Raw genomic sequence first — 57671 nt, 5'->3', positions numbered from 1 at the left:
TGTTCCGGTCGTTGTTGTTGTATTCTGGACATGGTGGAACCCCCGCGCCTTCCGCAAAACGGGCAATCCGGAAAACTGGATGTCCAAAGGTGTACTTGGGGAACGGATCTGGCTTGCGCGCGCGAAATCGCCGATCCCTGCAAGGCACCGCAGGATGCCTCTTGTTCTGGCCGCAGTCAGCGCGGTCGGAATCGGCCCCTTGGTCTGGGGGCTTTGGCAGCTTCAATTCTGGCCGACGCTTCTGGGGTTGCTGCTGGTTATGGGTGGGAAGCTGTGGTTTCTGGACCGCATGGTCTGGCTGCTTGAAGACACTCGGGCAGCAAGCACCTGGCAAGGAAAATAGCGGCGCTGTGAAAACGGAAAGCAGGAGCATCAGATGCCCCTGCCATTCCGGGTCTGCCAGGACACGCTTAAGCTTGTGGACCCCCATGCGCCGAGGACCGCTGCGACAGCCCCAAAGACATCAAGGATACACCGGCGAAAATCAGGTTCAGGCCGGCAAGAACCCCCAGCAGAACAAGGGACGAGCCATTGACGATACCGGTCAGGATCAGGCCGCCAAGCAGGATGGCCATCGCGCCGGACGCAATCATCAGCGCCATAGGTCGCTCCTGACGCGACCGAATAGCGATCACGAACCGCAACACGCCTTCGGCCAGAAAGACCGTGCCAAGCGCAAGGGTCAGTGCCAGTACGCCACCGAATGGATCAAGCAGCAGGACAAGACCCGCGATCACGTTCAGAACACCGATGGCCAACAGCCAGAAGAACCCTTTCCACGCCTTTTCCGCAAATGCCTGAATCGCTGTGACGATGCCTCCGCCCAGCAGGGCCACGCCGACAAAGGCTTCGACAGTGAGCGTGGACATCAGCGGGAAGGCTACGGCGCACAGCCCTACACAGAGCATGGCGACGCCGAGCACAATCAGCCAGACCGGTCGAGGCTGCCAACCGGCGACCTCTTCCATGAGCGCGGGTTTCGGCACGGTTTCATTAACTGAATCAGTCATGTCGACCTCCAGGATCAGGGTCAGGCGACCGACTTGTCGAGATGATCGCGATAGGCGGCAACGGCGGCGTGCAAGGCTTCCCAATGGTTCTTCGCCTGATCATGCGCGTCCGTCACAGCGTCTTCGCCTTCTTTCTGGATGCGATCGGCAAGGTCAGTGACCTTGTCTTTTGCTTCCTGCAGATCGGATTGCAGCTTTGTCACCTGCTCCTGGGTCCACTTGTCGGTCGCGTCGCCCGCGTCCTTGACCTTCTGTTCGAACGATTTCAGCTCGTCCTCGACACGGGTATAGTCGTCTTTGGCTTTCTGTACGAATTCGGAAAATGTTGTCATGGTTCAGTCCTTTCATGGGTCATATGTTTGCTGGGCTCTTTTGAGCGCCATGACCCGGACCCTCGCAGATCCACGGCCCGCATCCGAGTGAGTCACGGTTAAACCGTCGCGCTGTCTTGTGGCGCTGCTCGTCATCGGACAAAGTTGAGCGACGGAGGGAAACATGCTTGCCGAAGTAAGCTCTGCCATCGATCCAAGCGCTATTCAGGAACAGTTGAAGCGCGTCCTCGTCAGTCCGCATTTCGCGGATACCACGCGCCTGAACCGCTTTCTGTCGCATATTGTCGGCGAAGCGCTGGCGGGTCGGTCCGAGACGCTGAAAGGCTATGCAATCGGCATTGACGTTTTCGACAAGCCCGAGGATTTCGACCCCACCATCGACACGATCGTTCGGGTTCAGGCCAATAAAATGCGCAGCCGGCTGGATCTCTATTACGCTCAGGAAGGGCGCGAGGACCCGGTTCGAATACATATTCCCAAGGGGTCCTACGCCCCGGTGTTTGAGATCGCGTTTGACCCCGAACGCCGGACCGATGCCGAAACGCCCCCGACGGCAACCGGACGGGTCGCGGTGGCCGTGATGCCCTTTGACAACTTGAGCGGAGACCCGTCGCAGGAATATCTGGCCGATGGGTTTACCGAGGAAATCATCTCGGCCATCGCCCGGTTTCGCGAGGTGAGCGTGCTGTCCCGGCACGTCACCTTTCGCTTTCGCGGCCGCGGCCGCGATCCGCGCGCGGTCGGAAGCGAACTCGACGTCCAATATCTGGTCGAAGGCAGCGTGCGACATTGGGACAACAAGCTGCGCGTCACCGCCCAGCTTATTGACGCGGAAACCGGCCAACAGGTTTCCGCGGACACTTATGACCGCGACCTGAGCGCGGACAGCCTGTTTGAAATTCAGGACGATATCGCCGCCCGGATCGCCACGGAAATCGCGGAACCCCACGGAGTGATCCATCGAACAGGTGCAGTGCAGCGCAGGGCACAGACGCACACGCTGGATGCCTATCAGTGCAGGTTGCTGGCCACCGAATACTGGCGTGAACCCACGGTTAAAAAACACAAGAAGGTCCGCGACCTGCTGGAGCGCGCCGTTGAGATTGATCCCGAATATGCCGGCGCCTGGGGGATGCTCGCGATTGTCTACGGCGACGAACTGCGCGGCGGGTTCAATTTTCGCAAGTCCCCCCCGCCCTTTGATCGCGCGCTGGAGGCCGCACAGCGGTCGGTCGCTCTGGATCCTCTGAACGCAACCGGCCAGCACGCGTTGTTTTTGACCCATTTTCATCGTGGAGAGTTCGAAAGCTTTGAAGAAGCGGCCGCTAAAGCATTGCGGGCCAATCCGAATTATCCAGACATGTTGGCCGATCTGGCGGCCTGCTTTGCGTTGCGCGGCGATCTTGAACAGGCCGCGAGACTGAGCGCCCGCGCGATCGAGCTGAGCCCCAACCCGCCCGGCTGGTACCACGCAAGCACGTTCCTGATCTGTTTCATGAAAGATGATTACAGCGGCGCGCGTTCAGCGGCGCGCAAAGTCGGTGGTGGCATGTGGAATGGTTCTGAAGTGCTTGAGCTTATGTGCATCCCATACACGGAACCGGACGCCGACCTGGATTCAACCCTGTTGGCCCTGAAGACCAACATTCCCGATGTTGACCGTTTTATCCAGACGCTCTACGCGATCTGGCATGTGCCATCTGACATCTCACAGAAAATGACCGAGGCGCTGCGCACAACCGGGGCGTTGGACTGAGGTCCGGCCGTCAGGGATTTAACGGTGACTCACTCTGCCCGTTCAACCGCTGTGCGTAGGTTGGTCCTGACATCACAACCAGACCCGGAAACGACCAATGCTAACTTTGCCACAGCGCCTTGATCTGATGAAACTCGCAACGGACATCGCCAAGACCAAAGCCGGTTGGTCGGAAGAAAAGCCGGCCAAACTGGAAGAAGACATCCTGTACATTTATGAGAGGCTCAGGCCAAGTGTCGAAAGCGGCAGCGCCTTTGAGAACACCAGCATGTCTGATGTGAAAACCGCCGTTGATGTTGCCTCGACCATCGACGGATTTCTGGAATAGCCGGTCCTTGTTTTCAAGGCCAAACAATGCCGTTTCGCATCAGGATGTTGCGTGCTCACAATTCTAACAACTATCAAGTGCAATCGCCCCGACCCGAACCTCAAGTATGGTTCTCGCACACTTCGCTAGCAGCGCGCTTTCCTGCCTTCGCTGCGATTGTGAAATCTGGCGCTAAATGTATTATCTCTAACGGGAAAAGTGGAATTGCGTTACGCTTGTACCATAGTCAGATTTGAGATTTTTGACCCACTTGAGGATGCCGTTATAAACAATAGACTGCGAACCTTGCGACCGAGCATCAATTCTCGACGACACAGCACAATGCCCCAGTTGCATCGCATACCAGACCCTTCTCAAAAGTGTTTTTATTATTCTGATGACGAGCAAGCACGGAACCTGGGCCTGAGTTGATCTTGCTCAGCGCGTTTTCGAGAAATTGGACGCGAACACCCGGCGCCCACGCCACGTTGTTGTTGGGAACTGCAGGTTCCGCTGCACATATCGCCAACACTTCGTCTTTCAGACTAATTGGTCTCTGTGACGAAGGTACGTTTCTAGCAGGTGAGAGATTCCATCCGAACATTTGGTGGTAGAAGTTGTCCGGGAATACGCCGCTACGGGATAGGTAGTGTTCATGCGTAAACTGACGAGCGGGGACAGGATATTCGTGCCGCGAAACTGATACACCGAAGAATGCGCCAAGCGGATCACGTAAAAGGCAGTTCCGACCAACCCCAGGAACTTCAAAGGGAGGTTTCACTACTGATCCTTCAAGCTTGACGGCGAGTTTGGCGGCCTGATCTACGTCTTCGACTTCAACATAAGGAATCCAACCTTCAAAGAGCACCTGATTTTGGGAAACAATCCCGGCCCCTGCCTCTCCATCGAGAGTGGCGAGGAAAAAATCTCTATGGCCGCCGCCCCATGCGAAATCTGTGGCGTGTTCGACAATATAGCTCCAACCTGCCACGCATTCGTAAAATGACCTGGAAGCTTCCACATCAGGCGTGAAAAGATCGTGCCAGACAATTCGGCCATCTTTTTCTCTTGTCACCGCGACTTCATCCAAACTGCTTCCGTTCGCCATAACTCTCGCTTGCGGTCCAAATATTGATGCAGATCAATTTGCGCGGTTCTGGTCCGTGAAGTCACTTAATTCAGTGGCTCCGTTGGCAGTCAGCCATTCTGCAAACTTACCCATAGAATCCGTTGCGGGGCGATCCGAAGGCTAGGCGAAGCAATATTTACCAGCGTTAACGGCTTCACTGAAGGGTTGTATCAGGCGGCCGTATTCGATGTAGCGTTCGAACATGGGCACAGGTCACAAGGCCACCCCAGTACCAAAGGTGGCCAGCTCGGCAAGGGCCACTGATCTGTTCAGAATTGGTCCCTTTGCACGCGGTCAAATCGTTCCAACTGCTTCGAACCAACCTGGCCATCCGGCACCCTGAATTACGACGGTACCGCGTCGGCTGCATATTGCGACAGGAATTCCTCGGAGGGTGGGATCTGAGTGATAACATCAATCAGTACCCCGTTCGGATCGCGATAAATCGCATGGCGTTGGCCAAACGGCTCACTTACAAGTGACTTTGCAACCGGAACTCCTTGCGACCGAAGTCGTTCATCCACTTTGTCGACATCCTCGACTTCAAAGTTGAGGATCATGCCCTTAGACGCACCGCGGGAAATCTCCGGGATCGTCTCGTGGTCCGACTGGACGATCGCGAGGTTGACCGACGAATCCACTTCACTTTGTAGATGCACATACCAATCCGCCTCGAATGCCGAGCGGAAGCCAAAGTGACGTTTGTAGAACTCTGCCGTTTCAGAAACCGTTTCAGACTGAATGACCGGGTAATATTGAGTGACGCGCATTTCTTTATCTCCCTAACTTACATGCAATATGTATGTATCATAGATTTGCAAATACATGCAAGATGTATGTAAGGTGCATGTAGTGATATTCGGAACCATTAATCTTGCCCTTAGAAAAACCCGCCCGACGAAGCCAGGCAGACCGGCGCGCGGAAACGCGTGCCAAACTCATAGTGGCTGCCCGAGAACTGTTTGTGAATTCGGGATTTGCCGATACTGCAACCCCAGACATCGTACGTAAGGCCAGCGTAACCCGCGGCGCGCTGTATCATCATTTCAAGGACAAGGCTGACCTTTTCCGCGCCGTCGCAGAAGAGGAGGCCAAAGCAATCTCACACCATATTGACCAGGAAACGCGCAATGTGGCCGATCCCGAACAGGCCATGGTGACAGGATCGAATGCCTTTTTTGATGCGATGTTGGTTCCAGGTCGGGTGCGCCTCCTGATGGAAGAGGCCCCAGCGGTATTAGGGCACAGCACCGCTGTCGCGTTGACCCAGGCCAATGGAACAGCAGAACTTCGTGAAGGGCTTTCGCGGGCTCTTCCTAAGCATTCACCAAAACAGATCGATGCTTTGACTAATTTGTTGTCGGCCGCGTTTGATCGCGCCTCTCTTGAGATCGCCTATGGGGGCGATCCGGAGGTCTACAAGGAGGTTATGAACCATTTGATTGGTGAAGTACTCAAGGGCAACTAGCAGACCTCGGAAGCCCCGCAGTATGGGTCCCTACCCTTTCTTCCGTGAGTTACTCGGCCCTAATCGGTCACTCGTTGGGTCCTTGACACACTGTGTTTGCAATCAGAATTCCAGACATTCGCTGCAGCTGCACAGTTTCAAGGTTATTTGACATCCTTAGGATTGAAACCAGCTAATATATCAGTGTCTTGCGGGTGAAACCCCTGAACTGTCGAACTGGGAAAAATCGGTGTCTGTTCGGTGAAAAATCGCGAACATTGAGGATAAGGATCGGTCGGGTCAGAGCCGGCGCAACGATCATGGTAACAACCTTGCTGCTTTCAAGTACTGTCGTCTTCCACGTTACATATGTCTTTTATTTCAACAAATGCCGAGTTGAACGAAGAATCTATCATTAGCCTGTCAATCAAAAAAGAACTCTTCGACGGAACTATCCATTTCACTTGACTGTACAAACCCCATCTCGCGGCGAATTTGGCTGGGGGTGATGCCAAATCGTAATTTCAGGCTTCTGGAAAAATGAGACACGCTTTTAAAACCGCATTCAAATGCGATTTGCGCGTGACTGAGGCGCGTGTGAACCAACAATTGCCGCGCTCTGGCCGCGCGTATCTGCCAGAGGTATTTGCCCGGCGTTATACCTATGGTCGTCTTGAAGGAAGCAATCAGGTGCTGCGGAGACATTTCGACATGTCGCGCTACGGCATTTACCTCGACGGCTTCGTCGCTGATATTGTCGTCCATGAACCGTTTGGCTATTAAAACGCGCACAGGCATTTTCTTTTCGGACTGATCCTGACGCGCTTCCAGCAGAAAAGCGCGAAATACCGACAGGCCGATTGCGTTGCGTAGGCTGTTCAGGTCGGCCGATGAGGCATGTCCAGTACTCACTCCGATGCGTTGCAACCTTTTGAGCCGCTCTGAAATCGGGATTGGTTCGAAATGCGTGAACTGCGCCTCGAATGCTGTCGGGTCCAGGTCCGGGAGGAATCCCTCGCACCAGCTTACGGTTGTACTCTCTCCTCTGAGATAGTCGAATTCGAACCGTTTGCGTCCAGCGAGAATACCGACCTGACCGGATCGGACGGTTACACTCCCAGCATCCGAGCGCATCGTGCAACTGCCGCTTTCGATGACAATCACCGAGAGATAGGGGCGCATGATCGGGCCGAATAGGCCGCCCTTTTCATAGGTCATCCCCCCGAAAGAGTAGCCCCGGATCTGATTGATGAGTTGGTCCATGTGCCAGGTGCCGCGACTCGGATTAACGATTAGAAGGATGCAACCACCAGTCTGAATGCAGGTGGCGTTGCCGGTTTAAAAAACATGCATGAAATATGACGGTTTTATTCATTACAGTCAATTTCAGATGATTTTCCGTCATTTATTTATTGATTTCGAGCAAACACAGTGTGGGTGTTATCACCTTCAGCCACCTGCGGAAAATACACCGCCAGCCCGGAGTGCCAGCCATGTTTCAGTCCGTAAATCACTCAAAATTCGCAAGTGATTTGCCGCGCAATTGCACCTTTGACGAAACCGATTGGCGCATTCTGTGCAACTTTTGGCATCCCATCGCTTATGCCCATGAAATTCAGGATGAACCTGTAAAGGCGCGGCTGCTGGATGTGGATTTGGTCGTTTACCGGACGTCTCAAGGCGTGTCGGTTGCGCACGACATCTGTCCCCATCGCGGAACCCGGCTGAGCGCAGGCTGGGTTCGCGACGATAACCTGGTTTGTCCGATGCACGGGCTGTGTTTCGATCATTCTGGCCAGTGCACCAAGATTCCCTCGATGCCGCACCAGAATGCGAAGATTCCGGCCAAGATGCGACTCTACTCCGTTCTGAGCGAAGAGAGATACGGCATCGTGTGGGCTTGCCTGAGCGGGGAACCCAACTGGACCCTGCCAACGTGGGAAATGCTGGACGACCCCAACATCAAGCTGAACTTCATTCCGTCCGGCACCTGGATGGCTGCAGCCAGCCGACATGTCGAAAACTTCAACGATCTGGCGCATTTTCCATTCGTACATGGCGACACGTTCGGAAATGAAATACCCGCGCCGTTGCCGCTGTATAAGGTTCATGAAACGGATTACGGGCTGACTTTTGACATGCCTTATCTGGAAGGTGGGAATCGTTTTCCTGATAGGGTGGAGGCTGATGATCGCGAGGTGGTCTACACCTACGAACTGACCTTCCCGTTCAGCACCGCCATCTACATCAAGCCGATCGACAGCGATTATGTGCAGATCATTGCAGACACGGTCTGCCCGGTTTCGGCGCATGAATCGAAACTGTTCCAGATCATCACTGACAATACCGAAGAGCCGGACGCAGATTATCTGGTCAAAGAATCCTCTCAGATCAACGAAGAGGATAAACCGCTTGTCGAAGGCCAGCACCCCGAAGATCTGCCACTGGATCTGAGCGAGGAAATGCACATTCCTGCGGACCGGATTTCCATGGATTACCGGCGTGCGCTGGTCAAGAAATTCGGCCTCGGCGCTCCGATCGCAAGTTAACCAGAAAGAGCAACGATGACGGTCGCCCTTATCAAGGTGGAAATCAGGGAAAAGTCGGTTCTGGCCCACGATATTGCCGGGCTGGAACTGGTGGCAGCGGATGGTAAGTCCTTGCCTGCATTCACCGCCGGATCCCATATCGATATCCACCTGAGTAACGGCGTGGTCCGTCAGTATTCCCTGTGCAACGACCCATCCGAGACAGACCGCTATTGCCTGGGCGTGCTGCGAGAAACCGACGGTAGGGGCGGCTCTGAAGCCGTGCACAATCTGGATGTCGGCCAACGGGTCGAGATCAGCGAGCCCCGCAACCATTTTGCTCTGTCGGACAAGGCCGAGCATTCCTTGCTGATCGCAGGCGGCATCGGCATCACGCCGATCCTGTCGATGGCGCGGGCACTGAATGCGAAAGGTGCGTCGTTTGAATTGCACTACTGCGCCCGAACCAAAGTACGCATGGCCTTTCGCGAGGATCTGCTGGCCTCGGAATTCTCGGATCGGGTGCATCTGCATTTCGACGACGGGGCCGAGGATCAGAAATTCAATGTCGCGGAGCTGAGCCACACCCCGGACGCGGGAACGCATCTGTATGTATGCGGTCCGACCGGGTTCATGGATGCGGTGCTGGACGCGGCCCACAAAGGTTGGCCGTTCGAGGCTGTTCATCGTGAGTATTTCGCGGTCGATCCACCTGCAACGGATGGCGATGACCAACCATTCAAGATCAAGATCGCCAGCACTGGCCAGATCGTCGACATCCCGGCGGACAGCGCTGCCATCGATGTGTTGGAAGAGATGGGATTCGACATCCCCAAATCATGTGAGCAGGGCATCTGCGGCACCTGCATCACCAAAGTCCTCGAAGGTACTCCGGATCACCGGGACTACGTGCTGACAGATGAAGAACACGCAGAAAACAACCAGATGACGGTGTGCTGTTCAAGGGCGCATTCGGACCTACTGGTACTGGATTTATGACATCCACAAACAACAGGGAACGAAAGCAATGCGAAAAAGAACATTTCTGAAATCCGCCAGCGTGCTGACTTTCGGGCTGGGTACGTTTCTGGCCTCGACTCAATTCGCCGCCGCCGAAAACCCCGAGGATCTGAACATCGCCATCATCCTGTCGGCGGGTATCGAATCCAGCTGGGACGGTACACTCATCCAGTCGCTGGAGCGTGTGAAGGCCGAAAAGCCGCATGATTTGGATATCAGCTGGCAGTATACCGATCCGCTCTGGGGCGATGACGCAGGCGATGCGATGCGCCTGTTCGCCGAGTCGGGTGAATATGACATCATCTGGGCGCATTCGACCTATTCCGATCAGGTGAAAAAGCTGAAGGATGAGTTTCCTGAAATCATGTTTGTCGTGGTGGGTTCAGGCAATGAAGGTTTGGGGGGCAACCAGTACTGGGTCTACAAACGCGTGCATGAATCAGCCTATGCGTTGGGAATTCTTGCAGGCAATCTGACTGGTTCCAACACGTTGGGTGTTGTCGGCACCTATCCCGCCGATGACATTAACGACCTGATCAATGCCTTTTTCGCGGGGGCTAAATCGGTCAACCCCGAAATCAAACAAAAGGTCGCCTTTATCGAAAGCTGGTATGATCCGGGCAAGGCCTCAGAAATGACCTCGGCGCAAATCTCAACCGGCGCGGATATCATTTACCAGCTGGCCGGTAACTTTCAGCCCTGCGAAGAGGCCGGTATTCTTTGCTTCTCGAACTTTGGAGACGACCATCACTATTCGCCGTCCACGATCCTGTCCAGTTCATTGGCGAACTGGGACCCGGACGTGAAATGGGTCGTTGATGAATGGTGGGCCAACAAGACCGATGGCAAACCGTTCGAGGGCAATACCGAGATCATCTGGCGCGGCATGGCAGAAGGCGGCACCAGTATCGCCCCCTACTATGATCTGGCTGACAAGGTCCCGGACGATGTGCAGGCACAGGTCCAGACCGCACTGGACGATATCGCATCGGGCGCGCTGACGGTCGAACTCGACGTATCGCCGCCCAAGTCCGATTGAACGGCTTACAGTTTGTGAACCCGCCCCGGGTGCAATGCCTGCACCGGGATAGGCAAGGACAGCCAGCCCAAATGATGGGAAAGCCAATGTCTCCGATTTTAAGAACAGTGAACCTGACCAAACGGTTTCCCGGCGTGATCGCGAACGAAGACGTGAACTTCGATCTCGTCGCCGGGGAAATTCACTGCCTGTTCGGAGAGAACGGGGCAGGAAAATCGACGCTGTCGTCCTGCCTGTTCGGGTTCTATCAGCCCGAAGGCGGCGGTCTGGAGTTGCGCGGCGAACCGGTCAAGTTCCGCTCGCCCCGCGATGCGATCCGTGCGGGGATCGGCATGGTGCACCAGCATTTCGTGCTGGTGCCCGATTTCACCGTGCTGGAAAACATCGTTGTCGGAACGCATGAAAACGGCTGGAAGCTCAATTTGGATGAGGCGCGTGCGCGCGTCGCGGACCTGTGCCGGGAATACGAAATCGACCTGGACCCTGACGCGGTGGTGCGTGACCTTGCGGTGGGGCAGCAGCAGTGGGTTGAAATCCTCAAAGCGCTGTATCTGGGCGCCGAAATTCTGATTTTGGACGAACCCTCGGCGGTGCTGACGCCCGAGGAGTCCATTCGCCTGTTCCGCATCATCAACCATATGAAGGAGCTCGGCCTGTCGATTGTGCTGATCAGTCACAAGATGGTCGAAGTGATGCAGTCCGACCGGGTGACCATCCTGCGCAAGGGTAAAGTGGTCAATACCGTCCGGCCCGGCGACGTGACCCCCAAAGAACTGACCCGCATGATGGTCGGCCGCGATGTCGAGTTGCGCGTGATCCGGGATCGCTCGGCTGAAGAGGCGGCAGTACCGGAAACTGTTCTGATTGTTGACAAGGTGAGCTATCGCGACAACCGGGAAAATCTGGCTTTGGATCAGGTCAGCCTTACCATCGGCAAAGGCGAGATACTGGGGCTGGCCGGGGTGTCCGGCAACGGGCAGAAGGAGTTGTTCGAAATTCTATCGGGCATCCTGATCCCCGAAAGCGGCAACGTGACGCTTGCGGGTGAACGGATCGAAGGGTTGCCGTCCCGCCATTATATGGATCGCGGTGTGGGTCTGGTGCCCGACGACCGCTTCCGTGAGGGGCTGATCCCCGAGTTCGACATTCAGGAAAACATGATCCTAGGCTGGCAGCGCCATGACGACTACACCCAGGGGCCTTTTCTGAACCAGAAACAGATCGGTACCATCGCCGAAGGTCTGATCGACGAGTTTCAGATAAAAACGCCATCCGCCACTACTCCGGTTAACCACTTGTCTGGCGGCAACGCGCAAAAAGTCATTCTTGCGCGCGAATTCGTGCATTCGAACAAGCTTTTGCTGGCCAATCAGCCGACGCGGGGGCTGGATCTGGGCGTGATTGAATATGTCTACAAGCAGATCATCGCAAAACGCGATGAAGGCTATGCCGTGCTGATGGCCTCGGAAGAACTGGAAGACCTGCTGAACCTGTCGGATCGCATCGCGGTGATCTCGGGTGGCCGGATCACCGGCGTGGTCGACCCCGAAAACACATCCATCGAAGAGATTGGCCTGCTAATGGCCGGTGAGAGAAAGGAGGCTGCGGAATGACCTCCATCGAACGCGATACCGGGGCACCACACCCAATCACCCGGATCAGGATCGAACCCCGCGTGAACCGCAAACCGATCTGGACGTTCTCCATGTATCTGGCAGCGACCCTGTTCGGGCTGATGCTGTCGGCACTTTTGCTCTGGACAAGCGGCGCGGATGTGATCAAGGCCTTCTCGGCCCTGCTGAACGGCGGTTTTGGCAGCCAGAAGGCGCTTGTCGCAACGCTGGCCAAGGCGACGCCGCTGATCCTGACCGGGTTGGCGACCGTGGTGGCTTTCCGCGCCCAAGTCTGGAGCATCGGGCAGGAAGGTCAGGTCTATGCGGGTGCGATGGGGGCCTATACCGGCTATCTGATGCTGGCTGGTCTGCCGCCTGCCTTGTACATCGCCGGGATCATCCTGTGCGGCATGATCGGCGGGGCGGTTCTGGGCGCATTGGCGGCGATCCTGAAAGACCGGTTCGACGTGAACGAGATCATCTCGACCGTCATGATGAACTATCTGATCGTGTTCTTTCTGTCGTATCTGATTGGCGGCGGGCCCTGGACCGAGGTGTCGACCTCGGTCGTTTATCAGCAAACCGCGCCTATCAGCGAGGCCGCTCAATTGCCTGCTTTGTTCGGCAGCAGCAAGCTGCATCTGGGTTTTGCTTTCGCCATTGTCGCGGCGCTGGTCTGCTACATTGTTCTGGACAAGACCCCGCTGGGCTATGAAATCCGCGCCATGGGCTACAACCCGGTGGCACTTGCCTATCGCGGCACCAATATCGGGCGCACCATCGTGCTGGTGATGATCCTCAGCGGCGCGATTGCCGGGCTGGCGGGCGTGTCGGAAATCTTTGGAACTGCGCACAGGCTCCGGTCCGACACGCTGTTCAACCTCGGTTATACCGGCATCATCATCGGCATGATCGGCGGCCTGCGCCCCTTGGGCACAGTGGTGGCCGGGATCATCTTTGGCGGGCTCAGCAGTGGCGCGCTTTACATGAAACTTCTGGCGCAGGTACCGGCGGCGCTTGTACCGGCGATGGAGGGCATTCTGATGCTGACCTTCCTGTGTGCCGGCGTGGCCGCCCGCTACAAGATCGTGAGGGTCCAGACCGATGGGTGAGTTGTTCCAGCAAACCATTCTGATCAGCATCCTTGCGGGGATGGTCCGTATCGCCACCCCGATCCTGTTCGCCGCTATCGGAGAGCTGGTGACCCAGCGCGCGGGCATCTGGAATATGGGTGTCGAGGGCACGATGCTGATGGGCGCGTTCACCGCCTACTTCGTCGCTACCGCCACCGGGTCGATCTGGCTTGCCGTCCTTATGGCTATGGTGGCCGGGGCGCTGGTCGGGCTGATCATCGCCTTTATGACCGTGACCATGCGGGTGGATCACTTCATCACCGGGCTCGCAGTCAATCTGCTGATCGCGGGCCTGACGCTCTATTGGTTCCGCATGTATATCAAGGGCCGCGCTCAGCCCACATTCGACGGGTTCGAAAACGTCCCGATCCCGGTCCTGTCTTCGATCCCCATTGTCGGAGAAATCCTGTTCGACCAGCGCCTGCTGACCTATGTCGCCTTCCTCGCCGTGCCCGCGGTCTGGTATCTGCTCTACCGCACCCGTTGGGGGTTGGAGCTGCGCTGCTTGGGAGAAAATCCTAAGGCGCTGGACATCAAGGGCCTGAGCGTTGGAGCCCGCCAATATGGTGCCGTTCTGTTCGGCAGTGTGATGACTGGGCTTGGGGGCGGCTTCCTGATGCTGGGTTTTTCGGACCGTTTTCTGGCCGACATCACCGCCGGGCGCGGCTGGCTGGCAATCGTAGCCTTGATTGCTGGTAACTGGATGCCCAAGGGCGTGCTGGCTGCCGTACTGGTCTTCGCACTGCTGGAAAGCGTGGCGACCCATGTGCAGGTGTTGGGCATCGATGTGCCGCATCAGATCTTCCTGGCGCTACCGTACCTCGCTTCAATCCTGTTGCTGATGGGCCTGCGCCGACAATCTCGCCAGCCGCAGCGCCTTGGCATCCCGTATTTCCGCTGATCCGTGAAAAGGAGAGCATTCATGACACCCGCAACTTGCACCGACCCGGTTGTTCTGGAGAACTGGCATCCCCTTTCATCCGTCGACGAGATGACGGCGGGCGGTGTTCACAGCACAGTCTTGCTGGGTCAGACCCTGTCCTTTGGGATGGATGCGGATGGTCAGGCATATGTCTGGGAACCCACAGCTGACCTGGCCGAGGGGATGGCCTTCGATCCGAGCAAGATTGGGAAGGAGGTGAATTCTCAGATTGAATACGGTTATGTCTGGGCCAGCTTGGGCGACAATCCCGAACCGCTGTTTTCCTTTCCGGAATATCAGGAGGCCGACCGCCGCTTTGTGCCCACGGGCATGTTCGGCGTGAATGTCTCCGCCGGGCGCGGGGTCGAGAACTTTCTGGATATGGGTCATTTCCCATACGTTCACACAGGTATCCTGGGCGAGGAACCCCATACCGAGGTCAAGGAATATGATGTCGAGGTTTCGGAAACTCGGGATGAAATTCTCGCCACGCGCTGCCGGTTCTATCAGCCGCAGGCGGCGCTGTCCTCGGACGAGGGCGCAGACGTGGAATACACCTATCGCGTGCCGCATCCGAACTGCGCCATTTTGTATAAATCCAGCCCGAATGACCCGACCCGGCGCGATGCGATCTATCTGTTCATTCAGCCGGTTGGGCCGGAAAGCATTCTGGCGCATACGGGCATGTGCATTCTGGACAATGAGAACACCTATCAGTCGATCCGCTATTTCCAGCAGGTGATCTTTGGGCAGGACAAGCCCATACTCGAAAATCAGGTGCCCAAGCGACTACCCCTGGACCCACGTGCCGAAACCCCGATCCGAGCCGACAAATCCGCCATCGCCTATCGCCGCTGGCTCAGCGGCAAGGGCCTGACCTATGGCGTGATCCCGGTCTCCAACCCCTGAACCATTCGATTACACGGAGGATACCATGACCTGCGACAACAAAATCCTGTTGAACGACTGGCATGTTGTTGCCGAGGCCGACCTGCTGGCCTTTGGCGACGTACAACAAACCGTTTTGTTTGAAGAGCCGGTCTATGTGTCACGGGATGGGGATGGCAGGATCTCGGTCAGACGGAATACTGCGCAAGGACCAAAACTACCGTTGCAGGAGAAATACGGGTTCATCTGGACCTGCCTTGGCACGCCGGAACGCGACATCATTCATGTCCCCGAAGCCTTTGAAACTGATCGCTATCTGGTTAGTGGCGGCTCGTTCGGGGTCAAGGTTTCGGGTCTTCGCGTGGTCGAGAACTTCCTCGACATGGGCCACTTCCCATTTGTTCACACCGGCTGGTTGGGTGAGGAACCACATACCGAGGTGCAACCCTATGAGGTGGAACTGACCAAAGATGACGAGATCATCGCGTCGGAATGCTACTTCTATCAGCCGCAAGCCTCACCCACGGCCGAGGGAGGGATCATGGTGGAATACACCTATCGCGTTTACCGGCCCTATACGGTGGCTCTGTATAAAACCAACCCGACCTATCCCGACCGCAACGACTATATCGTGCTGTTCATTCAGCCGGTCGGGCCCGAGGAATGCATCGTTCACCCCTATCTCTGCTACGTCAAGGACGGGATGGAAGAGGACACGCTGCGCTGGTTCATGCAGCTGATCTTTGCGCAGGACAAACCGATCCTGGAAAACCAGATCCCGCGCAAGCTGCCGCTCGATCCACGGGCCGAAACTCCCATTCGTGCGGACAAAGTCGCCATTCTTTATCGCCGCTGGCTGAGGGACCACGAGGTCACCTTTGGCACGCTTCCAGCAGTCGCCTGAGCCGGCGCAGAAAGGACATTAAATGACTACGGAACTTCATTCGCAATGGATCCCGATCGCCTCAAGCTCGGATCTGCCGCTGCGCCATGTGTATCAGGCCAAGCTGCTGGGGCGGGAATTCGCCGTGTGGCGTGCCGATGACGGCTATGTCAACATCTGGGAAAATCGCTGCCTGCACCGCGGTGTGCGATTGTCGATTGGCATAAATGACGGGCGCGAGCTGAAATGCCAGTATCACGGCTGGCGCTACGCCAACCGCACGGCGGGCTGTACCTATATCCCGGCGCACCCGGCGGACGCTCCGGCGCGGACTATCTGCAACAACACTTACCCGGCGCACGAGGCGCATGGTCTGGTCTGGTGCGGCGAGCAGGCGGTCGGTGACATCCCGGCACTGGATGGGTTCGAAACGGCCACCGTGTTGCGCCCGATCCCGGTCAACGCGCCGCGTGATTTCGTAATCGAGGCGCTGACCGGTTACAGCTTTGCCGATGGCTGCACCGGGTCGATCAACGATGACGGGTCGGTCACGGTGACAGCCGGTGACGGCAGCGCCGTTCGGTTTTTCGTGCAGCCCTGCGACAGCGATCACAGCGTCATTCGCGGGCTCGCGAACCAGACAGCGCAGGGTGCAAAACATGTCGCGCTACTGCGTAATCACAGTCAGGCACTGAGCGCACTGCGTCGGAAGATCGAAGCCCAGGCTGCGCAACTTGAAGCCCCCGAACCGATGTCAGCTCCGATCGGGCGCGTGGCCGAGGATCTGGTCGATATCCCAGCCGTCAGCACGGACGGGCGCAAGGCCGATCTGCGTGTGCAGGTTGCAGCGAAAAGCGTGACGGCCGATGGGATTGTCAGTCTGCGGCTGGAGCCGATCACCGGCAACCGATTGCCCACCTTCCAGCCCGGCGCACATATCGACGTGCATCTCCAGAACGGGCTGGTGCGGCAATACTCGCTGACCAACGGCCCAGGCGAGACCGATCATTACACCATCGGCGTGAAACGCGAACCGGACAGCCGGGGCGGCTCGATTGCAATTCACGACAGCGTCAGTAAGGGAGATGTTCTGGCGATTTCGGCTCCGCGCAACAACTTCCCTTTACGTCGCGATGCGGTGAAAACGATTTTTATTGCCGGGGGCATTGGAGTCACGCCACTTTTGTCGATGGCGCGAACGCTGAACAGCCAGAACCTTGGGTTCGAGTTCCACTATTTCGTCCAGTCCGACGACCACGTGGCCTTTAAACAAGCCATCGGTGAATTCGAACAGGCGGCAAACTTGCACAAGGGCCTGTCCCCAGACGAAACTGTTGCCACTTTGCGCAAGGTTCTGGCTGATCCTGGCCACGCCCGCCACATCTATATCTGTGGCCCGGGCCCAATGCTGGAAGCGGCCCGTCAGGTCGCCGCCGATTGCGGCTGGTCCGACGAGGCGGTGCATTTCGAGTACTTCAAGAACACGGTCGAACTGGACGATTCCAACAGCTTCGGGATTGATCTCGCCCGCTCGGCCATGACGCTAACCGTGCCCGCAGGCCAAACCATTCTTGAGGTGCTACGCGAAAACGGGATCAACATGGGCAGCTCCTGCGAACAGGGCGCCTGCGGCACCTGCCGCTGTGGTGTGATCGAAGGCGAGGTGCTGCATCAGGACGTCTACCTGTCCGACAGCGAAAAGGACGAAGGCAAGTCGATCATGACTTGCGTCAGCCGGGCCAAATCCGACCGGCTTATTCTGGATATCTGAGGTGCATGATGATCAAGCTTTATGATTATGAACTGTCGGGCAACTGCTACAAACTGCGTCTGCTGATGTCCTTTCTGGGCATCGAATTCGAGACCGAGAAGATCGACTTCTACCCTGGCCTTCAGCACAAGTCCGATGAGTTCCTGAAGCTCAACCCGCTGGGGCAATTGCCGGTGATCGACGATGACGGGCTGGTACTGCGAGATGCGCAGGCGATACTGGTCTATCTTGCGTCGAAATATGACGGCTCGGGCAAATGGTACCCGACCGGCGACCCGGCACTGCTGGGGCAGGTGTCGCAATGGCTGGCCTTTGCCGACGGGATCACCTCGACCGCCTCGGCTGCGCGGTTGCATGACAGCCTGCTGTACCGCCATCTTGATATCGACGCGGCCCGTGCAGGCGCTCATAACCTGTTCCGAATCCTTGACGAGCACCTGTATTTCGCCGAGCTGGACGGGCAGGATTGGATTTGCCCGGGGGATCATCCGACCATCGCCGATATCGCCTGTTTCCCCTACATCATGCTCAGCGAGGATGGCGGCATATCGCGGATGGATTACCCGGCGATCCGCCGCTGGTGCGACCGGTTCAAACGCATGCCCGGCTTTGTTGTGATGTCCGGCGTCTTCCCCGCCGGGCCTGCGGCTGAAAAAGGGGCTGAACAGGCCGCGTAACCCCGGAACCCCTTTTCGCCGCATACCCGTGCGGCGAAACTCGGCGTCCGGCCCAAGATGCGACACATTTGGACCGGACGCCACCTTTTGACGAATTTCCAAGTAAGGACAGACTCATGATGAGAACTCGCGCCGCAGTCGCCCTTGCCCCCGGCAAGCCGCTTGAAGTGATGGACGTGAACCTTGAGGGCCCTCGCGCCGGAGAGGTTCTGGTTGAGATTAAGGCCACCGGCCTGTGCCACACAGATGAGTTCACCCGCTCAGGCGACGACCCCGAGGGTATCTTTCCCGCCATTTTGGGCCACGAAGGCGCCGGCGTGGTTATCGAGGTGGGCGAGGGCGTTACCTCTCTGGAAGTCGGCGATCACGTGATCCCGCTATACACGCCCGAATGCCGTGAATGCGAATACTGCCTGAACCCCAAGACCAATCTGTGCCAGTCGATCCGCGCGACGCAGGGGCAGGGCCTGCTACCCGACGGCAGCACCCGGTTCTCGATGCTGGATGGCACGCCGATCCACCACTATATGGGCTGTTCGACCTTTGCCAATCACACCGTTGTGCCCGAGATCGCGCTGGCCAAGATCCGCAAGGACGCGCCCTTTGACAAGGTCTGCTACATCGGCTGCGGCGTCACCACCGGTATCGGCGCGGTGATCAACACTGCTAAGGTAGAAATCGGTTCGCGCGGGGTGGTCTTCGGCCTCGGAGGCATTGGCCTGAACGTGATCCAGGGCCTGCGTCTGGCGGGCGCGGATCAGATCGTCGGCGTTGATCTCAATAACAGCAAGTTCGAAATGGCAAGTCAGTTCGGCATGACCGATTTCGTTAACCCGTCACATATCGAGGGCGATCTGGTGGCGCATCTGGTCAAATTGACCAATGGTGGCGCAGACTACACATTTGATGCCACGGGAAATGTGAACGTGATGCGCACAGCGCTGGAGGCCGCCCACAAGGGATGGGGTGAATCGATCATCATCGGCGTGGCACCGGCAGGAGCCGAGATCTCGACCCGCCCATTCCAGCTGGTAACGGGCCGCAGCTGGCGCGGCACGGCATTCGGCGGCGCATCGGGCCGAACGGATGTGCCCAAAATCGTCGACTGGTACATGGACGGCAAGATCGAGATCGACCCGATGATCACACACAAGCTGACACTTGACGAGATCAATCACGGATTTGACCTGATGCATGAAGGGAAGTCCATCCGCGCAGTTGTTGAGTTCTGATCCATGAAGCTGATCGAAAGCACGGCGTGTTTCGGAGGAAAGAATGCAGTCTACAGTCACGCTTAGGCGGCCTGTTGCTGTGACATGACCTTCGGTATCTACCTGCCGCCGCAGGCCAAAACGACGTCTGTGCCAGTCTTGTGGTATCTATCCGGCCTGACCTGCACTCATGAAAACGCCATGTCCAAGGCCGGGTTGCAACAATTTGCGGCCAAACACGGGTTGGCGCTGGTCTTCCCGGACACGTCCCCACGAGGCGAAGGTGTGGCCGATGACGAAGCTTATGATCTGGGACAGGGTGCTGGGTTTTATGTGAATGCGACGCAGGCCCCTTGGGCACCAAATTTCCGCATGCATGACTATGTTTCGCGTGAACTGTACGCGTTGGTGTGCGGCAATTTCCCGGTTACGGAGGCACACGGCGTCACCGGCCATTCAATGGGTGGGCACGGAGCGCTTACGCTCGCAATGCAAAACCCCAATCAGTATAAATCGGTCTCGGCATTTGCACCGATTACCAACCCCACCCGGTCTAATTGGGGGCGCAAACAACTGACGGCCTATCTGGGCGAAGATGAATCCGCGTGGCAGGATCACGATGCGAGCGTTCTGGTGCAAACCCGTGGCTGGCCGCGCGATATCCTGATCGATCAGGGGGATGATGACCAGTTCTATGAGCTCCTTAGCCCAGCGGCGCTTGCTCATTCAGCCAAAGCTGCGAAGGTTGAACTAACTTATCGGGAACATGAAGGGTACAATCATAGCTATTACTTCGTCGTAAGCTTCGCCCAGGATCACGTAGACTGGCACGCAAACAGGCTGCTTTGAACTTGGCGATTGTATTTGTTCCCGCAGTTTCTCTCAAATAGAGCTTGAAACTGCATTCTAACGAATGTCCGCTATTCAGAAAGTCACCTAACCAGAATGATGCTGCGGCGAATGTCTCCTTTCCGCCCTCTGTGCAGAAGTTAGAGGTCGAATAGCAGAATAAGTTCGATTTCCTACCCCCCCTACCCTGCCCGCCTGATGCCGCCAGTTTAGACTCCGGGTTTTAATAATCTGCGCCCTGCCGGGTATCCCAGAGACGCAGAATTTCTATCTGAGTGGGCATTACACGATAGATTAGCGTAAATGGGGTTCGCGGTACTGAAAGCTCCCGTACGTCTTGGCGTGTGTCACTTGGGTGACCTGCATACGGGTTTGCTGCAAGAGTAAGCTGAATGGCTTTGAGCTGTGCTCGTGCCCTTTTGCTGCCTTCAGGAAAAACTGACGTGTAGTAGTAGCGGAACCATTGAATGTCCCGGGCCGTATCTTCGAGAAATACAATTTTCATTGGCTATTGGATTGCCCGCTTGCGACCGGAGCAGAGAGCTCATTCTCGGTATCCCAGCTGTCTATCCAGGCATTCATTTCGTCTGCCGTGATGAACTTACCTAGATCTGCTTTTTCGACAGCTGCATCAATGGCTGCTCGCTTTGCGGCCTTGGATTCCAACATCATTCTAATTGCTCGTACAGCGAGCTGCGCAGGCGGCCGATCTTCTATCGCAGCTTCTCGTTCCAGAGACTTTCTCAAGTCTTCATCAAGACGGATTGAATATGGGCTGGTTCTCATCGCAATCACCGGTTTCCGCGTTGTAGTACAATGTAATACATCCGCATTCTATTCACAATAGATCGATGGGATGAACTTCGTCTGTTGCTCTGAACTCATAAGCGAGATGGGAATTCATAAGTACGGCCTGCTCGTCTGCGGTTATTTTGAGTTTTGCGCCAACAATGCGGTTGGCTGCATGTCTCCCCGATCGATCTTTGACATCAGAGAAATCAAATAGGCCTGGTGAGATTTTATGTTCTCCGCTCGTTGGAAAATAAATCCCAAAACCATGAAACGGAGAGCTGGGCCATGTGTCGATTTCATAGCATACCAAGTCTGACCAAATCGTAGGTATTCGGCGATATCGTCCATAAGTCGGTCACAATGAGCCTGATTCCGGGCAAAGCGAAGTTCCGAGCACAAACGAGGAAAGCTGCGCTCCATTTGATCTGGAGAAACTTGAATCTGAGAAGGTTTTTCTTTCTTAACTATCGGATTCAAAGAGGGTTCTGTTGCGAAGTTTCAGTTGTAGTTAGAATACGCGCTGTAGCAGCAGGTTTAGGAGGCGAGTTCCGCGAACTGACGAAACGGACAGAGTCCGGGCGTGATTTGACCTTTGCGGATCATGTGCGCCACTTCAATTCCGTCCAACGTTGCAGCTGCTGATGCGAAGGCTTTGAACCCCAGCATCGGGCGCGTTCGTCTTTTGATGAAACGGTGGTCCTGTTCCACTATGTTATTCAAGTATTTCCGCCTGACCATTTCAATTGGGACTGGGCAACCAAAGCCTTTCAACATTTTGTTTATGGCCTTGATGCCAGCCGTATTGGCTCCGCTTTTGTCGATGACAATCTTTCTCGGGAGTCCGTTGACCTCCAGTGTCCGAGCAAAGAATTTGGTGGCGGCGGGTTTGTTTCGACGCTGCGAAAGCATGAAATCAAGCGTCTTACCGTGCTTGTCGACAGCTCGGTAGAGATATACCCATGCCCCTTTCACCTTGATGTAGGTCTCGTCCATTCTCCAAGAACGGTCGCAAGATTTTTTGCGGCGACGCGCGGCCTCAGCAATCGCGCTGGAGTATCTCTTCACCCAGCGGTTCAGTGTAGTGTGGTCCACCGAAACACCGCGCTCACTCATGATTTCCTCCAGGTCACGGTATGAAACACCGTATCGAACGTAGAAAAAGACCGCGAATAGGATCACATCCTTCGGATATTGCGCACCCTTGAAAGAAATCATGAACTGACTTTCGGCTGAATTACACCGGCCGCTATTCACTCTCTGCGTTCTTGAGCGTCAATGGCAAAAAGTTTGCAACAGATCCTTTGCGCGGTCATTCCTGCCAATTTTGCGAAAGTGAAGTGATAACTTCAGCGGACGCCTGAAACGCAGAGTCTGAAGGCTTGGAAAGCAAACGACTACAGGCAATGCCGTCTAGGCTCAAACTAACGACTTTCTGCTCAAATATTCAGGATTATTGGATCGCGACATCATGCCCCGGGCGGAGTGTGCACGAGACCACTCAAAGTTAAATACTTATAGAAGGTAAAGTTGTCTCGGGCGGGGTTCCTCGCACGTTCGCCCAACCGCCCTGCCCTACAACTTTGAAATGCCTATCCCATTCAGATTGGCAGTGCGGTTACCAGTGATTCCAATTAACCGGTCGGCGATGCCGAGCCCAACTCGACCTCCCCTGCCCTTCGTTCAAACGCCAAAACTAAGGACAGTGTGTTTGGTTTGAATCAGTATAGAAAGGCACCGGAATATCCCGGTGCCTCGCTGATAGACAGTTGAGCCGGCGTTCTTACCCGTGGGTAACGTCGTCCTCCTCCCGCAGATCATCGATAAGGGTTGCAATCGCGCGTTCAAGTTTCGCCCGGTCAACCCGTGTGAAATCTAAATTGTATCGCAATTCCATTCGGCCGCTGGAGGCTGAGCATTTGGCGATCCCTGCCCGGCCCGGAACCTGGAAGGTGGTCTTGGCGCGTCGCGGTTTCTCGGACGTCTGAGCGCGCGGCTTTGACTGTGACGCAGACTCTCCCGTCACGAAGCTGCGCAAAATCTCTAATTCTTGCGCACTATCGCGACCAGGAGCCTTCATGAGTGCGGTACTGAGCTGTCGTATCAAACCCGGATCACCGTCCAGTTTCCGCTTGAGGTCAACACCGACATTACGCGGGATATCGTTTGGGTGTTCCAAGACCTTTTCCAGCATCATCAGCAAACTGGCAAACGCTCGGATGTAACTGCGCTTCGTATAGCTGGCCGATCTGAATAGAATTGTCACGGCCTTATCTACATCCGCGCAATCATTGGCTGGATCCTCGGCATAAGCACGCGCCAGCGCACCCATCTCGGCAAAGGAAATGTCTTTTCGGATCAGGTTTTCGTCAACCATCCGACGATAGCTGTCGTCGAGATTTGCCGGCTCCGATATGCCCGCGGGAATCTTTGTATATTCAGCGTCTCCGGTTTCATCCAATAACGCGCGGTACGCTGACAGGCGACGCATCCCTTGTATCAGATCAAAGCGACCATCCTCGCGCCTCTCGACCCGGATCGGGTTTGACAATCCGATATCCTGAATCGACGCTTTCAGTTCGTCCAATTCCGGGTCGGGGCCGGGTTTGCGATCCCTGGTCAGTTTTTCAGTCACCACATCGTTCAGATTGATGTGCTCGGTCACCAACCCTTCCGAGCGCAGTCGAACCAGTTCATGGGCCAACCGGTCATTTTCGACGCGGATGGCATCCTCGGTCGATTGCTGATCGCGCAGCGCCTCGGCGTTTTCCGAGATCGCTGCGGCCATCGGCCCGCGCCGCTTTTCCAGAACTTTGTCGGGCACCTTGCCAACCGGAATGTCATCCATGGCCGGCATGTCTATATCGAACATTCTACGTTTGCGGCTCATGCGTCATCCTCCAGTTTGTCCCAGGCGGTCAGCATCACGCCCCGGAATTCTTCATAGACGTTGTCAAATGTCGACCTGGCGCGACGCCAGGTCTCGCGGGTCATTTCGCGATAGTCCATCTCGTATACGGAACTGAGGAAGCGGCCCGACTGTTCCACCGCACGTGTCATCTCGACCGGGTGTTTGGCCAGATGTTGATCGAAAACTTTGCTAAAGGCGTCATACATGGCCGCGTGCAAGGCGTTACCAGGTTCATATCGTGTCAGAAGGAACCGAATTTCGCAGAACGCCTTGGGTAACCCGATCTTACCCGTGGGTAAGGTCTTGTCGAAACCATAGGCCAGATCCTCGAGCGCTTCGGCCAACTGCCCGATAAACGAAGTGGTGGAATCGTATTCCCAATAACCGGGCCCCGAAGGGATATAGAGCATGTCAGCGGCAAATACAGCGTTCATCGACTGGTAACCAATCGCAGGCGGACAATCGAACAGGATCAGGTCATAGGCATCATCCGGGATCTGATCCAGGTACCGGGAAACCGCCGCAAAGAAAGACCATTCCGGGTTCAGGTGCCGGTACTGGGCCGAAGCAAATTCAACAAAGGCCGCGTTTGCGCAGGACGGGATCGCATCGATGGTCGACCACGAGGTTTGCCGAATGAAGTCCGAAATTCTCAGATCACCCAGCCCCATATCTGTGATCGACGGCGGCAATTCACGCTGGGGCAGGGCGGTGCCCGATTCTGCAGCGGCGGGTCTGTTGTTCATCCGCTGGGTCTCGCGGATCAGGTCACGCGCCATGATACCCCAGACAGTATAGTCCTCGGCCACATCGGTCAGGCCCATCGAATGGCTAAGCGTTGCCTGCGGGTCGAAGTCAACAACCAACACACGATACCCATCCAGAGCTGCGGCATGAGCGAGGTGCAACGCCACGGTTGACTTGCCGGCACCACCCTTGAAATTCGCCACCGCTGCCCGGATCGCCCGTTTCCCAACAGGCCGCGGAGGCATCAGGACCTTCCGGTTCAACTTAAGGCGACGGCGCAGCTCATTGACTTCTTCCAGGCTGAACCAGCGCTGCCGCCCTTCCGGCTCGACCTCACCACCGGGCAACGACGGATCCGCGGCCAGCTTGCCGCGAAAGGTGGATTGGTTGATCCGAAAGATCAGCTCGGCCACTTCCCAACTGGAGAATCGGCGTAGGGTCTTTTCCATCTCGGGGCTGAAGGTCTGGCGGCGGATCCAGCCCTGCAACTTGAGAGATTGCGTGCGCAATGCGTTCAGGTCTTCGTGCGTGTACATGCCTCGGGTCTCATTTAGTGGACGTAAATTTTGTTGTTGTTGCTATTTACGCCCAATTTGCAGTTTTGGCAAAAGAAATTATTGTATGAATTGGAACTTACCCATGGGTAAGAAAACAAGGCGCCAATGGACGGTTTGCGATTCGCCGCTACTGCATTCTATCCAAACGCGATCCACTTGTAGGCGACCACTGTATTTGGGGGGTCATACCTGGGCAACTCGCGGCATTTAGGGGGACACAAGGCCCAAATAGGGGGTCATCCAGAATGTCCCCCATCACCATAACTTCACCAGATTCTTTTCTTTTTGTTTGAAGCGAATGAAGCCGTGATCCGCAAAAATCTACCTCGGACTTGACAGAATCGGATCAATGGACGCTAATCAGGGCACGATAGCGAAAAGCGTTGAACAAAGGCGCGATCAGGGGAATAAATCCCCGTATGAGGCAGCAAGAGCGGTGAGGAGGACGATGCAGGTTGCAAAACCGGTGGGGCGCAATGCCTCCGCCCTCAAATACGATATTCTATCTGCGCTGACTGTCTATGCATTGTCAGGCGACAAGCACCGTCATCGCAGTATGCTGCGGATCATGTCTCTGATCACGACGCGCTATAACTGGCGCAACAATGAACTGTCGATTGGACGAGAGGAGATGGCCCGGCTTTGGTCGGTTGATGAACGGACGGTCAAGCGGGAGATGGCCAAGTTACGGACAAGCGGCTGGGTCATGGTAAAACGGCCAGCCGCACGTGGGCGTGTGGCGGTCTACGAACTGGACCTGAAACAGATCCTGTTGGATACGTCCGGGGTCTGGCCGACAATCGGACCGGATTTCGAGGACAGAATGCAGGCAGACCCTGAGCCCGAAACCAATGTCATTCCGTTTCAGACCAGGCCAGCGCCGCCCGAACAAGATGGCGCAGATGTCTGGGCACAGGTGCAATCGATTCTGCACGGGCGCGACCCTGAACTGTGGTCGAGCTGGTTTCAGCATCTGAGCGAGGCGGACAGGGCAGGGGGCTGTGTGACGCTCATCGCGCCATCGCGGTTCATGGCGGATTATATTTCGCAGAAATGGACCGCGCGCGTTCTCGCGGCCTATGGCCGGGTAGATCCATCGATCAGAACATTGCGAATCGACGTGGCGGAATAGGGCACCGCATCGGTGCAGGAGGTCGGGTTACGTAACGGCATCGGCTCTTGATATCGGTTGGCGCAATCCTTTTGTCGGCAGATCCGGGCCGTAAAGGGTGCGACCCCAGGCCGGTCTTGCCCCAATTCGGGTTGCCGACTATCTAGCGTAAACGGTTCAATAACCGGTGGGGCACCAATTCGGCCTGTTCCAATTGTAATGACTGTGGAATTTCGCTTTGCAAAAGTTGAAACAAAAGTTCACCCAGGGCCTGGATGAATCGATCCTGTGGCGGCTGCTGTCCGAGAACATGCGGTCGCAGCTTGTCCCATATTCAATCGCCATCGTTGCAATGGTCTTTGTCGCGGCAACAACTGCGGCAGTTGCGTTCATCATGAGGGATGTTGTGGATTCGTTGTTTGACAGCGAAAACTCTGCGCGGGTTATCGGGGTTTCGATCGCGGTGTTTGTGATTTTCCTGATCAAGGGGGTTGCAACATATGTGCAGGTTGTGGCTCTGACGCGGGCAGGCAACCGGATCGTGGCGGTCAAGCAAATACAGCTCTATGACAAGCTGCTGCGGCAGGGGGTGTCCTTTTTCAACCTGACCGAAAGCTCTGATCTGCTGATGAAAGTGACGCAGTCGGCGCAGGCTGCGCGGACGGTGATCGAGCTGATGGTGACCTCGGCGGTGCGTGACACACTGACGCTGTTCGGTCTGCTGGCGGTGATGTTCTATCAACAGCCGGTGCTGTCCCTGATCACGCTGGTTATCGGGCCGCTGGCAATCTGGGGTGTTCGCACCCTGTTGCGCAAAGTGCGCGAGATTGCGGATATGGAACTGCAATCGATGTCGGCGATCATGAAAGTGATCCAGGAGACCTCGCGTGGTATCCGTGTGGTCAAGACTTTCAGCCTGGAAGAACGAATGGCCGGGCAGATGTACTCGGCCGTCAAGAGCGTCGAGAAACGCCGCAACAAACTGGCGCGTCTGAAAGCGGCCACCAGCCCGTTGATGGATATTCTGGCAGGGCTTGCCATCGCCTCGGTCATCGGGCTGAGTGCGGCGAGCCTGTTTGGCTCGCGCGGATCGACCCCGGGCGAACTGATGTCGTTCGTGACCGCTTTGATGATGGCTTACGAGCCCGCCAAGCGCCTGTCCAAGGTGCGCGTCGGGCTGGAAATCGGCCTGCGTCGCGTGCGGATGCTGTTCAAACTGCTGGACGAGCCCGAGACCCTGCCAGAAGACGAGAACCCGCATAGCCTGCCAGAGGGCGGTCCGGGCAAGGTCGAGTTCGACCATGTCACATTTGGCTATCGCCGCAAGGAACCGATCCTGAAAGACATGTCGCTGACCTTCGAGGCAGGCGAGACGACAGCACTTGTTGGCTTGTCTGGCGGTGGTAAGTCCACCGTTCTGAATCTTGCCCTGCGTCTATATGATCCGCAAACAGGGGCGGTCACAATCGACGGGCAGGATATCAAACATGCCTCGTTCAAGACGCTGCGCAACAACATGTCCTTTGTCGGACAAGAAACATTCCTGTTTTCGGCCTCGGTCGCAGACAACATCAGATTTGGCCGTGAAGGAGCTTCGCGCGACGAGGTGATCGAAGCCGCCAAGGCGGCAAACGCCTATGACTTCATCATGAAGTTGGAAAACGGCTTTGATACGATGGTGGGCGAGAATGGCTCTTTCCTGTCCGGAGGGCAGAAACAACGTCTTGCGATCGCGCGTGCACTGCTGCGTGACAGTCCGATCCTATTGCTGGACGAACCAACCAGTGCGCTGGATTCGGAATCCGAACATCTGGTGCAAGAGGCGCTGCATCGTTTGACCAAAGGGCGGACGACGATCATCGTGGCGCACAGGCTGTCCACGATCATGCATGCAGACAAGATCGTTGTGATTGAAAGCGGGCAAGTCAGCGAACAGGGCAGTGCCCAAGCGCTGCTCGAGAGCGCAGGACCATTCCGCAGACTGTATGACCACCAATTCTCTGGCGCGATAAAAGCGGGGTAGGGCGGATGGATGCCTCGGTCATCATCCCGACCTATCGCTGTTGGGATCAGTTGCAATCCTGTCTGGATTGCCTGTCGCAACAGACGCTCGATGCGGGCAGGTACGAGGTTCTGGTGGTCAACAACGATCCGACGGACCCGGTGCCCGAGGGATTCGGTCTGCCGCCTAACGCGAAGATCTTGCAAGAGGCAAAGCCGGGATCCTATGCCGCGCGCAATCGCGGCATTGTCGAGGCTGCCGCAGATCTGCTGTTCTTCACGGACTCTGATTGCCGCCCGGTTCCAGAATACCTTGAGGCGGGTTTGAAAATCGCGCAGGAATATCCTGAGACCGGACGGTTTGGGGGAGATGTTGTCCTGATCCCGAATGACAAGGATTGGACCGCGTCCGAACTTTACGATCTGCATCTGGGACTCGAGCAGAAAAAATGGGTCGAGCGGGGCCGGGCCGTTACTGCGAACCTGATCGTCAGGCGCAGCCTGATGGATCGCATTGGCCCGTTCAATGACACGGTTTTGTCCGGCGGGGATATGGAATGGAATGACCGCGCAAAAGCGGCGGGCGCGCCGATCGTTTTTGCCGCAGACGCAGCCGTTCGCCACCCGGCACGCGGTAATCTGCGGGCACATATAACCAAGGCGCGTCGGATCGAAGGTGCGCGGCTGCGGCGCAATGCAGGCCGGGGATGGGTGAACTACATCCCCCCGATCCACAAGCTGATCCCGTCTTTCAAGACGCTGATGAAACTGCTGAGGAACCCCGATCTTGGCGTGGCTCAGTCGGTAAAGGTATGGGGTGTCCACTATGTACTGCGGGTAGTGAAAATTACCGAGACTGTCCGCCTGCTGTGGCTACGGCAGCCGGATCAACGGGTCTGACCCGGCTGGCAAGGTAGGGTCGGATTATGCGCCGACCCCAACGCCGACATAGGTTTCGAACCCGGCACCTTCGGCCATGGCGGGCGAGTAGACGTTACGCAAATCGACCATGCGGGCAGTATTCATCGTACCGGCCAGATCCGTCAGGTTGAGCGCCCGGAACTCGTTCCACTCGGTCAGGATCACAACAGCGTCCGCTTCCTTGGCGGCGGCGTAAGGGTCATCCATCCACTCGACGCCGGGCAGCAGCGCCTCGCCTTCGGCCCGACCTTGCGGGTCCACAACGCGCACCCGCGCACCGCTACCGATCAGAGCCGGCACGATTGTCAGCGAGGGCGCGTCGCGCATGTCGTCTGTGTCGGGTTTGAAGGTGACACCCAGAACTGCGATGGTCTTGCCGTTGAACTTGTCGTCGCAGACGTCACGGATTTTCTCGATCATCCGGCTTTTGACGCCGTCATTCACGCGCATGACGGTTTCGGTGATCTGCATCGGATAGGCGTGTTCCTGTCCGATCCGGGCCAGCGCGGCCGTATCCTTTGGAAAACAGGACCCACCATAGCCGGGACCAGCGCGCAGGAATTTGTTGCCGATCCGCCCGTCCAGACCGATGCCGCGCGCAACCTCTTTCACATCGCCGCCAACCCGCTCGCACAGCCCCGCGATCTCGTTGATGAAGGTGATCTTGGTCGCCAGAAAGGCGTTCGCGGCGTATTTGATCAGTTCGGCGCTTTCCAGATCGGTGGTGATGATCGGAAAATCGCGCAGGTAGAGCGGGCGGTAAATCTCGCCCATCACTTCGGCGGCGCGCTCGGATTCGACACCAACAACCACGCGGTCAGGGCGCATGAAATCATCGATCGCGGCACCTTCGCGCAGGAATTCGGGGTTTGAGGCCACGTCGAATTCCGCCTTGGGATTCGCACCCAGGACGGTCTCATGCACCTTACGGTTTGTACCAACCGGAACGGTCGATTTGGTTACGATGACGGTGTATCCGGTCAGGGATTCCGCAATCTCGCGCGCTGCCGCCATCACGTAGGTCAGATCGGCGTGGCCGTCGCCGCGCCGGGTCGGCGTGCCAACGGCGATAAAGACGGCGTCCGCGCCATCGACCGCGGCGGCCAGATCTGTGGTAAAGGTCAAACGACCCGCAGCCACGTTCTTGGCCATCAGAGTGTCCAGACCAGGCTCATAAATCGGAACGTCTCCGGCTTGCAGCATCTCGATTTTTTCGGCAGCCTTGTCGACGCAGATCACGTCATGGCCGAAATCCGAAAAACATACACCAGACACTAGGCCAACATATCCGGTGCCGATCATTGCAATGCGCATACGTCCATGTCCTTTTTTTGGGGCCGTAGCGCCGGAATACGCCTTTCAACATGGGGGTTTCAAGCGGATTTTGCGGTTGACGCGCCAACGCGCCGGTTCCGGGTTCGCGGGAACGAAACGGTTGCTTTGACTATCTCTCCGCGCGTAAGTGGGGCCAAGTGCGACGTGACCTGACTGATCCCAAAGCAGCTAGGGCATGTAAACGCTCGCGGGCTGCAGGTTAAATGGATGACTGTAAACGCAAAAGATGGACAAACGGCGTCTGCGTCGCCTCATGACAGGAAAGCCCGGCGCAACCGTCTGCTGCTGTTGCTGTCGCCGTTGATCGTTCTGTTTTCACCCGTCTTGCTGCCAGTCTATTACGTCATGCGCCGTCGTCAGGGAAAGTCGCTGTTTGGCGGCAGGAAACGCATCATACGTTCGCCCATTGCGCCGGTGGGGCAAATGGGTCAGATGGCCGGGTCGTTGGCCTCGGCAACGCCGACACCTCGCAACGATGAGGAGGAGGCGCGGATCGACGCCCTGCCCGACACGTTCGCCCTGTGTCGCGTGATCGGCAACGATCTGGTGCCCAGGCACAAGGCCGGACAATCGCTGGAGAACGTGAGGTTCATTCTGGATCACGAGCCCGAGTTCGAGAATTGCACCAAACTATGGGTTTTGAACCGGATCTTTGATCCTGAGACCGAAGCAAAGCTGATTGCGCTGCTGGATCAACACGGGCAGATCTACCAACGCATCCCGTTCGATGCAGAAGTGTTGCAGTCCAGCGGGTATGACTTTTCAACCATCGAAGACCCAATGGTATTTGTCGATGGCACGCTTGCGACCTTAGAGGAGAAATCCAGACTGCCATTGGAGTCGCAGGCGTATCGGCTGCGAAACAACTATGTCATGAACAACAACGGCGCGCGAAACGCCGCGTTGGAGCTGTGTCTGCAACATGCGAAATGGGCACTGCCCTTTGATGGAAACTGCTTTTTCACCGCAAGCGCCTGGCAGGCATTCCAGGCTGACATCCTGGCCCAGCGGGACAAGCGGTATTTCGCCGTTCCGATGGCGCGGATGCTGGACAATCAGGATCTGCTGCGCGACGCCGAAGCGCCCAATGCAACGGAAGAACCGCAGTTGGCCTTTCGCTGCGACGCGCCCCTGCGGTTTGATGAGGCGCATCCCTATGGTCGCCGCCCCAAGGTCGAGATGTTCGTGCATCTTGGCATCCCGGGGCCGTGGGACAAATGGCCGGTGGCCCGGTTCGACATACCGCCCCGCAAAGTTTCGCCCGAAGGCCACCGCGTGGGGCGGGCTGGTTGGGTGGCTCGTTTGTTTTCGGGTCAGGCAAAGCTGGAACAGGACGCAGGAAACACCATCCGGGATCGGGGCGTCGCGCGTAACCTGGCCATTCAGGCCACGCTCGACATGCTCGAGGCGCGCCAGATGGCTGTTTCGGGTCCTCCCGTTTTCTATAACGAGAAGCGGCTTGATGCCTTGTCCGCTAATTCCTCGGATCTCGATGGCGCGGCCCTGCAGGCGGCGGCGGATGCGGCGCTGAAACGTGGGCCGTTCTCGGTCACTGACAAGCCCGAAGCGGGCCCCAGCGGGGACAGGCACGACTATTTCCATCCGGCTCCTTATTGGTGGCCCAACCCCAAAAGGTCGGACGGGTTGCCTTATATCAGGCAGGACGGCAACCGGGTGCCGGGCACACGGCTTTATGAGCCTGAAAGCGACCGCTTTGACCGCACGCGCCTGCAACGGATGTTCGATGACGCGACCGCCTTGGCGCTGGCTGCCCGGGTCACGGGCGATGCGGCTTATCGCGATCATGCAAAAACCCTGATCCGGACCTGGTTCATTGATCCAGCCACCCGCATGAACCCGAACCTGAACTACGCTCAGGTTCGACGCGGACATAATGACGACCGAGGGTCGGATAACGGTTTGATCGAGACCAAGGATTTCTACTTCTTTCTCGATGCGGTCCGGTTGCTGGGCGACGACGATCTGACAGACGGACTTCGCAGCTGGTGTGCGGAATTTCTGCGCTGGTTTACGACCAGCGAACAGGGTCTCAAGGAATGCAGGAATCCGAACAACCACGGCACATGCTACGATTTGCAGGCTGCGGCTCTGGCGGCGTTTGTCGGTGACACTCAGCATTTGCAGCGGGTAAACCTGCGGGCGCAGGCGCGTGTCTTGGCGACGATCACCGAAAGCGGCGAACAACCGAATGAGATGACCCGCACGATGACGCAGCACTATTGCGCCTTCAATGTGCAAAGCTGGATCAACCTGTTCAATCTGTTGGAAGGGGCGGGTCTGCGCCCCTGGAACAGTGCGGTGGCTGACCGGTTGGTGGCGGCCATGCGGCTGGTGCTGACGGAATCAGCAGAGGGTTGGAAGCACCCCCAGACCGAACCGTTCGACATGGCGCGGCTTGCGCCGATTGAACAGGAACTGCGCCATCGCAGCGGGCAGGGGGTGTTGCCGATTGACGATGCGCCCGCCTGTTTCCATCCCCATGACGGCATCGCCCCGTTCTGGCGTCAGGCGCAGCGGGATGTCTTGGGCTGACACTCTGTAATCCGATGGCTTTCAAATAGGATTTGGCCGGACCGTTCGGCTGAATGCGAACAGCCTGTTTCAATCTGCTGTTGCAAGTTTCGGAATGATCTGGATGATCGGCGTCACAAAGATCGGAGAATCCGGTCATCCGCGTGAATGCGCGGTAAAAACAAAATGGGGAGAACAAGATGTCTTTTAAGACTTTGATGGTCGCCGCCAGCGCGACCGCAATGATTGCGGCTGGCGCTTCGGCGGAAACGCTGCGATGGGCGCGCGCCGGGGACTCGCTGACGCTGGACCCGCATGCACAGAACGAGGGCCCGACCTCGACCTTTGCGCATCAGATCATGGAAACGCTGGTGATGCGCGATCATTCCGGCGCGCTGGTGCCTTCGCTGGCCACCGAATGGGCTCCTTCCGAGGAGAACCCGAATGTCTGGGTGTTCAAGCTGCGCGAGGGCGTGACCTTTCATGATGGTGCCGAGTTCGACAGTGACGATGTGGTCTTTTCGCTGAACCGCGCGATGACGCCGGATTCCGACTACAAAGAGCTGCTGGCCTCGGTCAAAGAGGTGCGCGCACCCGACAAATACACGGTCGAGATCGAGACCAACGGTCCGAACCCGATCATGCCGAACAACCTGACCAACATGTTCATGATGGACAAGGACTGGGCCGAGGCAAACAACGCCGTAAAGGTTCAGGACTATGAGGGCGGCGAGGATACGTTTGCCGCCAAGAACGCCAACGGAACAGGCCCCTACAAACTGGTCAGCCGCGAGCCGGACGTGAAAACCGTTCTGACCGCCAATGAGAACTATTGGGGCAAGGACGAGTTTCCGCTTCAGGTGACCGAAATCATCTATACCCCGATCCAGAATGCCGCGACCCGTGTTGCCGCTCTGCTTTCGGGCGAAGTTGATTTCATTCAGGACGTTCCCGTACAGGACCTTGAGCGGGTTGCAGGCACCGACGGCCTGGACGTGCGCACTGCGCCGCAGAACCGGGTGATCTTTTTCGGCATGAACATGGGCGACGCCGATTTGGGCTCGGACAATGTGGACGGCAAGAACCCGCTGGCTGACGTGCGCGTGCGTCAGGCGATGTCCAAGGCGATCAACCGCGATGCGATCAAGCAGGTGGTGATGCGCGGACAGTCGGCACCGGCGGGCATGATCTCGCCGCCCTTCGTGAACGGTTGGGATGCGGATATGGATGCATCGTCCACGACCGATATCGAAGGGGCCAAGGCGCTGATGGCCGAGGCCGGATATCCCGATGGCTTTTCGATCACGCTGAACTGCCCGAATGACCGTTACATCAACGACGAAGCGATTTGTCAGGCGGCGGTTGGTATGCTGGCCCAGATCGGGATCACCGTGAATCTGGACGCCAAGCCGAAGGCGCAGCATTTCCCGCTGCTGTCGAACCTCGAGACCGACTTCTACATGCTGGGCTGGGGCGTTCCGACTTATGACTCGGAGTACATTTTCAACTTCCTGGTCCACACCAAGGGTGAGAAGTACGGCTCGTGGAACGCGACACGGTACAATAACCCCGAGCTTGACGCCAAGATCGTGGCTCTGGCATCCGAAACGGACTTGCCTGCACGTGATCAGCAGATCGCCGAAATCTGGCAGGTTGTTCAGGATGACCAGCTTTATATTCCGATCCACCACCAGGTGCTGAACTGGGGTATGAAGTCGAATGTCGGGACGATCGTCGAGCCCGAAGATTCGCCGAAGATCAAATACTTCGAGATGAACTGAAGCATCTTGCAAACGTTGGTACAGGGCGCGCGTTCGCGCCCTGTTTCTGTTATTGCTGCCGGTAACGGGCGTGTGATCCGGTTTCGAGAATTCCTTTACCCGCACGCAAAAAACCACGAAGCTTTGAACCGTAAACAGGGAGTTATTGCCATGATCCTCAGGAACAGCGCCATTGGCCTGACCATGTTGCTTGCCTGCACAGCGCAGGCCGAAGAGTTCAAGTGGGCCTCGACCACGGACCCGCAGACGATGGACCCGCATGCGGTGAACTCGGCCCCGGTTCTGGGGTTCCTCAACAATGTCTACGAAGGGCTGGTCCGTCGTGGCAAGGATATGCGGGTCGAGCCCGCATTGGCGGTCAGTTGGGAATCGATCGGCGATGGCGACGGGTGGCGGTTCAATCTGCGCGAAGGTGTGACGTTCCACGATGGCAGCGAATTCAACGCACAAGATGTGCTGTTCAGCTATCAACGTGCTTCGGGTGAAGCGGCGGATACCCGTAGCTGGTTCGCTCCGGTGAGCGAAGTGAACGTGGTGGATGATTACACCATTGATTTCATGATGACTGCGCCGAACCCGCTGTTCCCGTCCTCGATTGCAAACTGGATGATCATGGATCAGGGCTGGGCCGAGGCGAATGATGCGGCGGTTCCGGACAAAGAGACCGGGAACTTCGCCACCCTAAACGCAAATGGCACCGGCGCGTTCAAAGTCACCGCGCGCGAGCCCGGCCTGCGGACTGTGCTGGAGCCGTTTGACGGATGGTGGGACACGGCCGAACACAACATCACCAGCGCCGAATTCACCCCGATCCAGAACCCCGCAACTGCGGTGGCAGCGATGCTGTCGGGTGATGTGGACATGATCAACCCGGTTCCGATTCAGGACGTGGCGCGATTGCAGGGCAATGATGAGGTCGACGTCATTCAGGGGATCGAGGCCCGCGTGATCATGCTGGGATTTGATCATCAGGCGGATACGCTGAAGTATACCGATGACGCGGGCAAGCCGAACCCGTTCCAGGATGTGCGCGTGCGGCAGGCGGTTGCTCAAGCCGTGAATGTTGATGCCATTCTGGCGACCATCATGCGGGGCAATGCCGAAGCGGCCTCGCAATTGGTGAGCCCGGCGATGAGCGGCTATTCTCGCACGAACGAAGATCGCCCTTCCTATGATGTAGACGCGGCCAAGGCTTTGCTGGCCGAGGCCGGGTACCCGGATGGATTCTCATTCGGTCTGAAATGCCCGAACGACCGTTATCTGAATGATGAGGCAGTGTGTCAGGCGGTTGTCTCGATGCTGGCCCAGATCGGGATTACGGCAGAGTTGGAGGCGATGCCGGTCCGCAACTACTGGCCGGAACTGCGCGAAGATAACTACGACATGTATCTGTTGGGCTGGAGCCCCGGTACTTTCGACGCTGAGCATCCGGTTCGGTTCCTCGTGGCGACCCCGAACGAAGAAAAGAAACTGGGCAGCTGGAACTTTGGCGGTTTCTCGAACGCCCGGGTTGATGAGCTGTTGCCGCAGATCCAGTCAGAGCTTGATCAGGAAAAACGCCAGGCCATGCTGGATGAGGTTGCTGGCATCATTCAGGACGAACATGTCTACGTGCCGATGTATGTGCAGCCTCTGGTCTGGGGTGCACGCAGCAACATCGAGTTGACGCAACGCCCCGACAACTTCTTCCTGCTGCGCTGGGTGACGGTGAACTGACCAGATGGGAGTGATGATCGGCGGGGTCTATCATGCCGATGACCCAGCGCCGGATTCCGGGCTTGATGGCGCATTTCGCCGTCAGGCCTCGACCATCCGAAACAGCTTGCCCGATGGAGATTTGGAGCCCGGTCGCTTTCATCTTTACGCGGCCTGGAACTGCCCGTGGGCACACCGCGTTCTGCTGACGCGTTCTGTCAAAGGGTTGCAGGACCTGATTTCGGTGTCTTACGCCAAGCCACGACGGACGCCGGATGGCTGGGTGTTTGATATCGATGGCGAATTTTCGGATTCGCTACTCGGGGTCACAGCGCTGCATCAGGTCTATGCGCGGGTCTCGCCGGGCTATACCGGCCGGATCACGGTGCCGTTGCTTTGGGACCGGGTCGAGGATCGCGCGGTCTCCAATGAATCCGCTGATTTGGTGCGAATGCTCGGAACCTTGCCCGGCCATGGGCCGAACCTCGCGCCGCCCGACAAGCTGGACCAGATCGTCGACTGGAACGCAAAGATCTATCCGCGTCTCAACAACGGGGTTTACCGCGCCGGTTTTGCCCGCACGCAAGAGGCGTATGAAGCCGGATGCCGCGATGTGTTTGCCATGCTGGATGAGATCGAAAGCCACCTGTCGACAAACAGATACCTGTGCGGCGATACACTGACCGAGGCTGACCTACGCCTGTTTCCAACCCTCGCGCGGTTCGATGTCGCCTATCACTATGCATTCAGGTGCAATCTGCGGCGGCTGGTCGATTACCCGAACCTGTGGGGCTATGCCCGCGAGCTGTATGCGATGCCCGAAATCGCCAACACCGTGGCGTTCGATATCTACAAGACCGGGTATTTTTCGCCGTCGGACCTGCGTAACCCTCTGGGTCTCGTGCCCTTGGGTCCCGACGTAAATTGGGAAACACCGCACAATCGCAGCGCGGTCGCGGCTGCGACATCTTGACCACCCGGTCGGGGTAGGCATAGACAGACGGACCAATGGGGAAACTGAATGTTCGCATATATCGTCCGCAGGATGTTCCAGTCCGTGATCGTGCTTTTGGTCGTGGGTCTGGTGGCATTCTCAATGTTCCGCTTTGTCGGAGATCCAATCGACAACATGCTGGGGCAGGAACGCACGCAAGCCGACATTGATCGGTTGCGTACCGAGCTGGGTCTGGACCAGCCTTTTGTGGTGCAATACGCCAAATTTCTTCAAGGCGCGGTGCAGGGCAATTTCGGAGTATCCTACCGGCAGGGCCGCCCGGTTTCGACCATCATCGCCGAACGCGCACCCGCAACGCTGGAGCTTGCCTTCGTCTCGGGCTTTCTTGCAATCACCATGGGTATCGCGCTAGGTGTCTTTACAGCCATACGACGACAAGGGATCGCGGCCAATGTGATCATGACGGTGTCCCTGATCGGGGTCTCATTGCCCACCTTCCTGATCGGGATTTTGCTGATCTACATCTTCTCGGTCGAACTTGACCTGCTGCCCAGCTTCGGGAGGGGCGAGACCGTTATGATTGGTAACTGGTCCACGGGGTTTCTGACGACCTCGGGGTTGAAAGCGCTGATCCTGCCCGCGATCACGCTGGGCCTTTATCAGATGACCCTGATCATGCGGCTGGTGCGGTCTGAAATGCTTGAGGTGCTGCGCGCCGACTATGTTCGGTTCGCCCGAGCGCGAGGCTTGTCAGATCGGGTGATCAATTTCCGCCATGCGCTGAAAAACACGCTGGTGCCGGTGATTACGATCACCGGTCTGCAACTGGGCTCGATCATCGCTTTTGCGATCATCACCGAGACCGTGTTCCAGTGGCCCGGTGTCGGGCTGTTGTTCATCAACGCGATCCAGTTTGTCGATATCCCGGTCATGGCGGCTTATCTGATGCTGATTTCGGTGATGTTCGTGACGATCAACCTGATTGTCGATCTTCTCTACTATGCCATTGACCCGCGGCTGCGTGTCGACGCGAGGGCCACATGACCGATACGATGGAAACCCCGAAAGCCGCGCCCAAATCGCGCTTGGCCAAGTTCTGGGACAGCGATTTTGCCTGGTCGTTCCGGCATTCTCCCGTGGCCGTGATCGCCTCATTGGTTGTCGTGATTCTGGTGCTGGCGGCGATCTTCGCGCCGCTGATTGCGCCCTATAATCCATTTGATCCGGCAACTTTGAACCTGATGAACGGGTTTACGCCGCCCGGTACGCCCAACGCATTCACTCAGGAAACCTTTCTGCTGGGCACCGACGATCAGGGGCGGGATGTGTTTTCCACCATCCTCTATGGCTTACGCATTTCGCTGTTTGTTGGTACGGCAGCGGTTTTGCTGGCGCTGATCATTGGCGTGATCCTCGGCCTGATCGCGGCCTATTACGGCGGCTGGATCGAGACCTTCATCATGCGGGTTGCCGATGTGCAACTGACCTTCCCGGCCATTCTGGTCGCCATGCTGATCTTTGGCATCGCCAAAGGCGTGACGCCGCCTGAATACCGCAACGAGATGGCGATCTATGTTCTGATCATTGCGATTGCCCTGTCCGATTGGGTGCAGTTCGCGCGGGTTGTGCGCGGGGCTGCCTTGGTCGAGAAAAACAAGGAATATGTGCAAGCCGCGCGTCTGATCGGGCGCGGGTCCTTCCCGATCATGTTCCGTCACATCCTGCCGAATGTGCTCAGCCCCGTGCTGGTGATCGCCACAATCTCGCTGGCGCTGGCAATCATTGCCGAGGCAACGCTGAGTTTCCTTGGTGTTGGCGCGCCGCCGACGCAACCGTCGCTGGGCACGCTGATCCGGATCGGGCAGGGGTTCCTGTTCTCGGGTGAGTGGTGGATCCTGTTCTTCCCGGCCTGCACCTTGTTGGCGCTGGCCCTGTCCGTGAACTTGCTGGGCGACTGGCTGCGCGATGCGCTGAACCCGAAACTACGGTGAATTCATGAGCCTTCTGACAATCGAAAACCTCACCGTTGAATTCCCGACCCGGCGTAAGTTATTCACCGCGGTCGATCACGCGAACCTGTCGGTTGAGCCGGGTGAAATTCACGGACTGGTCGGAGAGTCCGGTGCCGGCAAGTCCACCATCGGCGCGGCTGTTATGGGCTTGCTGGAACGCCCCGGACGGATCGCCAGTGGCGAGATCAAGCTGGGCGGCGATCAGATCAGCGGTCTTGATGCCGAGGCGATGCGCGGGCTGCGCGGCAAAAAGATTTCGATGATCTTTCAGGATCCGCTGACGTCGCTGAACCCGCTGTTCACGGTGCGCGAGCAACTGACCGAGACCATTCTGGCCCATATCGGCGGGTCGGATGCAGATGCAAACAAACGCGCGCGGGATCTGATTGACCGGGTGGGCATCCCTGACCCGGACACGCGGCTGGACCAGTATCCGCATCAGTTTTCGGGCGGGATGCGGCAGCGGGTAGTGATCGCGCTGGCACTGTGTACCGAACCGGATGTGATCATCGCCGATGAGCCCACGACGGCGTTGGATGTCTCGGTTCAGGCGCAGATTCTAGACCTGATCAAGGAACTTGCCCGCGAGCGGCAGGTCGGGGTCATTCTGATCACCCATGACATGGGTGTGATTGCAGACACGACCGATCGCGTGACGGTCATGTATGACGGACGCGTGGTGGAAAGTGGGCCAACCTCTGAGGTGATGGGGCAGCCGAGCCACGAATACACCAAGTCTCTGATTGCCGCCGTTCCGCGTCCGACGTTGAAACTGCATCGGTTTCCGCAGATCAGCTATGGCGGGCGCGAGACGCGGTTTGCGATAGAGGATATGGCGCGGCACTGGCCGAAGGTGGACAACGACACCTCGAAACCGGTTTTCGAGATCCGCGATCTGACCAAGAAATTTCTGCAACGAAAGGGCCTGCTGCCTTGGGACCGGACGTATTTCACCGCTGTTGACGAAGTCAGCTTTGACATTCGGGCGGGTGAAGTGTTTGGCGTCGTGGGCGAGTCCGGGTCCGGTAAATCCACCGTCGCGCGGATGATTGCCGGGCTCTATCCGGTCGACGGGGGCTCAATCACTTTCAACGGGCAATTGGTCAGTGATCTGGGAAACAAAGCGGTGCAGGACGCGTACCGCAAACAGATACAGATGATCTTTCAGGACCCATATTCCTCATTGAACCCACGCATGCGGGTGGATGAGATCGTGGCCGAACCCATCCGTCATCATCGGTTGATGGAAGGATCGGATATCAAACGGCGCGTGGACGAATTGCTGGATCAGGTCGGGCTGGGCCACGAGGCCGGGCAGAAATACCCGCATGAGTTCTCGGGCGGGCAGCGGCAGCGGATTTCGATTGCCCGTGCGTTGGCAACCCAGCCGCGGTTCCTGATCTGTGATGAGCCGACAAGCGCACTGGACGTGTCCATTCAGGCTCAGATCCTGAACATCCTGAAGGATTTGCAGGAACACCTTGGTCTGACGATGCTGTTTATCAGCCACGACCTGCCGGTCGTTCGTCAAATGTGCGACCGTGTCGCGGTGATGAAGCAGGGCCGAATGGTCGAGATTCAGGCCACCGACGATTTGTTCGCCAACCCGCAGACCGAATACGCGCGCGAATTGCTGCATCTCATGCCCAAGCTAGACGATCTGTCGACCGACGGGCTTGGGCTGGAAGCCTGAGCGTTGACCGGGCAGCCAACGCTGCCCGGATCACACTATTGACCCATCGCGGTGCCTTCGCGGCGCGGATCGGCTGCGCCGATCAATTGACCATCCTTGATCAGGATGGCGTGCAATCCGCTGTTGAGATCGCGGGCGCTCACCTCATGACCCTTGGCAGTCAAAGCGTCGGAAAAACCCTCGGCGCTGGTGCCCTGTTCAACATCCAGGGTCGAGCCGTTGCGGTGCAGGAAATGCCCGGTTTCAATCGCATCCTGCGGGTCCATGTCCCAATCCAGAACGGCGATGATCGTCTTGGCCACATAGTTGATGATGCGGCTTCCGCCGGGTGAACCGACCAGCAGATACGGCGCGCCATCCTTCATCACAATTGTTGGCGACATTGAGCTGCGCGGGCGTTTTCCGCCTTCAACACGGTTTGCCACCAGACGATCTCCGTCCTTGGGGGCGCGGTCGAAATCGGTGAGTTCATTGTTTAGCAGGAACCCTCGCACAAAGACGCGGCTGCCAAAGAAGGTCTCGATTGTCGTCGTCATCGACAGCGCGTTGCCATAGCTGTCACGGATCACGATATGGCTGGTGCCCGGACGGCCCGGGTTTTGCGATGGCGCGAGGTTCAGGGCGGATTCCTGATAGGGTGGATCGCCTGCCTTGCGTTTCTCGCTTGCGGCGGCCGGGTCGATCAGCTTGGCGCGGTCGGCCAAATAGGCCTTGTCCAGCAGACCCTTGACCGGAACGTCGACATAATCACTGTCGGCCATGTACAGCCCGCGATCCGCATAGGCCAGTTTTGCGGCCTCGGCGTAGAGATGAGCAAACTCGGGCGTCCAGCCCATGCCCTTGACGTCAAAATTGTCGAGCATGCCCAGAATCTGACCCACCGTCAGACCGCCCGAGGTGGGCGGGCCCATGCCGCAAACGTCGTAGCCCCGGTAATCGGCACAGACCGCCGGGCGGATTTTGACGCGGTAATCGGCCATGTCCTGCAGCGTGATGTTGGTATCCAGAACCGAGGTTTCGTTGACCGCCGTGACAATGTCCTCGGCAATCGGTCCGCTGTAGAACGCATCTGCGCCTTCGTCGGCCAGAATGCGCAGCGTATTGGCGAAGTCGGGGTTCTTCAGCAAGGTTCCCGCGATCAACGGAGTGCCGTCGTCGTGGAAGAAATAGGCCTTTGCTGCGGGGAACAGATCCAGCGGAAACTCACGATCCACGGTGCTTTGGAGTGAGTTGGCCATGCGGGGCGAAACCTCGAATCCGGCCTCAGCCGTGTCGATGGTCGATTGAAACAGGTCTGCCCAGGGCAGTTTGCCGTAAAGGCTGTGCGAAACCTCCATCAGGCGCAGGATACCGGGTACGCCGACCGACTGACCGCCCGAGACCGATTGGACAAACGGCATCTTCTCGCCGTTTTCGTCCAGATACCGTTCAGGCGTGGCGGCGGCGGGGGCGGTTTCGCGCGCGTCGAAAGTTACAAGGTCTCCGGTTGAAGCGTCCCAATACAGCATGAAAGCGCCGCCACCGATGCCGGACGACTGCGGCTCGACCAGGTTCAGCATCAGTTGCACGGCGATCATCGCATCGGCTGCCGTGCCACCCTTGGCCAGAACGTCATAACCCGCTTGAACCGCAAGCGGGTTAGCGGCGGCGACCATGAATTCAGTGCCAGAGACGGAGTTCTTTTCTTCCCAGCCATAGCCCTGTTCCGGAGCGGGATCCTGAGCCGCAGCCAGAGTTCCCAGAGCAAGGGCGGATACACATCCCAGTATGAACGAGGTCTTGATCATCACGATCTCCTTTTTCAGGTGGCAGTTGGGGGTGTTGAATACCACGATGGTACGGCCCGAGTGGCCCCAAGGGAACCTGATTCCGCGATAGCTGCGCAGCAACGCTGCCCTCAGCCTGCAACCTCGGTCAGCCATTTGAATACGATGGCCGCCCGGTCCGAGGATTGGTTGTGCAGTTTGACATAGAAATCCAGCGGCGCGGGGACGGTCTCGGGGACCAGTTTGACCAGCTTTCCGGCGGAGACGAGTTCCGATGTCAGACCTTCCCAGCCAAGAACCGCGCCCATATCGTCCTGTGCGGCCTGCAAGGCGATGACGTAGTTGTTGACCCGGTGGGCCGAGTTCAAAGGACCTTCGTAGCCCAGAATGCGCGCCCAGCTGTACCAATCGGTCCAGCCGGTTTCCGGGGCGTCCAGATGGATAAGCGGAACGTCTTTGAAATCCTCGACCGATTTCAGCCCGTGCTGTTCGGCAAAGCGCGGGCTGCCCAGGGCCATGATCTGATCATGAAACAGCGCATGGCAGGGACCGGTTTCGTGCGACATGTTTCCGTAGTGAATGCTTAGATCGCAATCCGGGATGTCGGAATCGAGGTCGTTGACGATCTGGGCCACCGAAATATGCCCGTGACTTTTCCAGAATTGCGCCAGACGCGGCGTCAGCCACAGCGAGCTGACCGCAGTGGTTGATCTTATCGTCACCGCCGATCCCTTGCGCTGCGCACGCAGTTGATCCAGCGCCTCGCCAATCCCTTCGAAACCACGCTGCAAGGCGACCAGAAGGTAGGCGCCGCCTTCGGTCAGTTCGACACCGCGATGAAACCGGTGAAACAGCGTGAATTGCAGTTCCTGCTCTAATGCCTTGATCTGGTGGCTGATCGCGGCGGGGGTCACGTTCAGCTCTTTGGCAGCGGCTTTGAAGCTGACATTTCGCGCGGCGGCTTCAAAGCTGACGAGCGAGGTCATTGGCGGCAGATTGTAGGGGCGCTTGGGCAATATCTTCTCTCATGACAATCGAAATTGCAGGGATTTTTAGCATAAAAACACCTGCATTGAGTTAGGAAAAATAATGCAGGATAAGTTTTTTTACAATTGTGTGACGGATCATTTAGGCCAAAATACCGCCAACGCGCACTGGGGGCATTTTGCGTCACCTACGCAGCTCGGCGGCGCTTTGCATGTCATTGAAGGATGGAACAATGAAGTCTCACGCAAAAGTTGTGGTTGTCGGAGGGGGGTGCGTCGGCGCATCCATCCTCTACGGTCTGACCGAACACGGGTGCACCGATGCGGTCATGTTAGAGCGCACGACGCTGACTTCGGGCTCGACATGGCACGCGGCGGGATTGCTGGTGACGTTTGTGCGGTCGCACAACGTCTCGAAGATGACGATGGAGACCATTCGCATCTATTCCGAGGTTGAGGAAAAGATGGGCACCTCGGTCGGCTTGCGCAAGGTCGGTCAGTTGCGCGTCGCGAATACTGAAAAGCGTTGGGACGAGTTTCAGTCCTATATCTCGATTGCCGAAGCGGCCGGCGTACCCTGCAAACTTTTGACGCCGGAAGAGATTGCCGAAGTTCATCCGTTGCTGAACCAAAGCCCCGACATCCGGGGCGGAATTCTGCACACCGAAGACGGCTATGTGAACCCGGCCGATATCACCATGGCATTGGCCAAGCTGGCGCGGGATGCGGGGGCCAAGGTCTATCAGAACACCGAGGCGCAGTCTTACGAAAAGCTGGACAACGGGTACTGGAAGGTGGTCACCAATCAAGGCGAGATCACATGCGAGCATCTGATCTTTGCCACCGGCAACTATGCGCGCGAGAACGCGCGGCGGGTTGGGCTTGATCTGCCCTGTATTCCGATTGTCCATCAGTATTGGACCACGGAAACCGTGCCATTGTTGAAAGAACGCCGGGCGCAGGGTCTGCCGGAATTCCCGATCCTGCGGGACGAGGATTATGGCGCCTATCTGCGCGAGGATGTGGGCGGTATCCAGTTCGGCCCTTATGAGTTCACCAAAGACCTCAAGCTGTTTGCCGAAGATCGCGTGCCGCCGGATTTCGGCGCGGACCTGTTGCCCGAAGATTTTGATGCGGTGGAAACCCAGTGGGAGCGCGCGATCGAACGCGTGCCAACCTTGGGCGAAGTCGGCATCAAAGCCAACACGCGCGGTCCGTTCCAGATGACGCCGGACGAGCTGCCTCTGGCCGGTCCCGCGCCGGGACATGACAATCTGTGGCTGGCCGAAGGCATGCCGGGTGGCATTCTGTGGGGTGGCACTGTCGGCAACCGACTGGCCAAGTGGATTGTAGACGGCGATCCGGGCATGGACATGTCGGAACTCGATCCGCGCCGCTTCTCGGACTATGCCTCGAAACGCTGGACCATGGACAAGGTGCGCGAGACTTGGGGCACCCATATGGATGCACATATCCCCGGCGAGGACTTCCCGAATGCGCGTCCGATGAAAACCGTCGGCAGTTATGATCTGCTGACCGCCCATGGTGCGGTCTGGACCAGCTTCAACGGTTATGAATTCCCGCGCTGGTTCGCCAATTCGCCCGAGGAAGCGAAGCCAGAGCATTCGTTCCGCCGGACCGATCACATGGAGCGCGTGCAGGACGAGGTTCGGACCACCCGCGAAGAGGCCGGGTTCATTGAAATGTCGCCGATGACCAAATTCACCGTGCGCGGTCCCGGCGCGGCAGCTTGGCTGGACAGTCTCATGGCGAACAAGCTGCCCAAGGTGGGCCGCATGACCCTATCGCTGATGCTGAACGCTAAGGGCGGCATGGATGCGGAATACACCATCGTGCGCTACGCCGAAGATGACTTTTACCTGATCTCGACACCAAACTGGCGGGCCTACAATTGGGATCAATTGCAGAGGGTTCTGCCCGGCGATGGCTCGGTGGTGATCGAGGATATCTCGGAGCAATTGGGCGTCATCGCACTGGCAGGGCCCAAAGCGCGAGAGATTTTGCAGCCGCTGACCGACAACGACCTGTCGAACGCGGCTTTCCCGTGGCTGTCTGCTCAGATGGGCGAGGTTGGCTATGCCAAAGGTGTCCATCTGCTGCGCGTGTCCTACACCGGCGAGCTGGGGTGGGAACTGCATCACCCCGTTGGGTACAACCGTCATCTTGTCGATCTGTTGTTGAAATCGGGCGTAAAGCCGTTCGGGCTGGAAGCTTTGGAATCGATGCGGCTTGAGAAATCCTATCGCGCGATCAACCGCGAGATCTGCAAGGACATGACGCCCTATGAGGCCAGTCTCGACCGGTTCGTTGTCACCGAAGGGCGCGAGTTCACTGGTAAGGACGCCTTGATGCGGCAGCAGGCAGAGGGCAACTATGACCGTCTGGTTACACTGAAGCTACCGTATTGCGATACATCGGTGATGTTTGACGAAGGGGTCTATAAGGACGGCAAGCTTGTTGGCCGTGTGACCTCGGGCGGGTTTTCCTACTACTGCAATCACGACATCGCCATGGCCCTGGTACCACAGGAACTGACGGCACCGGGCACGGCGATGCACGTGCTGGTTCACAACGAAATGCGCGAGGCGCAGGTGATCGACATTTGTGCCGTTGATCCCACCAGCGCGCGCGCGCGCGCCTGATCAGGAGGACAGATCATGGCTCAAGCAAGAACACGGCCTGCACGTGGTGGGCGTGCAGCCAGGGTTCAGGCCCGCACCAATCCACCGCCGGTCTATCTGCGTACGCTGAACCGCAAGATCGGCCCAATCGACCTATTGGGTCCCGAGGGCGTCGAGCGAATTCACAACGCGGCGATGACGATACTTGAAACCACCGGGATCGAGTTCCGCGATCCGGTGGCACTGGCCGACTGGAAGAAATACGGCGCGGATGTTCAGGGAGAACGCGTTCGGATCGGGCGCGATATGCTGATGGACCTGATTTCAGCAGTGCCGTCTGAATGGGGTTATGCCGCCCGCAACCCCGAGCGGTCGCTGCGCGTGGGCAATAGAAACTCGGTCTTTGCCAACGCCTATGGTGCGCCGTTTGTCTATGGCCTGGATGGGGTGCGCCGTCCTTCGGTTCTGGAGGACGCTCAAAACTTTTTCAAACTCAGCCAGATGAGCCAGTCGATGATGGTACCCGGCATTCTGCCGGTCGAACCGCAGGACGTGCCGGTGCCACAGCGCCATCTGGAGCTGGTGCATGCCGCGCTGACGCTGACGGACAAGCCGATCAAGGGCTCGGTCCTGTCGGAACAGGCCGCGCGCGACAGCGTTGAGATGACCCGGATCGTGTTTGGTGAAGAGTTCGTGGACACCAATGTGGTGATGGCGGCCTTGCTGAATTGCAATACGCCGCTGGTCTGGGATGAGACCATGCTGCAAAGCCTGCGGGTCTATGCGGGCGCAAACCAACCTTGCCTGCTGTCGCCCTTTGTTCTGGCAGGGGCGTCGACCCCGGCCAGCCCGCAAGGGGGTGTCGCCCTGCTGATCGCGGAATCGCTGGCGGGCATGGCCTACAGCCAGATCATCCGCAGGGGTGCACCGATGGTTCTGGGTGTCGCGATCATGGGTGTGTCGATGAAAACGGGGGCCCCGATGATGGGTTCACCCGAGCCCGGTCTGATGAACCTTCTGGTGGGTCAGATGGCGCGGTTCTACGATGTGCCCTGGCGGACCTGCACCATGTGGACCGGCTCGAAATCGCCGGATATGCAAGCGGCGTTCGATACCGCAAATACCATGTGGCCGGTTTTGTTGGGTGGCGCGAACTATATCGTGCATTCGGCCGGTTTCCTGGAAGGCGCGCTGGGCGTCAGCTATTCGAAATGGGTGCAGGACACGCTGCAACTGGAGAACTTCCACCGCTTTTTCAGCGGTTTGGTCGACGAAAATCTGGACGCTTTGCTGGGCGACATCGACAGAATCGGGCCCGGAGGTCATTTTCTTGGCACCGACCACACGCGCGAGAACCCGATGCACATGAACCACCTGCAAAACAACGACAGTTTCGAGCAGTGGGAAGCGGAAGGTTCAAAAACAGCGGAGGTTGTCGGTAACGATGAGGCCAGGCGCATGCTGGACAATTATGTTCGTCCGCCGATGCCCGACGACCAACGCGGTGCGCTGGATGAGTTCGTCGCCAAAAAGCGCGTGGAATACAGCGCATAAGCTAAATAGAGTGAAACGACGGGCGTTTCGGCGCCGGTTTTACGCCACACGAAAGATGGGGTCTGGCATATGGCTGATACCGTGACGGAAACACTCTCGCTTGAAGACATTCGGGCATTGGCAAAATCTGTCCTTGTGGCGGTTGGGATGGACGAGACAGGCAGCGACATGCTGGCAGAGATCGTTACAAAGTCCGAAGCGGACGGGTTGCACAGCCATGGGCTGCGGATGCTGCCGATTTATGTGCAGAGCTTCACCTCTGGGTACGCCAACCCCGCCGCCGCGCCCGTAATCAAACGTGTTGCGCCGGGTGTTTTGCGGGGGGACGGCGACAACGGCTATTACCAGATTGCCGCCGCCGCATCGCGGGACGATCTGATCGCGATGGCACATGAGCAGGGCATCGCCGCGTTCACATGTGCCAATTGTCACCACCTTGGTGCTTTGCGCTTCGATACAGAACCACTGGCCGAGGCGGGTCTGGTCGCATTGGCGGTGGTGAACTCGCTGTCAAAAGTGGTGCCGCAAGGGGGCATACGCCCTGTATTCGGCACCAATCCGATGTCCTTTGCATGCCCGCGCGCGGATGGATCGCCAATCGTGTGGGATCAGGCAGCATCGATGATGGCGTTGATGGAAATCCGCGTGGCAGCGGCCGAAGGGCATGCGCTGCCGCGCCCGGCGGGTTTGGACCTGGAGGGAAACCCAAGCACCGATCCTGACGCCATTCTGGCATCCGGTAGCATGCTGCCCTTTGGCGAGCATAAGGGTGCCGCGATCGCCTTTCTGATCGAGGTGATGGGCGCGGCTCTGGCCGGTGGAACGCTGTCTGTCGACAATGCCGAGCGCGAGGCGCACGGAGCGCTGAACATCAAAGGGGGGAACACCCTGATCGCAATTGATCCCAAACGGTTCGGAAACCCGTCTTTCCAGGATTATGTCACACGTATCTGCGCCGAAATTGAAGGCAATGGCGACGCGCGGGTGCCCGGTGACGGTCGCTTGAAAAACCGCGCCAGAATTGCCGAAAATGGCGTGGACGTCAGTTCCGAACTGATGGCACAGCTACGCGCGTTGCAGTAGCGGGCGGCAGGGATGGCGCGAGTTGCGGTAGTCGGCGGTGGCATTGTCGGGGTTTCGTGTGCGCTGGCGTTGCAGTCGGATGGGCATGAGGTAACGGTGATCGAGCCCGGCCCGGTGGGGCAGGGGGCCAGTTGGGCCTCTTGCGGCTGTATCGCGGTGGGCGAAATCGTGCCCCTGTCGCAGCCGGGCATGCTGATGAAGGTTCCGGGTTGGTTGCTGCGACCCGAGGCCCCTCTGACTTTGAGACCAGCATCTGCGCTGCGCGTTCTGCCGTGGTTCCTTCGGTTTGCGGGCAATGCACGCCCTTCGAGGATGCGCGCCATCGCCGAGGATCTGGCCAGTTTGACCTTTGCAGCCACAGAAGATTTCAAAGCGCAGATTGCGGATATCGGACGGCCCGACCTGCTAATTGAGCGGCCAGTAATCAAGCTGTTCGAGAACGCGCAAGATCGTGCCATGATGGCGGCTGCCTTCGATCTCGCCCGGGAACTGGGGTGCAGGATCGATGACATTTCTGGTGCCGAGGCGCATGAGATTGATCCCGCCATTGCGCCGGATTTTCAGCACGCCGCGCTGTTGCGTGACTGGAGTTTTGTCACCGATCCCGTGCTTTTGGTGGAGGAATTGCACCGGGCTTTTGTTGGTCGCGGCGGTTCGGTTGTGACCGGTGCGGCGGTGGATTTCGACCGCGACGGCCAGACCGTCACCAAGGTGCAGCTGGGCGGCGGTCGCGCCGTCGATGCCGATGAGTTTGTTATTGCTGCCGGAATGCAGTCACGCGCTTTGGCGGGTCGACTGGGTGTACCGCTTCAAATGGAAGGCGTGATCGGGTATTCGACCGCTCTGCGCGACAGCGGCGTTGATCTGCGCCATACCGTGTTCTACGCCAAGGGCGGGTTCGGGATCACCCCGTACGAGGGCGCGTTGGCCGTGGCGGGGACTATCGAGTTTGCCAGCTCAGATGCCAAGCCGAATTGGAAGCGGGCGGATGTTCTGGTGAATCACGCCCGGCGGGTTCTTCCGGGCCTGCGCACTGATCAGGCCGAGCGACGCATGGGGCGGCGTCCGCTGACACCGGATACAAGGCCGATCATCGGTCGCAGCGAGCGCCTGTCCAATGTCACCTTTGCAACCGGGCACGGGCAGTTGGGTTTGACGTTGGCGGCTACAACTGCTCGGCTTGTTGCGGGTGAGATGGCAGGTCGTGCTGCCAACATCGACCTCAGTGCCTTTGGGCCAGACCGATTTTCGAACTGACCGCGCCTTCTGAGAGTGGGCGAAGAGGGCGTCAGTTATTGGCTTCCAGTGTCTCGGCAAGTTTCAGCGCGGCGCGATAAGAGGCGCGGTTCCAGGCCTCTGGCGGATCAAGCGCCGCAAAGGCATCTGTCGTGATATAGAGATTGATCAGACCATGGGCCACGGTCTCGCAATCCCGGGCGTTTGCGTCCGCGTGTGCCGAACGCAGAATGTCGATTGCAACCTGGTAAAGCGTGTCCATCGCGTTCAGCAACGGAGCGCGCAGATCCGGGTAGAGCGCGACCGAATTTGCCAGCGCCTGATAGCAAACGTTGATCCGCGGGTCCAAGTCGTGATCCGAACTGAACAGGGTTTCTATCAGTTCACGGGTTTTCGGCGCGTCGCCCAGCAACGTGCGCAACGCTTCGCTCTGTCCATTCAGTGTGGCGACAACGTGGTCGCCTAGCGCCAGAACCATTTCCTTGCGGTTGCCGAGGTGATGCCGGATCAGCGGTCGTTTCAAACCAGCCTCTGCGGCAATATGTTCCAGCGTCGCGCCTTCGACGCCATAGGACGCCACACATGTCATGAAGGCGTCCAGAACCTCTTGTCTGCGTTGATCCTGTACCGAAGGTCGGCCCATTGCAGTGCCTTCAAGTTGGGTTCGTGATGGCGCAAGGGATAGGGCAGGGGCGGTAGATGGTCAATGTTGACAGTCCATGCAACGCTGTATTTCTGTGCGTGTGGAATGACTTGGCGCTGCGCCGGACAAAACGGGTCCGGCTGCGCTACCATAATCCAAAGCAACTGGTACGCGCCGGTGTCAGATCCGGAATCGACGGCCAGTCCATACCCCCTATTTGGAACATGTTTCCAGCGCCCCGAAATCAAACTGAGGGGTTTGCCATCGCGCATCGGATAGTCCTGCGGCATTGGCTGGCAAACCGTGCCCTTGTCGCCCTAGTCAGCGTGGCGATTTATCGGTATTGCGTTTGCCGGAACCTAGAATAGCAGGCAGGACAGACGTAATGGCAGACAGTTCAATTCGGTGGTCGCGCGAAGATGCTCAAGCGGTATTTGATCTTCCGTTGATGGATCTTCTTTATCGCGCACAGACCGTTCACCGTGCGAACTTTGACCCCAACAAGGTGCAGATGTCCCGGTTGTTGTCGATCAAGACGGGCGGCTGCGCCGAGGATTGCGCCTATTGCTCGCAATCCGCGCGCAATGGCTCGAAACTCAGCGCGTCAAAGCTGATCGAGGTTGAACGGGTGCTGAGCGAGGCGCGCAAGGCGCGCGATGCCGGTTCCACCCGGTTCTGTATGGGGGCCGCGTGGCGCGAACCCAAGGCGCGCGACATGGACGCTCTGGTCGCCATGATCGAGGGCGTCAAGTCCATGGGAATGGAGACCTGCATGACACTGGGCATGCTGGACGACACGCAAGTCGTGCAGCTGCGCGATGCCGGGCTGGACTATTACAACCACAATATTGATACGTCCGAGCGGTATTACCCCGAGGTGATCACCACCCGGACCTTTGCGGACCGCATCGAAACTCTGAACCGCGTGCGCGAAGCGGGAATGAAAGTGTGTTCGGGCGGCATTCTTGGCATGGGTGAAACCGGTGAGGACCGGATCGACATGCTGGTGACCTTGGCCAACCTGCCCGAGGCACCGGATTCGGTTCCGATCAACATGTTGATGCCGCAGGCCGATACCCCGCTGGCAGAGGCCGACCCGATCGACCCGATCGACTTTGTACGCGTTATCGCGCTGGCCCGTATCATGATGCCGACATCTCATGTCCGCCTCTCCGCCGGACGCACGGATATGAGTGATGAGATGCAGGCCATGTGTTTCTTTGCTGGGGCCAATTCGATCTTTGCGGGCGATACGCTTCTAACGGCGGAAAACCCTGGTGACAGCAGCGATGCGATCCTGTTTGCCAAGCTGGGCATTCAGCCAATGGAAGCGGAAAACACGGCCCAGTTGGACGCCGCCGAATGACGGCGACGGCGCGGCTTTCCCGGGCATTGGAGGTGTTGGAGACACGCCACCGTCTGCGCAAGCTTGCGCCGCGGCAGGGGCTGGATTTTGCTTCGAACGACTATCTCGGTCTTGCCGCGTCTGATCTTTTGAAAACTGCGGCGCATCAGGCGCTGGACCGGGATGTGCCGCTGGGCTCAGGCGGATCGCGCCTGTTGCGCGGCAATCACGCCGAGCATGAGGCACTGGAATCCGAGGCAGCGGCGTTCTTTGGTGCCGAGGCGGCCTTGTACATGGGCGGTGGATTTCAGGCCAATCAGGCGATCTTTTCAACCCTGCCAGCAGCGGGCGACCTGATCCTGCATGACGAGTTGGTCCATGCCAGCGCGCATGAAGGCATGCGTCTGGGCCGAGCCCAAACCTTGTCCTTTCCGCATAATGACGCTGTCGCGGCTCGGAAGGTGCTGGAGGGCTGGCGAACCGAGGGCAACACCGGTCAAGTCTGGATCGCTGTCGAAAGCGTCTATTCGATGGAGGGTAATCTGGCCCCTCTGGCAGCGTTGTCTGCGCTGGCATGCGAGGATGGGGCCGTTCTGGTTGTGGATGAGGCCCATGCGACGGGTGTTTTTGGTTCGCAGGGCAAAGGGCTGGCGCATGGGTTGGATGCCGAGGTTCTGACCTTGCATACCTGTGGCAAGGGGCTCGGGGTCAGCGGGGGCCTTGTCTGTGGCCCGGGACCGATGATCGAGACGCTGATCAACCGGGCGCGCCCGTTCATCTTTGCCACTGCGCCGTCGCCATTCAATGCATCGCTGTTGCGCGTGGCGCTGCAAGCCTTGCAGGACGATACGTCGCTGACATGCCGGGCGCGCGATCTGATGGCGCATGCACATGCCGAAGCGCAGCGCCTTTGTGGCCTCAGCGGTTTCCAAAGCCAGATTCTGCCTGTGATCATCGGAGCGGAGGCACCGACGATCAGCCGGGCTGAGGAATTACAGCGTCTGGGATTTGACGTTCGGGGTATCCGCCCGCCCACCGTTCCGCGCGGCACGTCTCGACTGCGGGTGTCGATCACCGGCAATGTGGACAAGCAGGGCATCACCGCGCTGTTTCAAGCGATTGCCCGCCAGCAATCGGTGGCGGCATGAAGGCACTTATCGTGACTGGAACCGACACGGGCGTCGGTAAGACGGTGTTTTCCGCTGGGCTGACCGCTGCTTTGGGGGCTTCGTATTGGAAGCCTGTGCAATCGGGCCTCGAGGATGCGACCGACAGCCAGACCGTCGCCGCACTTTCCGGACAACCGGTTTTGCCCGAGACCTATCTGCTGCACCTGCCTGCCTCACCGCATCTGTCGGCCGAAGATATGGGCGTCGAAATCGATCTCGACCGGCTGGAACTGCCGCGCACTGATGGTCCGCTGGTGGTCGAGGGGGCCGGGGGCGTCATGGTGCCGCTGACCCGGCAGGCCTATTACCTGGATCTGATGGCGCGGTGGCAGTCCCCTGTGATCCTGGTGGCGCGCACGGCGCTGGGCACGATCAACCACACGACGCTGTCTTTGATGGCGTTGCGCAATGCGGGTTGCTCTGTCGTCGGCGTGGCCTTCGTCGGGGACGCGCAACCCGAGGTGGAGCAGACGATTGCCCAAATGTCTAAGGTTGCTCATTTGGGGCGGCTGGGGCGTATTGACGATCTGAACCAGGCCACGCTGAAAGACGCCTTTGCCGCCATCGACATGGATACGATCCGGGGGGCGTTGTGACACCGCTGGAGTTTGACGCCCAACATCTGTGGCACCCTTACACCAACGTTGCCGATCCGGGCCCAATGCACCTGATCGACCGCGCCGAGGGCGTCTATCTTTACCGCGAGGATGGCACGCGGATGATCGATGCCATGTCCTCGTGGTGGTGTGCGATCCACGGTCATGGTCATCCTGCCATCACCTCGGCCATGCGGGCACAGTTGGATCGGATGCCGCATGTCATGTTCGGCGGGCTGACACATAGACCGGCTGTCGAGCTGGGTCAGAAGATGGTGTCGATGTTGCCCGACGGGCTTGACCGGATATTCTATTGCGACAGTGGATCGGTCTCGATCGAAGTGGCCATGAAGATGGCGGTACAGTACCAGATGGCCCTTGGCCGCACCGGCAAGGTCGAGTTCGCCACTATTCGCGGTGGCTATCACGGCGACACCTGGAAGGCGATGAGCGTGTGCGACCCGGTAAACGGGATGCACGGGTTGTTTCGCGGCGCGTTGTCCATCCAGCATTTCCTGCCGCGACCAAAGGTTCGCCTGGGTGAAGACTGGCCCGAGGATGGTGCCCACAACGGGTTGGACGCGTTGGAACGACTGTTGCAGGACAAAGGCGACCGGATCGCCGCGCTGGTTCTTGAACCGGTCGTGCAGGGTGCGGGGGGAATGTATTTCTATCACCCGGAATGGCTGCGCGCGGCCCGGGCGCTGTGTGACGCACATGACGTTCTGATCATCTTTGACGAAATCGCCACCGGATTCGGGCGCACCGGTCATCTGTTTGCGAGCGATCTGGCGGTGGTGACACCGGATATTATCTGTCTGGGCAAGGCGCTGACCGGTGGGCATATCTCATTTGCCGCCACGGTCACCAGTAGGAAAGTGGCCCATGGGATCGGAGACAGCGAGGCGGGCGTCTTCATGCACGGCCCGACCTATATGGCCAACCCGCTGGCTTGCGCTGCGGGGGCAGCGAGCCTCGGGCTGTTGCAGGACGGTCGCTGGCAGTCAAAAGTCAAGGCAATTGAAGCGCAGATGCGGGCAGAGCTTGCCCCTGCGCGCAATTTTCCTGAGGTCGCAGATGTACGTGTGCTGGGCGCTATTGGCGTGATCGAGATGCGCGACACCGTTGATCCGCGCATCGCCCATCGCCGCGCGCCCGAAACGGGCGTCTGGTTGCGACCCTTCGCCCGCAATATCTATTGCATGCCGCCATTCATCATCTCGGCTGATGACCTGAGCCGCGTGACTGCCGCTATGGTCGACCTGGCACGGGGCGCGCAATGAGGCGGCATTGGTTGGCCCGAAATGGCGGGCCAGAACTGACTCTTGTGTTTGGTGGCTGGGCCTTGGGGCCAGCCCCTTTCGCCGCGTTAGAAGGCGGTGCGGATGTCCTGGTCGTCGACGACTTCAGTGATCTGGCGGATGATCTGACCGAGATCGGAGACTATGATCGGGTACGCGTGCTGGCCTATTCCTTTGGTGTCGCTTCAGCCGCGCATTGGCTGCATGCCGCTGGCCTGCAACCCAGCCGTCTTGTGGCTGTAAACGGAACGCTTTTTCCGGCGGATGCCGCGCGCGGTATTGCGCCCGAGCTTGTGGCTGCAACCGCGGATGGGCTGAGCACCGCGAGCTTCGCCCGGTTTTGCCGCCGTGCCGGTTTGGACGGTCCAGTTCCGGAACTGGATATCCCAGCAGCGCGCGACGAATTGCACGCCATTGCCGCCAGAGGACCTGCGCCCGAGATCGAATTCGACCAGGTCTGGATCTCGACCAAAGACCGCATAATCCCGGCAGAGGCACAAACCCTAGCCTGGGCGGCCCGGCCTCAGAACGTGCGCCGAATTGACGGCCCCCATGTGCCCTTTCGGCGAGGTCAAAATTGGGAGGGATGGTTCGCATGAACATCCAGGTCCCGGCTCGTGTTCAGCGTAGCTTTAGCCGCAGTTTCGGAACCTATGATGACGCAGCCTGCCAGCAGGCCTGGGTCGCCGAGCGTTTGGCGCAGGCACTAAAAGATTGCGGTGCACCGCAGGTGTATGCGCATGCGTTCGAGTTTGGCTGCGGTACCGGGCATCTGACGCGCGCGCTGCACAAACAAGCCCGGTTCAAGCGATTGGCATTGAACGACCTGACGCCCGAGGCCAGCCAAACTGCGCAGGACCACGGCGCAGAGTTTCTTGGTGGGGATGTGGCGAGCGTCGCATGGCCCGACGGGCTCGATCTGGTCGCTTCGGCCTCGATGATTCAGTGGGATCCCGACCCGGGTGCGTTGCTTAGCAAGGCCGCGCACCATCTTGCTCCCGGAGGGTGGCTTGCAATATCTGGCTATGGCCCTGAACTGTTCCGTGAGCTTGCACAGCTGGGGTCGTCTTCAAATGCGCCCGGATTGATTGCGCTGCAGGAGCTTCGCGCCCTTGCCGCCCGGCATTTTGACGTTCTGGACGCGGGTGAGGCGCTGCACCGCCCGCGCTTCCCCTCGCCCCGTGCGGTCTTGGACCATCTGCGGCAGACCGGCGTGAACGGGCAGGCGCGCAAAGTCTGGACAAAATCCGCGCTGGCCCGATTCTCGGAGCAGTATTTGGAATGGTTCGGTACACCGGATGGGGTTTCGCTGACTTATCATCCAATCTGGATCATCGCGCGCCGCCGCTGAGACAGGCGGCTCAAGTTCGCGCACCAAATCAAAATCGTCGTCAACGAATTCTTATCAACCTCGGATTACCAGTGAGTCACCACGTACTGTCTGCGCCGATTCCGATGACCTGACCTCAGGCTATCCGCTCGACGCAGACGCGTAACCGGGAGTTCTGATGCCGTGAGATTCTGGGTGCTCATACTGATCGCATTGCAGTTTGTTGCGGGATGCAGCAACGACTTGAGGGGAACCAGATCGTTTGAGCCCGCCAAACCTGATCCGGGGGTAAGTACGGTCACAAAACAGAACCTGTCGCGCAGCATCGCGGGTACCGAGTTTGCGGGGCTCGTCCGTTCCAGCGTGGCCGAGTCGGTTCTGTCGCAAACTTTAGATGGCAGAGCATCAGTTGAATTGGAGATCGGTTTACCCCGCCAATCGGGCGAACTGCTGAAATGGACGGAG

Annotated in this window: 50 protein-coding genes and 1 pseudogene (1 of these 51 running past the window's edge); 37 read left to right on the top strand and 14 right to left on the bottom strand. The window is 58.0% G+C overall.

The features are described 5' to 3' along the window. A protein-coding gene (locus ACR0LX_RS19705) for a DUF6653 family protein (RefSeq protein WP_480785186.1) crosses the window boundary here: on the top strand, positions 1-343 show its 3' portion. The gene continues 155 nt to the left of window position 1, outside the view; only the last 343 of its 498 coding nucleotides appear in the window; the start codon falls outside the window, past its left edge; it ends in the stop codon at positions 341-343. Positions 344-410: 67 nt separating this feature from the next. On the opposite strand, the gene ACR0LX_RS19700 is transcribed toward ACR0LX_RS19705, so the two are convergent. Continuing rightward, entirely contained in the window at positions 411-1010 is a 600-nt protein-coding gene (locus tag ACR0LX_RS19700) for an HdeD family acid-resistance protein (RefSeq protein ID WP_480785185.1), read from the bottom strand. Between the two features lie 20 nt (positions 1011-1030). Then, a complete protein-coding gene (locus tag ACR0LX_RS19695) occupies positions 1031-1342 on the bottom strand; it encodes a hypothetical protein (protein WP_170451072.1) in 312 nt (103 codons plus the stop codon). Between the two features lie 163 nt (positions 1343-1505). Between ACR0LX_RS19695 and ACR0LX_RS19690 the strand changes: the two genes are divergently transcribed. Both ACR0LX_RS19690 and ACR0LX_RS19685 read left to right on the top strand, forming a co-directional pair. Beyond that, a complete protein-coding gene (locus ACR0LX_RS19690; protein WP_480785184.1) occupies positions 1506-3098 on the top strand; it encodes a tetratricopeptide repeat protein in 1593 nt (530 codons plus the stop codon). 97 nt (positions 3099-3195) lie between these two features. Next, entirely contained in the window at positions 3196-3426 is a 231-nt protein-coding gene (locus tag ACR0LX_RS19685; RefSeq protein ID WP_480785183.1) for a hypothetical protein, read from the top strand. 298 nt (positions 3427-3724) lie between these two features. Here the strand turns inward: ACR0LX_RS19685 and ACR0LX_RS19680 are convergent, their stop codons facing one another. Further along, positions 3725-4513, bottom strand: coding sequence for a VOC family protein (locus ACR0LX_RS19680; protein ID WP_480785182.1), 789 nt, complete (start codon positions 4511-4513; stop codon positions 3725-3727). A 365-nt stretch (positions 4514-4878) separates the two neighbouring features. Beyond that, positions 4879-5304 carry a VOC family protein gene (locus ACR0LX_RS19675; RefSeq protein ID WP_480785181.1) on the bottom strand — a complete coding sequence of 142 codons (426 nt, stop codon included), beginning with the start codon at positions 5302-5304 and terminating at the stop codon, positions 4879-4881. Positions 5305-5408: 104 nt separating this feature from the next. On the opposite strand from ACR0LX_RS19675, the gene ACR0LX_RS19670 reads away from it, so the two are divergent. Further along, the gene (locus ACR0LX_RS19670) at positions 5409-6002 is read left to right on the top strand and encodes a TetR/AcrR family transcriptional regulator (RefSeq protein WP_480785180.1); all 594 of its coding nucleotides are present in this window, start codon (positions 5409-5411) and stop codon (positions 6000-6002) included. 402 nt (positions 6003-6404) lie between these two features. On the opposite strand, the gene ACR0LX_RS19665 is transcribed toward ACR0LX_RS19670, so the two are convergent. Next, positions 6405-7244 carry a helix-turn-helix domain-containing protein gene (locus tag ACR0LX_RS19665; protein WP_480785179.1) on the bottom strand — a complete coding sequence of 280 codons (840 nt, stop codon included), beginning with the start codon at positions 7242-7244 and terminating at the stop codon, positions 6405-6407. Between the two features lie 230 nt (positions 7245-7474). On the opposite strand from ACR0LX_RS19665, the gene ACR0LX_RS19660 reads away from it, so the two are divergent. The 12 genes and pseudogenes from ACR0LX_RS19660 (at position 7475) to fghA (ending at position 20515) form a co-directional block, all read left to right on the top strand. Continuing rightward, complete coding sequence (locus ACR0LX_RS19660; protein ID WP_480785178.1) at positions 7475-8530, top strand: Rieske 2Fe-2S domain-containing protein; 1056 nt, start codon at positions 7475-7477, stop codon at positions 8528-8530. Positions 8531-8545: 15 nt separating this feature from the next. Then, positions 8546-9508 (top strand): PDR/VanB family oxidoreductase, encoded by a 963-nt coding sequence (locus tag ACR0LX_RS19655; protein ID WP_480785177.1) that lies wholly within the window; start codon positions 8546-8548, stop codon positions 9506-9508. A 28-nt stretch (positions 9509-9536) separates the two neighbouring features. Next, the gene (locus ACR0LX_RS19650; protein WP_480785176.1) at positions 9537-10568 is read left to right on the top strand and encodes a BMP family lipoprotein; all 1032 of its coding nucleotides are present in this window, start codon (positions 9537-9539) and stop codon (positions 10566-10568) included. An 86-nt stretch (positions 10569-10654) separates the two neighbouring features. Beyond that, complete coding sequence (locus tag ACR0LX_RS19645; protein ID WP_480785175.1) at positions 10655-12181, top strand: ABC transporter ATP-binding protein; 1527 nt, start codon at positions 10655-10657, stop codon at positions 12179-12181. Next, positions 12178-13293, top strand: a complete 1116-nt coding sequence (locus ACR0LX_RS19640; RefSeq protein ID WP_480785174.1) for an ABC transporter permease — start codon at positions 12178-12180, stop codon at positions 13291-13293. Before ACR0LX_RS19645 ends, ACR0LX_RS19640 begins: the two co-directional genes overlap by 4 nt. Beyond that, positions 13286-14215 (top strand): ABC transporter permease, encoded by a 930-nt coding sequence (locus ACR0LX_RS19635; protein WP_480785173.1) that lies wholly within the window; start codon positions 13286-13288, stop codon positions 14213-14215. Before ACR0LX_RS19640 ends, ACR0LX_RS19635 begins: the two co-directional genes overlap by 8 nt. A gap of 21 nt (positions 14216-14236) precedes the next feature. Then, positions 14237-15145 carry an aromatic ring-hydroxylating dioxygenase subunit alpha gene (locus tag ACR0LX_RS19630; protein WP_480785172.1) on the top strand — a complete coding sequence of 303 codons (909 nt, stop codon included), beginning with the start codon at positions 14237-14239 and terminating at the stop codon, positions 15143-15145. A gap of 25 nt (positions 15146-15170) precedes the next feature. Then, positions 15171-16028: an aromatic ring-hydroxylating oxygenase subunit alpha gene (locus ACR0LX_RS19625; protein WP_170592399.1), complete on the top strand. Its 858-nt coding sequence runs from the start codon at positions 15171-15173 to the stop codon at positions 16026-16028. A gap of 22 nt (positions 16029-16050) precedes the next feature. Then, on the top strand, positions 16051-17778 hold the full coding sequence (locus tag ACR0LX_RS19620; RefSeq protein ID WP_480785171.1) for a Rieske 2Fe-2S domain-containing protein: 1728 nt from the start codon (positions 16051-16053) through the stop codon (positions 17776-17778). An 8-nt stretch (positions 17779-17786) separates the two neighbouring features. Further along, complete coding sequence (locus tag ACR0LX_RS19615; RefSeq protein WP_170592406.1) at positions 17787-18455, top strand: glutathione S-transferase family protein; 669 nt, start codon at positions 17787-17789, stop codon at positions 18453-18455. Positions 18456-18574: 119 nt separating this feature from the next. Beyond that, a complete protein-coding gene (locus tag ACR0LX_RS19610; RefSeq protein WP_480785198.1) occupies positions 18575-19687 on the top strand; it encodes an S-(hydroxymethyl)glutathione dehydrogenase/class III alcohol dehydrogenase in 1113 nt (370 codons plus the stop codon). A 3-nt stretch (positions 19688-19690) separates the two neighbouring features. Continuing rightward, positions 19691-20515, top strand: a pseudogene (fghA, locus tag ACR0LX_RS19605) (S-formylglutathione hydrolase). A 223-nt stretch (positions 20516-20738) separates the two neighbouring features. On the opposite strand, the gene ACR0LX_RS19600 reads toward fghA, so the two are convergent. From ACR0LX_RS19600 to ACR0LX_RS19580, 5 genes are all read right to left on the bottom strand, one after another. Beyond that, complete coding sequence (locus ACR0LX_RS19600; protein ID WP_480785170.1) at positions 20739-21020, bottom strand: type II toxin-antitoxin system RelE/ParE family toxin; 282 nt, start codon at positions 21018-21020, stop codon at positions 20739-20741. Then, positions 21017-21301: a CopG family ribbon-helix-helix protein gene (locus tag ACR0LX_RS19595; RefSeq protein ID WP_480472954.1), complete on the bottom strand. Its 285-nt coding sequence runs from the start codon at positions 21299-21301 to the stop codon at positions 21017-21019. Before ACR0LX_RS19595 ends, ACR0LX_RS19600 begins: the two co-directional genes overlap by 4 nt. 540 nt (positions 21302-21841) lie before the next feature. After that, a complete protein-coding gene (locus ACR0LX_RS19590) occupies positions 21842-22522 on the bottom strand; it encodes an IS6 family transposase (protein ID WP_480785169.1) in 681 nt (226 codons plus the stop codon). A gap of 565 nt (positions 22523-23087) precedes the next feature. Then, positions 23088-24194: a ParB/RepB/Spo0J family partition protein gene (locus ACR0LX_RS19585; protein WP_480785168.1), complete on the bottom strand. Its 1107-nt coding sequence runs from the start codon at positions 24192-24194 to the stop codon at positions 23088-23090. Next, positions 24191-25498, bottom strand: coding sequence for an AAA family ATPase (locus tag ACR0LX_RS19580; RefSeq protein WP_480785167.1), 1308 nt, complete (start codon positions 25496-25498; stop codon positions 24191-24193). Before ACR0LX_RS19580 ends, ACR0LX_RS19585 begins: the two co-directional genes overlap by 4 nt. A gap of 469 nt (positions 25499-25967) precedes the next feature. Here ACR0LX_RS19580 and ACR0LX_RS19575 point away from each other — a divergent pair, with 469 nt between their 5' ends. From ACR0LX_RS19575 to ACR0LX_RS19565, 3 genes are all read left to right on the top strand, one after another. Beyond that, complete coding sequence (locus ACR0LX_RS19575) at positions 25968-26651, top strand: DnaA N-terminal domain-containing protein (RefSeq protein ID WP_480785166.1); 684 nt, start codon at positions 25968-25970, stop codon at positions 26649-26651. Between the two features lie 217 nt (positions 26652-26868). Next, positions 26869-28653, top strand: coding sequence for an ABC transporter ATP-binding protein (locus ACR0LX_RS19570; RefSeq protein ID WP_480785165.1), 1785 nt, complete (start codon positions 26869-26871; stop codon positions 28651-28653). A 5-nt stretch (positions 28654-28658) separates the two neighbouring features. After that, positions 28659-29531, top strand: a complete 873-nt coding sequence (locus tag ACR0LX_RS19565; protein WP_480785164.1) for a glycosyltransferase family 2 protein — start codon at positions 28659-28661, stop codon at positions 29529-29531. Positions 29532-29555: 24 nt separating this feature from the next. Here the strand turns inward: ACR0LX_RS19565 and ACR0LX_RS19560 are convergent, their stop codons facing one another. Further along, positions 29556-30866, bottom strand: coding sequence for a UDP-glucose dehydrogenase family protein (locus ACR0LX_RS19560; protein WP_480785163.1), 1311 nt, complete (start codon positions 30864-30866; stop codon positions 29556-29558). A gap of 228 nt (positions 30867-31094) precedes the next feature. On the opposite strand from ACR0LX_RS19560, the gene ACR0LX_RS19555 reads away from it, so the two are divergent. The 7 genes from ACR0LX_RS19555 (at position 31095) to ACR0LX_RS19525 (ending at position 41555) form a co-directional block, all read left to right on the top strand. Continuing rightward, positions 31095-33440, top strand: coding sequence for an alginate lyase family protein (locus ACR0LX_RS19555; RefSeq protein WP_480785162.1), 2346 nt, complete (start codon positions 31095-31097; stop codon positions 33438-33440). A gap of 179 nt (positions 33441-33619) precedes the next feature. Beyond that, complete coding sequence (locus ACR0LX_RS19550) at positions 33620-35200, top strand: ABC transporter substrate-binding protein (RefSeq protein ID WP_480785161.1); 1581 nt, start codon at positions 33620-33622, stop codon at positions 35198-35200. A 150-nt stretch (positions 35201-35350) separates the two neighbouring features. Continuing rightward, positions 35351-36916 (top strand): ABC transporter substrate-binding protein, encoded by a 1566-nt coding sequence (locus ACR0LX_RS19545; protein ID WP_480785160.1) that lies wholly within the window; start codon positions 35351-35353, stop codon positions 36914-36916. 4 nt (positions 36917-36920) lie between these two features. Beyond that, entirely contained in the window at positions 36921-37868 is a 948-nt protein-coding gene (locus ACR0LX_RS19540; protein WP_480785159.1) for a glutathione S-transferase family protein, read from the top strand. 48 nt (positions 37869-37916) lie between these two features. Beyond that, a complete protein-coding gene (locus ACR0LX_RS19535; RefSeq protein ID WP_480576693.1) occupies positions 37917-38894 on the top strand; it encodes an ABC transporter permease in 978 nt (325 codons plus the stop codon). Further along, positions 38891-39841: an ABC transporter permease gene (locus tag ACR0LX_RS19530; RefSeq protein WP_480576696.1), complete on the top strand. Its 951-nt coding sequence runs from the start codon at positions 38891-38893 to the stop codon at positions 39839-39841. The genes ACR0LX_RS19535 and ACR0LX_RS19530 overlap by 4 nt, the downstream gene beginning before the upstream one ends. A 4-nt stretch (positions 39842-39845) precedes the next feature. Then, a complete protein-coding gene (locus tag ACR0LX_RS19525) occupies positions 39846-41555 on the top strand; it encodes an ABC transporter ATP-binding protein (protein ID WP_480785158.1) in 1710 nt (569 codons plus the stop codon). 35 nt (positions 41556-41590) lie between these two features. Here ACR0LX_RS19525 and ggt read toward each other — a convergent pair whose 3' ends face one another. Continuing rightward, a complete protein-coding gene (gene ggt / locus ACR0LX_RS19520) occupies positions 41591-43342 on the bottom strand; it encodes a gamma-glutamyltransferase (RefSeq protein WP_480785157.1) in 1752 nt (583 codons plus the stop codon). Between the two features lie 110 nt (positions 43343-43452). After that, positions 43453-44337 carry a LysR family transcriptional regulator gene (locus ACR0LX_RS19515; protein ID WP_480785156.1) on the bottom strand — a complete coding sequence of 295 codons (885 nt, stop codon included), beginning with the start codon at positions 44335-44337 and terminating at the stop codon, positions 43453-43455. 203 nt (positions 44338-44540) lie between these two features. On the opposite strand from ACR0LX_RS19515, the gene ACR0LX_RS19510 reads away from it, so the two are divergent. The 4 genes from ACR0LX_RS19510 to ACR0LX_RS19495 all read left to right on the top strand — a co-directional run bounded on the left by ACR0LX_RS19510 (position 44541) and on the right by ACR0LX_RS19495 (position 50843). Continuing rightward, positions 44541-46970: a GcvT family protein gene (locus tag ACR0LX_RS19510; protein ID WP_480785155.1), complete on the top strand. Its 2430-nt coding sequence runs from the start codon at positions 44541-44543 to the stop codon at positions 46968-46970. 15 nt (positions 46971-46985) lie between these two features. Next, a complete protein-coding gene (locus ACR0LX_RS19505) occupies positions 46986-48503 on the top strand; it encodes a trimethylamine methyltransferase family protein (RefSeq protein WP_480785154.1) in 1518 nt (505 codons plus the stop codon). A 69-nt stretch (positions 48504-48572) separates the two neighbouring features. Then, positions 48573-49586, top strand: coding sequence for an Ldh family oxidoreductase (locus tag ACR0LX_RS19500; RefSeq protein ID WP_480785153.1), 1014 nt, complete (start codon positions 48573-48575; stop codon positions 49584-49586). Positions 49587-49598: 12 nt separating this feature from the next. Next, positions 49599-50843, top strand: coding sequence for an NAD(P)/FAD-dependent oxidoreductase (locus ACR0LX_RS19495; protein ID WP_480785152.1), 1245 nt, complete (start codon positions 49599-49601; stop codon positions 50841-50843). Between the two features lie 31 nt (positions 50844-50874). Here ACR0LX_RS19495 and ACR0LX_RS19490 read toward each other — a convergent pair whose 3' ends face one another. After that, positions 50875-51465 carry a TetR/AcrR family transcriptional regulator gene (locus ACR0LX_RS19490; protein WP_480785151.1) on the bottom strand — a complete coding sequence of 197 codons (591 nt, stop codon included), beginning with the start codon at positions 51463-51465 and terminating at the stop codon, positions 50875-50877. Positions 51466-51850: 385 nt separating this feature from the next. Here ACR0LX_RS19490 and bioB point away from each other — a divergent pair, with 385 nt between their 5' ends. The 7 genes from bioB to ACR0LX_RS19455 all read left to right on the top strand — a co-directional run. Next, positions 51851-52831 carry a biotin synthase BioB gene (gene bioB, locus ACR0LX_RS19485; RefSeq protein WP_480785150.1) on the top strand — a complete coding sequence of 327 codons (981 nt, stop codon included), beginning with the start codon at positions 51851-51853 and terminating at the stop codon, positions 52829-52831. Beyond that, the gene (locus ACR0LX_RS19480) at positions 52828-53958 is read left to right on the top strand and encodes an 8-amino-7-oxononanoate synthase (RefSeq protein WP_480785149.1); all 1131 of its coding nucleotides are present in this window, start codon (positions 52828-52830) and stop codon (positions 53956-53958) included. The genes bioB and ACR0LX_RS19480 overlap by 4 nt, the downstream gene beginning before the upstream one ends. Next, positions 53955-54575 carry a dethiobiotin synthase gene (gene bioD, locus ACR0LX_RS19475; protein ID WP_480785148.1) on the top strand — a complete coding sequence of 207 codons (621 nt, stop codon included), beginning with the start codon at positions 53955-53957 and terminating at the stop codon, positions 54573-54575. Before ACR0LX_RS19480 ends, bioD begins: the two co-directional genes overlap by 4 nt. Continuing rightward, a complete protein-coding gene (bioA, locus tag ACR0LX_RS19470; protein WP_480785147.1) occupies positions 54572-55858 on the top strand; it encodes an adenosylmethionine--8-amino-7-oxononanoate transaminase in 1287 nt (428 codons plus the stop codon). The genes bioD and bioA overlap by 4 nt, the downstream gene beginning before the upstream one ends. Further along, positions 55855-56475, top strand: coding sequence for a pimeloyl-ACP methyl esterase BioG family protein (locus ACR0LX_RS19465; RefSeq protein WP_480785146.1), 621 nt, complete (start codon positions 55855-55857; stop codon positions 56473-56475). The genes bioA and ACR0LX_RS19465 overlap by 4 nt, the downstream gene beginning before the upstream one ends. Beyond that, complete coding sequence (locus ACR0LX_RS19460) at positions 56472-57227, top strand: methyltransferase domain-containing protein (protein WP_480785145.1); 756 nt, start codon at positions 56472-56474, stop codon at positions 57225-57227. Before ACR0LX_RS19465 ends, ACR0LX_RS19460 begins: the two co-directional genes overlap by 4 nt. Before the next feature lie 174 nt (positions 57228-57401). Continuing rightward, positions 57402-57671, top strand: a 270-nt coding sequence (locus ACR0LX_RS19455; protein WP_480785144.1) for a hypothetical protein, incomplete at its 3' end; no start/stop codon positions are given.

The organism is Ruegeria sp. CH11 (genome assembly GCF_056537105.1).
Note: the sequence above shows the minus strand (reverse complement) of the source record. Positions and strands in the feature narration are given on the sequence as shown.

Coding starts and splice junctions, on each gene's coding strand:
- ACR0LX_RS19580 (WP_480785167.1), bottom strand. CDS start 25,498: ATGTACACGCACGAAGACCTGAACGCATTGCGCACGCAATCTCTCAAG.
- ACR0LX_RS19510 (WP_480785155.1), top strand. CDS start 44,541: ATGAAGTCTCACGCAAAAGTTGTGGTTGTCGGAGGGGGGTGCGTCGGC.
- ACR0LX_RS19540 (WP_480785159.1), top strand. CDS start 36,921: ATGGGAGTGATGATCGGCGGGGTCTATCATGCCGATGACCCAGCGCCG.
- ACR0LX_RS19690 (WP_480785184.1), top strand. CDS start 1,506: ATGCTTGCCGAAGTAAGCTCTGCCATCGATCCAAGCGCTATTCAGGAA.
- ACR0LX_RS19460 (WP_480785145.1), top strand. CDS start 56,472: ATGAACATCCAGGTCCCGGCTCGTGTTCAGCGTAGCTTTAGCCGCAGT.
- ACR0LX_RS19585 (WP_480785168.1), bottom strand. CDS start 24,194: ATGAGCCGCAAACGTAGAATGTTCGATATAGACATGCCGGCCATGGAT.
- ACR0LX_RS19490 (WP_480785151.1), bottom strand. CDS start 51,465: ATGGGCCGACCTTCGGTACAGGATCAACGCAGACAAGAGGTTCTGGAC.
- ACR0LX_RS19635 (WP_480785173.1), top strand. CDS start 13,286: ATGGGTGAGTTGTTCCAGCAAACCATTCTGATCAGCATCCTTGCGGGG.
- ACR0LX_RS19550 (WP_480785161.1), top strand. CDS start 33,620: ATGTCTTTTAAGACTTTGATGGTCGCCGCCAGCGCGACCGCAATGATT.
- ACR0LX_RS19655 (WP_480785177.1), top strand. CDS start 8,546: ATGACGGTCGCCCTTATCAAGGTGGAAATCAGGGAAAAGTCGGTTCTG.
- ACR0LX_RS19565 (WP_480785164.1), top strand. CDS start 28,659: ATGGATGCCTCGGTCATCATCCCGACCTATCGCTGTTGGGATCAGTTG.
- ACR0LX_RS19545 (WP_480785160.1), top strand. CDS start 35,351: ATGATCCTCAGGAACAGCGCCATTGGCCTGACCATGTTGCTTGCCTGC.
- ACR0LX_RS19650 (WP_480785176.1), top strand. CDS start 9,537: ATGCGAAAAAGAACATTTCTGAAATCCGCCAGCGTGCTGACTTTCGGG.
- ACR0LX_RS19685 (WP_480785183.1), top strand. CDS start 3,196: ATGCTAACTTTGCCACAGCGCCTTGATCTGATGAAACTCGCAACGGAC.
- bioB (WP_480785150.1), top strand. CDS start 51,851: ATGGCAGACAGTTCAATTCGGTGGTCGCGCGAAGATGCTCAAGCGGTA.
- ACR0LX_RS19640 (WP_480785174.1), top strand. CDS start 12,178: ATGACCTCCATCGAACGCGATACCGGGGCACCACACCCAATCACCCGG.
- ACR0LX_RS19590 (WP_480785169.1), bottom strand. CDS start 22,522: ATGATTTCTTTCAAGGGTGCGCAATATCCGAAGGATGTGATCCTATTC.
- ACR0LX_RS19620 (WP_480785171.1), top strand. CDS start 16,051: ATGACTACGGAACTTCATTCGCAATGGATCCCGATCGCCTCAAGCTCG.
- ACR0LX_RS19465 (WP_480785146.1), top strand. CDS start 55,855: ATGAGGCGGCATTGGTTGGCCCGAAATGGCGGGCCAGAACTGACTCTT.
- bioD (WP_480785148.1), top strand. CDS start 53,955: ATGAAGGCACTTATCGTGACTGGAACCGACACGGGCGTCGGTAAGACG.
- ACR0LX_RS19615 (WP_170592406.1), top strand. CDS start 17,787: ATGATCAAGCTTTATGATTATGAACTGTCGGGCAACTGCTACAAACTG.
- ACR0LX_RS19700 (WP_480785185.1), bottom strand. CDS start 1,010: ATGACTGATTCAGTTAATGAAACCGTGCCGAAACCCGCGCTCATGGAA.
- ACR0LX_RS19480 (WP_480785149.1), top strand. CDS start 52,828: ATGACGGCGACGGCGCGGCTTTCCCGGGCATTGGAGGTGTTGGAGACA.
- ACR0LX_RS19665 (WP_480785179.1), bottom strand. CDS start 7,244: ATGGACCAACTCATCAATCAGATCCGGGGCTACTCTTTCGGGGGGATG.
- ACR0LX_RS19495 (WP_480785152.1), top strand. CDS start 49,599: ATGGCGCGAGTTGCGGTAGTCGGCGGTGGCATTGTCGGGGTTTCGTGT.
- ACR0LX_RS19610 (WP_480785198.1), top strand. CDS start 18,575: ATGAGAACTCGCGCCGCAGTCGCCCTTGCCCCCGGCAAGCCGCTTGAA.
- ggt (WP_480785157.1), bottom strand. CDS start 43,342: ATGATCAAGACCTCGTTCATACTGGGATGTGTATCCGCCCTTGCTCTG.
- ACR0LX_RS19530 (WP_480576696.1), top strand. CDS start 38,891: ATGACCGATACGATGGAAACCCCGAAAGCCGCGCCCAAATCGCGCTTG.
- ACR0LX_RS19630 (WP_480785172.1), top strand. CDS start 14,237: ATGACACCCGCAACTTGCACCGACCCGGTTGTTCTGGAGAACTGGCAT.
- ACR0LX_RS19500 (WP_480785153.1), top strand. CDS start 48,573: ATGGCTGATACCGTGACGGAAACACTCTCGCTTGAAGACATTCGGGCA.
- ACR0LX_RS19535 (WP_480576693.1), top strand. CDS start 37,917: ATGTTCGCATATATCGTCCGCAGGATGTTCCAGTCCGTGATCGTGCTT.
- ACR0LX_RS19560 (WP_480785163.1), bottom strand. CDS start 30,866: ATGCGCATTGCAATGATCGGCACCGGATATGTTGGCCTAGTGTCTGGT.
- ACR0LX_RS19575 (WP_480785166.1), top strand. CDS start 25,968: ATGCAGGTTGCAAAACCGGTGGGGCGCAATGCCTCCGCCCTCAAATAC.
- ACR0LX_RS19675 (WP_480785181.1), bottom strand. CDS start 5,304: ATGCGCGTCACTCAATATTACCCGGTCATTCAGTCTGAAACGGTTTCT.
- ACR0LX_RS19645 (WP_480785175.1), top strand. CDS start 10,655: ATGTCTCCGATTTTAAGAACAGTGAACCTGACCAAACGGTTTCCCGGC.
- ACR0LX_RS19695 (WP_170451072.1), bottom strand. CDS start 1,342: ATGACAACATTTTCCGAATTCGTACAGAAAGCCAAAGACGACTATACC.
- ACR0LX_RS19600 (WP_480785170.1), bottom strand. CDS start 21,020: ATGAAAATTGTATTTCTCGAAGATACGGCCCGGGACATTCAATGGTTC.
- ACR0LX_RS19660 (WP_480785178.1), top strand. CDS start 7,475: ATGTTTCAGTCCGTAAATCACTCAAAATTCGCAAGTGATTTGCCGCGC.
- ACR0LX_RS19525 (WP_480785158.1), top strand. CDS start 39,846: ATGAGCCTTCTGACAATCGAAAACCTCACCGTTGAATTCCCGACCCGG.
- ACR0LX_RS19505 (WP_480785154.1), top strand. CDS start 46,986: ATGGCTCAAGCAAGAACACGGCCTGCACGTGGTGGGCGTGCAGCCAGG.
- ACR0LX_RS19625 (WP_170592399.1), top strand. CDS start 15,171: ATGACCTGCGACAACAAAATCCTGTTGAACGACTGGCATGTTGTTGCC.
- ACR0LX_RS19595 (WP_480472954.1), bottom strand. CDS start 21,301: ATGAGAACCAGCCCATATTCAATCCGTCTTGATGAAGACTTGAGAAAG.
- ACR0LX_RS19555 (WP_480785162.1), top strand. CDS start 31,095: ATGACTGTAAACGCAAAAGATGGACAAACGGCGTCTGCGTCGCCTCAT.
- ACR0LX_RS19680 (WP_480785182.1), bottom strand. CDS start 4,513: ATGGCGAACGGAAGCAGTTTGGATGAAGTCGCGGTGACAAGAGAAAAA.